This window comes from Streptomyces sp. NBC_00377 (assembly GCF_036075115.1).
Taxonomy (GTDB): Bacteria; Actinomycetota; Actinomycetes; order Streptomycetales; family Streptomycetaceae; genus Streptomyces.
Genome location: NZ_CP107958.1, coordinates 2,230,039 through 2,287,709 on the forward strand (window position 1 = coordinate 2,230,039; position 57,671 = coordinate 2,287,709).

General features: G+C 72.0%; 46 protein-coding genes and 1 pseudogene (2 of these 47 only partly in view). 31 read left to right on the plus strand and 16 right to left on the minus strand.

Annotated elements, in window-relative coordinates:
- Positions 1–335: the 5' end (the start) of a protein phosphatase 2C domain-containing protein gene (locus tag OHS71_RS41320; RefSeq protein ID WP_443047160.1), read on the minus strand. Its footprint begins 1,189 nt before the window's first position; 335 of the gene's 1,524 nt are visible here — the first part of the coding sequence; its start codon is at positions 333–335; its stop codon lies off the left edge, out of view.
- Positions 336–1,785: 1,450 nt separating this feature from the next.
- Here OHS71_RS41320 and OHS71_RS10105 point away from each other — a divergent pair.
- Entirely contained in the window at positions 1,786–2,769 is a 984-nt protein-coding gene (locus OHS71_RS10105) for a helix-turn-helix domain-containing protein (protein WP_328479006.1), read from the plus strand.
- Between the two features lie 72 nt (positions 2,770–2,841).
- Positions 2,842–3,324: a DUF456 domain-containing protein gene (locus tag OHS71_RS10110; RefSeq protein WP_328479008.1), complete on the plus strand. Its 483-nt coding sequence runs from the start codon at positions 2,842–2,844 to the stop codon at positions 3,322–3,324.
- Positions 3,325–3,339: 15 nt separating this feature from the next.
- On the opposite strand, the gene OHS71_RS10115 is transcribed toward OHS71_RS10110, so the two are convergent.
- From OHS71_RS10115 to OHS71_RS10135, 5 genes are all read right to left on the minus strand, one after another.
- Positions 3,340–3,876, minus strand: coding sequence for a methylated-DNA--[protein]-cysteine S-methyltransferase (locus tag OHS71_RS10115; RefSeq protein ID WP_328479010.1), 537 nt, complete (start codon positions 3,874–3,876; stop codon positions 3,340–3,342).
- Positions 3,873–5,279, minus strand: coding sequence for a bifunctional transcriptional activator/DNA repair enzyme AdaA (locus OHS71_RS10120; protein WP_328479012.1), 1,407 nt, complete (start codon positions 5,277–5,279; stop codon positions 3,873–3,875). The genes OHS71_RS10115 and OHS71_RS10120 overlap by 4 nt, the downstream gene beginning before the upstream one ends.
- A gap of 367 nt (positions 5,280–5,646) precedes the next feature.
- Positions 5,647–6,774, minus strand: a complete 1,128-nt coding sequence (gene rsgA, locus OHS71_RS10125) for a ribosome small subunit-dependent GTPase A (protein WP_328479014.1) — start codon at positions 6,772–6,774, stop codon at positions 5,647–5,649.
- Positions 6,775–7,254: 480 nt separating this feature from the next.
- The gene (locus OHS71_RS10130; protein ID WP_328479016.1) at positions 7,255–8,748 is read right to left on the minus strand and encodes a cellulose-binding domain-containing protein; all 1,494 of its coding nucleotides are present in this window, start codon (positions 8,746–8,748) and stop codon (positions 7,255–7,257) included.
- A gap of 278 nt (positions 8,749–9,026) precedes the next feature.
- Positions 9,027–10,346 carry a radical SAM protein gene (locus OHS71_RS10135; RefSeq protein ID WP_328479018.1) on the minus strand — a complete coding sequence of 440 codons (1,320 nt, stop codon included), beginning with the start codon at positions 10,344–10,346 and terminating at the stop codon, positions 9,027–9,029.
- 150 nt (positions 10,347–10,496) lie between these two features.
- Between OHS71_RS10135 and OHS71_RS10140 the strand changes: the two genes are divergently transcribed.
- The 10 genes from OHS71_RS10140 to OHS71_RS10185 all read left to right on the plus strand — a co-directional run bounded on the left by OHS71_RS10140 (position 10,497) and on the right by OHS71_RS10185 (position 23,359).
- Positions 10,497–11,741: an FAD-binding protein gene (locus OHS71_RS10140; RefSeq protein WP_328479020.1), complete on the plus strand. Its 1,245-nt coding sequence runs from the start codon at positions 10,497–10,499 to the stop codon at positions 11,739–11,741.
- 152 nt (positions 11,742–11,893) lie between these two features.
- Positions 11,894–13,147 carry an ROK family protein gene (locus OHS71_RS10145; protein WP_328479022.1) on the plus strand — a complete coding sequence of 418 codons (1,254 nt, stop codon included), beginning with the start codon at positions 11,894–11,896 and terminating at the stop codon, positions 13,145–13,147.
- A 752-nt stretch (positions 13,148–13,899) separates the two neighbouring features.
- Positions 13,900–15,162 carry an ABC transporter substrate-binding protein gene (locus OHS71_RS10150; RefSeq protein WP_328479024.1) on the plus strand — a complete coding sequence of 421 codons (1,263 nt, stop codon included), beginning with the start codon at positions 13,900–13,902 and terminating at the stop codon, positions 15,160–15,162.
- A gap of 20 nt (positions 15,163–15,182) precedes the next feature.
- On the plus strand, positions 15,183–16,148 hold the full coding sequence (locus tag OHS71_RS10155; RefSeq protein WP_328479026.1) for a carbohydrate ABC transporter permease: 966 nt from the start codon (positions 15,183–15,185) through the stop codon (positions 16,146–16,148).
- Positions 16,145–17,023 carry a carbohydrate ABC transporter permease gene (locus OHS71_RS10160; protein WP_328479028.1) on the plus strand — a complete coding sequence of 293 codons (879 nt, stop codon included), beginning with the start codon at positions 16,145–16,147 and terminating at the stop codon, positions 17,021–17,023. Before OHS71_RS10155 ends, OHS71_RS10160 begins: the two co-directional genes overlap by 4 nt.
- A 27-nt stretch (positions 17,024–17,050) precedes the next feature.
- The gene (locus tag OHS71_RS10165) at positions 17,051–19,936 is read left to right on the plus strand and encodes a glycoside hydrolase family 2 TIM barrel-domain containing protein (RefSeq protein WP_328479030.1); all 2,886 of its coding nucleotides are present in this window, start codon (positions 17,051–17,053) and stop codon (positions 19,934–19,936) included.
- A 99-nt stretch (positions 19,937–20,035) separates the two neighbouring features.
- Entirely contained in the window at positions 20,036–21,031 is a 996-nt protein-coding gene (locus OHS71_RS10170; protein ID WP_328479032.1) for an ABC transporter ATP-binding protein, read from the plus strand.
- Positions 21,031–21,834 carry an ABC-2 family transporter protein gene (locus OHS71_RS10175; RefSeq protein WP_328479034.1) on the plus strand — a complete coding sequence of 268 codons (804 nt, stop codon included), beginning with the start codon at positions 21,031–21,033 and terminating at the stop codon, positions 21,832–21,834. The genes OHS71_RS10170 and OHS71_RS10175 overlap by 1 nt, the downstream gene beginning before the upstream one ends.
- A gap of 5 nt (positions 21,835–21,839) precedes the next feature.
- Positions 21,840–22,640 (plus strand): ABC transporter permease, encoded by an 801-nt coding sequence (locus tag OHS71_RS10180; protein ID WP_328479036.1) that lies wholly within the window; start codon positions 21,840–21,842, stop codon positions 22,638–22,640.
- A 122-nt stretch (positions 22,641–22,762) separates the two neighbouring features.
- The gene (locus tag OHS71_RS10185; RefSeq protein WP_328479038.1) at positions 22,763–23,359 is read left to right on the plus strand and encodes a TetR/AcrR family transcriptional regulator; all 597 of its coding nucleotides are present in this window, start codon (positions 22,763–22,765) and stop codon (positions 23,357–23,359) included.
- 49 nt (positions 23,360–23,408) lie between these two features.
- Here OHS71_RS10185 and OHS71_RS10190 read toward each other — a convergent pair whose 3' ends face one another.
- The 3 genes from OHS71_RS10190 to OHS71_RS10200 all read right to left on the minus strand — a co-directional run bounded on the left by OHS71_RS10190 (position 23,409) and on the right by OHS71_RS10200 (position 26,751).
- Positions 23,409–23,780: a VOC family protein gene (locus OHS71_RS10190; protein ID WP_328479040.1), complete on the minus strand. Its 372-nt coding sequence runs from the start codon at positions 23,778–23,780 to the stop codon at positions 23,409–23,411.
- Between the two features lie 66 nt (positions 23,781–23,846).
- Positions 23,847–25,613, minus strand: a complete 1,767-nt coding sequence (locus tag OHS71_RS10195) for a DUF2264 domain-containing protein (protein ID WP_328479042.1) — start codon at positions 25,611–25,613, stop codon at positions 23,847–23,849.
- Between the two features lie 91 nt (positions 25,614–25,704).
- Positions 25,705–26,751, minus strand: a complete 1,047-nt coding sequence (locus tag OHS71_RS10200) for a rhamnogalacturonan acetylesterase (protein ID WP_328479044.1) — start codon at positions 26,749–26,751, stop codon at positions 25,705–25,707.
- Between the two features lie 192 nt (positions 26,752–26,943).
- Between OHS71_RS10200 and OHS71_RS10205 the strand changes: the two genes are divergently transcribed.
- Positions 26,944–28,629 (plus strand): rhamnogalacturonan lyase B N-terminal domain-containing protein, encoded by a 1,686-nt coding sequence (locus OHS71_RS10205; RefSeq protein ID WP_328479046.1) that lies wholly within the window; start codon positions 26,944–26,946, stop codon positions 28,627–28,629.
- 6 nt (positions 28,630–28,635) lie between these two features.
- Here the strand turns inward: OHS71_RS10205 and OHS71_RS10210 are convergent, their stop codons facing one another.
- A complete protein-coding gene (locus tag OHS71_RS10210) occupies positions 28,636–30,048 on the minus strand; it encodes an RICIN domain-containing protein (RefSeq protein WP_328479048.1) in 1,413 nt (470 codons plus the stop codon).
- Positions 30,049–30,209: 161 nt separating this feature from the next.
- On the opposite strand from OHS71_RS10210, the pseudogene OHS71_RS10215 reads away from it, so the two are divergent.
- From OHS71_RS10215 to mmuM, 3 genes and pseudogenes are all read left to right on the plus strand, one after another.
- A pseudogene (locus OHS71_RS10215) lies at positions 30,210–31,418 on the plus strand (RNA-guided endonuclease InsQ/TnpB family protein); the annotation flags it as partial.
- 409 nt (positions 31,419–31,827) lie between these two features.
- Positions 31,828–34,032, plus strand: a complete 2,205-nt coding sequence (locus OHS71_RS10220) for an autotransporter (protein WP_328479050.1) — start codon at positions 31,828–31,830, stop codon at positions 34,030–34,032.
- A 151-nt stretch (positions 34,033–34,183) separates the two neighbouring features.
- Positions 34,184–35,125: a homocysteine S-methyltransferase gene (gene mmuM / locus OHS71_RS10225; RefSeq protein ID WP_328479052.1), complete on the plus strand. Its 942-nt coding sequence runs from the start codon at positions 34,184–34,186 to the stop codon at positions 35,123–35,125.
- 666 nt (positions 35,126–35,791) lie between these two features.
- Here mmuM and OHS71_RS10230 read toward each other — a convergent pair.
- Complete coding sequence (locus OHS71_RS10230; protein WP_328479054.1) at positions 35,792–37,471, minus strand: carboxylesterase/lipase family protein; 1,680 nt, start codon at positions 37,469–37,471, stop codon at positions 35,792–35,794.
- A gap of 339 nt (positions 37,472–37,810) precedes the next feature.
- Here OHS71_RS10230 and OHS71_RS10235 point away from each other — a divergent pair, with 339 nt between their 5' ends.
- Positions 37,811–38,872: a LacI family DNA-binding transcriptional regulator gene (locus tag OHS71_RS10235; protein ID WP_328479056.1), complete on the plus strand. Its 1,062-nt coding sequence runs from the start codon at positions 37,811–37,813 to the stop codon at positions 38,870–38,872.
- 133 nt (positions 38,873–39,005) lie between these two features.
- Here the strand turns inward: OHS71_RS10235 and OHS71_RS10240 are convergent, their stop codons facing one another.
- Both OHS71_RS10240 and OHS71_RS10245 read right to left on the minus strand, forming a co-directional pair.
- Positions 39,006–39,263: a hypothetical protein gene (locus OHS71_RS10240; RefSeq protein WP_328479058.1), complete on the minus strand. Its 258-nt coding sequence runs from the start codon at positions 39,261–39,263 to the stop codon at positions 39,006–39,008.
- On the minus strand, positions 39,260–40,123 hold the full coding sequence (locus OHS71_RS10245) for an isocitrate lyase/PEP mutase family protein (protein ID WP_328479060.1): 864 nt from the start codon (positions 40,121–40,123) through the stop codon (positions 39,260–39,262). The genes OHS71_RS10240 and OHS71_RS10245 overlap by 4 nt, the downstream gene beginning before the upstream one ends.
- A 751-nt stretch (positions 40,124–40,874) precedes the next feature.
- Between OHS71_RS10245 and OHS71_RS10250 the strand changes: the two genes are divergently transcribed.
- Positions 40,875–41,270: a VOC family protein gene (locus OHS71_RS10250; protein ID WP_328479062.1), complete on the plus strand. Its 396-nt coding sequence runs from the start codon at positions 40,875–40,877 to the stop codon at positions 41,268–41,270.
- Here OHS71_RS10250 and OHS71_RS10255 read toward each other — a convergent pair.
- Together OHS71_RS10255 and OHS71_RS10260 are read right to left on the minus strand one after the other, a co-directional pair.
- Complete coding sequence (locus tag OHS71_RS10255) at positions 41,201–41,953, minus strand: helix-turn-helix transcriptional regulator (RefSeq protein WP_328479064.1); 753 nt, start codon at positions 41,951–41,953, stop codon at positions 41,201–41,203. The two genes, OHS71_RS10250 and OHS71_RS10255, sit on opposite strands and share 70 nt — an antisense overlap.
- A 55-nt stretch (positions 41,954–42,008) precedes the next feature.
- Positions 42,009–42,956: an AraC family transcriptional regulator gene (locus OHS71_RS10260; protein ID WP_328484462.1), complete on the minus strand. Its 948-nt coding sequence runs from the start codon at positions 42,954–42,956 to the stop codon at positions 42,009–42,011.
- Between the two features lie 122 nt (positions 42,957–43,078).
- Here OHS71_RS10260 and OHS71_RS10265 point away from each other — a divergent pair, with 122 nt between their 5' ends.
- Positions 43,079–43,936: an NmrA family NAD(P)-binding protein gene (locus OHS71_RS10265; protein WP_328479066.1), complete on the plus strand. Its 858-nt coding sequence runs from the start codon at positions 43,079–43,081 to the stop codon at positions 43,934–43,936.
- Between the two features lie 66 nt (positions 43,937–44,002).
- On the opposite strand, the gene OHS71_RS10270 is transcribed toward OHS71_RS10265, so the two are convergent.
- Entirely contained in the window at positions 44,003–45,247 is a 1,245-nt protein-coding gene (locus tag OHS71_RS10270; protein ID WP_328479068.1) for a YihY/virulence factor BrkB family protein, read from the minus strand.
- Positions 45,248–45,371: 124 nt separating this feature from the next.
- On the opposite strand from OHS71_RS10270, the gene OHS71_RS10275 reads away from it, so the two are divergent.
- From OHS71_RS10275 to OHS71_RS10330, 12 genes are all read left to right on the plus strand, one after another.
- A complete protein-coding gene (locus tag OHS71_RS10275; protein ID WP_328479070.1) occupies positions 45,372–47,021 on the plus strand; it encodes an acyl-CoA dehydrogenase family protein in 1,650 nt (549 codons plus the stop codon).
- Positions 47,022–47,330: 309 nt separating this feature from the next.
- A complete protein-coding gene (locus OHS71_RS10280) occupies positions 47,331–48,611 on the plus strand; it encodes a helix-turn-helix domain-containing protein (RefSeq protein ID WP_328484463.1) in 1,281 nt (426 codons plus the stop codon).
- A gap of 161 nt (positions 48,612–48,772) precedes the next feature.
- Positions 48,773–50,101, plus strand: a complete 1,329-nt coding sequence (locus OHS71_RS10285) for a hypothetical protein (RefSeq protein WP_328479072.1) — start codon at positions 48,773–48,775, stop codon at positions 50,099–50,101.
- 17 nt (positions 50,102–50,118) lie between these two features.
- Positions 50,119–50,691 carry a GNAT family N-acetyltransferase gene (locus OHS71_RS10290; RefSeq protein WP_328479074.1) on the plus strand — a complete coding sequence of 191 codons (573 nt, stop codon included), beginning with the start codon at positions 50,119–50,121 and terminating at the stop codon, positions 50,689–50,691.
- A 160-nt stretch (positions 50,692–50,851) separates the two neighbouring features.
- Positions 50,852–50,935, plus strand: coding sequence for a putative leader peptide (locus OHS71_RS10295; RefSeq protein ID WP_309486338.1), 84 nt, complete (start codon positions 50,852–50,854; stop codon positions 50,933–50,935).
- A 179-nt stretch (positions 50,936–51,114) separates the two neighbouring features.
- Positions 51,115–52,812, plus strand: coding sequence for a nitrite/sulfite reductase (locus OHS71_RS10300; protein WP_328479076.1), 1,698 nt, complete (start codon positions 51,115–51,117; stop codon positions 52,810–52,812).
- Positions 52,809–52,997, plus strand: a complete 189-nt coding sequence (locus tag OHS71_RS10305; RefSeq protein WP_328479078.1) for a hypothetical protein — start codon at positions 52,809–52,811, stop codon at positions 52,995–52,997. The genes OHS71_RS10300 and OHS71_RS10305 overlap by 4 nt, the downstream gene beginning before the upstream one ends.
- Positions 52,994–53,704 carry a phosphoadenylyl-sulfate reductase gene (locus OHS71_RS10310; RefSeq protein ID WP_328479080.1) on the plus strand — a complete coding sequence of 237 codons (711 nt, stop codon included), beginning with the start codon at positions 52,994–52,996 and terminating at the stop codon, positions 53,702–53,704. Before OHS71_RS10305 ends, OHS71_RS10310 begins: the two co-directional genes overlap by 4 nt.
- Positions 53,705–53,709: 5 nt before the next feature.
- Positions 53,710–54,309 (plus strand): adenylyl-sulfate kinase, encoded by a 600-nt coding sequence (gene cysC, locus OHS71_RS10315; RefSeq protein WP_328479082.1) that lies wholly within the window; start codon positions 53,710–53,712, stop codon positions 54,307–54,309.
- Positions 54,306–55,244 carry a sulfate adenylyltransferase subunit CysD gene (gene cysD, locus OHS71_RS10320; protein WP_328479084.1) on the plus strand — a complete coding sequence of 313 codons (939 nt, stop codon included), beginning with the start codon at positions 54,306–54,308 and terminating at the stop codon, positions 55,242–55,244. Before cysC ends, cysD begins: the two co-directional genes overlap by 4 nt.
- A 2-nt stretch (positions 55,245–55,246) precedes the next feature.
- Positions 55,247–56,581, plus strand: coding sequence for a sulfate adenylyltransferase subunit 1 (locus OHS71_RS10325; RefSeq protein WP_328479086.1), 1,335 nt, complete (start codon positions 55,247–55,249; stop codon positions 56,579–56,581).
- Positions 56,582–56,816: 235 nt separating this feature from the next.
- On the plus strand, positions 56,817–57,671 hold the 5' portion of the coding sequence (locus OHS71_RS10330; protein ID WP_328479088.1) for an aliphatic sulfonate ABC transporter substrate-binding protein. It continues 258 nt past the right edge of the window; 855 of the gene's 1,113 nt are visible here — the first part of the coding sequence; it begins with the start codon at positions 56,817–56,819; its stop codon lies off the right edge, out of view.

Consider the following 57,671-nt stretch of genomic DNA (forward strand, 5'->3'; position numbering starts at 1 on the left):
ACGGAGGTGGTGGGAGCCATGGGAGGCGGCGGCGCGTGGGCCGGAAGGGGTGGCATCGGGGGCGCGGCGGGCGGAGGCGGCAGCACGGAGGGTGAGGACGCCGGCGGCGCGGGCGGCGCGGGCGGTACCGACGGCTCGGAGGCACGGGGCGTGTGGTCGGGCGACGTGCGGTACCCGCCGGGGGCGGGCGCGGGCGCGCCGGCGGGTGTGCGGTCCGGCGGCATGAGACCGTCGCCACCCGCGGGGGCCGCAACCCCAGGGGGTGTGTGCGGCGACGTGCGGTCCCCGCCGGGGGCGGGCGCGGGCGCGCCGGCGGGTGTGCGGTCCGGCGGCATGAGGCCGTGGCCACCCGCGGGGGCCGCAACCCCAGGGGGTGTGTGCGGTGACGTGCGGTCCCCGCCGGGGGCGGGCGCGGGCGCGCCGGCGGTTGTGCGGTCCGGCGGCATGAGGCCGTCGCCACCCGCGGGGGCCGGAACCCCAGGGGGTGGGTCCGACGGCGTGGAACCGTCGCCGGCGGAGGGCGCGGGGGCACCCGGCGGCCGCTCGGCGAAGCCCGGTGGCAGGGGGCCGGGCGGGAAGCCGGTGGGACCGGCAGGCGTTGCCGGCGGCGGCTCCCAGGGAGCGCGGTGACGGCCCGACGGGCGGACGTCCCGGTCCGCTTCGACGGCCCGCGCACTGCTGCCGGCGCCCGCCCCCGAGGCGTCGGGCGCGTCACCGCCGACGCCGTCGTCCGGTCCCGGGCCACGCCCCGTGCCGCTCGCGGCGCCTCGCACGGCGTCCACGCCGACGTCACGCTCGCCGCCCCGCCCGGCGGTGCGTCCGACGCCAGGATCATCGCCCGGTCCGGCGTCGGATTCCGGACGGCGTCCGACGTCCCGTCCCAGGCCGCCCTCGCCATCGCTCCCGGCGGCGCGTCCCGGTCCGCGTGCGGCGTCCCGCCTTGGCGTGGACCCCGTGGTGTCCCAGGTTCTGGGCGAGGGGACGGTGGCCTGCGGGGAGGACTGTGTCCCTGCCGTCGTCGTGGGGGGCGAGGTCCACCAGTCGGTCCGTCCGCGGGGAGCGGACCCTTCGGCGCGGGGTGCCGGCACCGAGCCTGTGACGCCGGGAGCGTCCGCCGGTTCCGCGCCGCTCTCCTGGTGCCGCGGGACCGCCGTACCCGCGCTCTCCGCCGCACCCGCGGAGCGCACCGCCCCGGCGGCCGAGGCGAAACGGTCGTCCAGGGAGTCGGCGGTGCGCGCGGGCCCCGTGTCCTCGGTGGAGTCGTCGTACAGCTGCCCCCACCAGTCGTCCTCGTGACCGGTGGGCGTTCCCCCCTGCTGGCTCATGCCCCCGATTGTCCACTGCCCGGGCCGGATGAAAACGGGGCATCCGGAAAATGCGCCACGCCAAAAGGGGCCGAACACAGACGCGAGTGATCTCCTGGGACACCAGTGCGAGGCGGGAAGGCGACAGCGGTCGCCGGGCGGTTCCACCCCCCACGGGAGAACCGCCCGGCGACATGAGGTGACCGGGCTCGGCCCCTGTGCGCCCCTGCGCGTCGCGAGCCCCGGTCACGTTCTCGGAGGATCTCCTCGCGCCTGCCGCGCGGCCGGCCGGCCCGGGTCCGTTCGGCGTCCAGGACGTCCACCACGGAGGGCCGGTCGAAGATCACATGTTCTCGCCGTGGCCACACCTTTGCAGAGTGACCGTCGGTACGGCGATGATGCGCTGCGGCGGGTTTACGCCGTGGCCGTTTCCCGCCACCCGCCCGGTCGGCGCCGGACGTCAGAAGGAGAGAAGCACCCGATGCTGGGAGCGATAGGGCTCGACGAGACGCACGAGTCGGCCTACCGGGCGCTGGTGTCCGTGGGCGCCGCCGAGGTTCCCGACCTGGCGCGCCGGCTGGCCCTCGGCGAGCACGACACCGAACGCGCGCTGCGCCGGCTGGAGCGGCACGGCCTCGCCGCGCAGTCCTCGGGCCGCCCCGGCCGCTGGGTCGCCGCGCCGCCGGGCGTCGCCCTGGGCGCGCTGCTCACCCAGCAACGGCACGAGCTGGAGAAGGCGGAACTGGCTGCGGCCCTGCTCGCCGAGGAGTACCGGGCGGCCGCCGCCGAACCGGCGGTGCACGACCTCGTCGAGGTGGTGACGGGCGCGGCCGCCGTCGCCCAGCGCTTCCTTCAGATCCAGCTCGGGGCGAGCGAGGAGGTGTGCGCGCTGGTGACCGGCACCCCGGTGGCCGTGACCGGCGGTGAGAACGACGCGGAGGAGCGGGCAGCGGCGCGCGGGGTGCGCTACCGCGTCGTACTGGAGCGTGCGGTGCTCGACCAGCCGGACGGCCTTTCGGAACTGACCGCCGCGCTGGGCCGGGACGAGCAGGTGCGGGTGGTGGACCGGGTGCCGACCAAGCTGGTGGTCGCCGACCGCTCGCTCGCCCTGGTGCCGCTGAGCGGCCGCTCGGCGGAGCCGGCCGCGCTGGTGGTCCACGCCAGCGGGCTGCTGGAACTGCTGACGGGTCTGTTCGAGTCGGTGTGGCGGGAGGCGCTGCCGCTGCGCCTCGGCACGGCCGGTGTCGCGGAACAGGCCCCGGACGGTCCCGACGCCGCCGACCTGGAGATCCTGTCCCTGCTGCTGGCCGGGATGACCGACGCCAGCGCGGCCAAGCAGCTCGACCTCGGGCTGCGGACCGTGCAGCGCCGGGTGAAGCGGCTGATGGAACTGACGGGGGTGACGACCCGGCTGCAACTGGGCTGGCACGCCCGCGAACGCGGCTGGGTGGCCCGGGACCGCTGACCGCGCCGGTGCGCGCCCGGGGGCCGTAGGTCTTGACCTGCGCGTTCTTCTCGACTCGGGCACCCTGGGCAGATGGGAGTGGCGCAACTCCTGCTGGTCGGACTGGTCATTCTGCTCGGCCTGTGCGGAGTGCTGGTGCCCGGCGTACCGGGGTCGTGGCTGGTGTGGGCCGCGGTCCTGTGGTGGGCGCTGGAGGATCCGCAGCCGGTCTCCTGGGCCGTGCTGGTCGGCGCCACGGTGACCCTGTTCCTGTCGCAGGTGGTGCGCTGGGCGCTGCCGCCGCGCCGGTTGCGCGAGAGCGGCGCGACACCCCGGATGGCGGCGTACGCGGGGCTCGGCGCGTTCCTCGGGTTCTTCCTGTTCCCCGTTCTCGGGGCGATCCCGGGCTTCATGGGCGGTATCTATCTCTCCGAGCGACTCCGTCTGGGCCGTCACGGGGAAGCCCGGGCGGCCCTGCGCACGGCGATGCGCTCGGGTGGCTCCAGCGTCCTCACGGAGCTGTTCACCTGTCTGCTGATCATGGGGGCGTGGCTGGGGGCGGTTCTGTGGGGGTGACGCCTTCCTGGCGGCTCAACCCCGACGGTCCCCGATCCGTGCGGCAGGAGCCTGGAACGGCTCCTGGAGCGAGCCCTCCAGCGTGAGGAGCCGGACCTTGCGCTCCAGTCCGCCCGCGTAGCCCGTCAGCGAGCCGTCGGCTCCGATCACCCGGTGGCAGGGCCGCACGATCAGCAGCGGATTCGCCCCGATCGCCCCTCCCACGGCGCGCACGGCCATCCGTGAGGCGCCGACCTGTGCGGCGATCTCCCCGTAGGTCGTGGTCGCCCCGTAGGGCACGGAGTCCAGGGCGGCCCACACCCGCTCGCGGAACTCGGTGCCGTCGGTGCGCAGCGGCAGCCGGAACTCCTTCAGTTCGGCGGCGAAGTAGGCGGCGAGCTGTTCCTCGGCGGCGCGGAAGGGGCCGCGGTCGTGCCGCCAGTCGTCCTGGACGGTCCGCCCGCCCTTCTGCGCCGGCACGGAAACGGAGGTCAGGGCGGAGTCGGGGCCGGCGGTGAGCAGCAGAGGGCCGAGCGGGCTCTCCACACTGGTCCAGTACGTCAGGTCGGTCATCGTTCCTCCGCGGCGCGCAGGTGGTGCAGGGCGTAGGTGCGCCAGGGGCGCCAGGTGGAGGGGACGTCCACGCCGGGCGGCACGACGTCGGGGTCGCCGAGGGCACGGGCACGGATCTCCGCGATCGTACGGGCGTCCAGCCCCGGCAGCGCGAGCAGCGCCCTGTGGGCGTCGTCCCGGTCGACGCCCGGGTCCAGCCGTACGGCGCCGTCGGCGAGGGCGGCGGCGAGGGCGCCCAGCGGCCCGTCGGACCAGGGCCCGGACCGGGGCCGGCCGGCCTGGGCCAGGACGGCCGGTTCGGGGAAGAGGTGGGTGAGGCTTCCGCAGGGCGCGTCGAGGGCCTTGCCGTAGGCACGGACGAGCCCTTCGGCCGCCGCCCGCCCCACGACCGCCCGCACCGCGTACTCGTCCGGATCGGCGGCCCCCGGCGCGCGCAGGCCGGGCCGCGCCGCGACCAGCTGGGCGAGCCGCGGATCGGCGGCGAGCCGCTCGTCGACGGCGTACGGGTCGGAGTCGAGGTCGAACAGCCGCCGCAGCCGCTGGACGGCGGTGGTGAGGTCGCGCGGGTCGGTGAGATGCAGCCGGGCGTCGAGCCAGCCGCCGGGGTGGACGGCCGTGGCCCGGCCGGCGGCCGCCGCCCGCTCGTCCACGGCGACGATCCCCGTGCCGTACGGCAGTCGCAGCGTCCGGCGGTAGGTGCGCCCGCCGGGCTGCCCGCTGACCTCCTCCACTCCGGCCACCGCCTCCCGTTCCAGCAGGTCGAACACGGCGCCCGCGTGGTAGGGGCCCCGGTGGGCGAGGCGCAGCGGGATCCCTGCGGACGGAGTGGCGGTGCGGCGGGACGCGCGTACGGCGGCCCGCAGTTCGGTCGGGGTGGCCGCGTACACGGTCCGGACGGTGTCGTTGAACTGGCGCACGCTGGCGAACCCGGCCGCGAAGGCGATCTCGGTGACCGGCAGGTCCGTCGTCTGGAGCAGGACCCGCGCGGTGTGCGCGCGCTGGGCCCGGGCGAGAGCGACCGGTCCCGCGCCCAGCTCGGCGGTGAGCTGCCGCTGCACCTGGCGGGAGCTGTAGCCGAGCCGTTCGGCGAGCCCGGTGACGCCCTCGCGGTCCACGACTCCGTCGCCGATCAGCCGCATCGCCCGGCCCACGACGTCGGCACGCGCGTTCCAGTCGGCCGAGCCCGGCACGGCGTCCGGGCGGCACCGCCGGCAGGCCCGGAATCCCGAGCCCTGCGCGGCGGCGGCCGTCGCGAAGAAGCGCACGTTGCGGCGTTTCGGTGTCACGGCGGGGCAGCTGGGCCGGCAGTAGATGCCGGTGGTCTCGACGGCGAAGAAGAACTCGCCGTCGAACCTGGCGTCCCGGCTGCGGACCGCCTCGTACCGCGTGTCCTGGTCCGTCATGGGCTCCAGTCTTCGTGCCCGGAGGAACCCGCGCCAGCGGAAATCGGACGTGACGCTGAGCCCGGAAACGACTCGCGGACCGGCAAGCACGACGAAACCCGGCAAGCGTCACCGGAACGCGGAACGCCTCGCCGGGACCGGCAAGCGTTCCCGAGACGGGCAACGCCCCGCCGGGAGTGGCGGACGCCTCCGAGACAGGCAACGCCCAGGACCAACAGACGCCTCCGAGACAGGCAACGCCCCACCAGGACCGGCGAGGCGTTGCCGAGACAGGCGGCACCTCGCCGAGACCCGCAAGCGGCACCGGCACCGGCACGCCTGTCCGGCAGCATCGACAAGCGCCGCGGGTCACCGGACCGCGCAGGTGTCAGCGCGGAGGAGCGGGGCGCCACGGCCCGCGCCCGCGCTTCGCCTCCCCCGCGGCCCGGCCCTCGGCCTGCCTGCGCTTCCAGTCCTGGCGGACGTCGGCGCGCATCCGGGCGTCGGACTTGGCGACGATCCACTGGTTCTCCCGGACGAGCTTGCGGTAGCTCTCCAGCCGGCGCACGGGCAGCTCCCCGTCGTCGACGGCCGCGCGCACCGCGCACCCGGGCTCGGACTCGTGGGCGCAGTCCTGGAACCGGCAGCCTCGGGCGAACTCCTCGATCTCCGAGAAGACCTGTCCGACCCCGGCGCCCGCGTCCCAGAGGCCGACGCCGCGCAGCCCGGGAGTGTCGATGAGGACGCCCCCGCCGGGCAGCGGCAGCAGGTTGCGGGTGGTGGTGGTGTGCCGCCCCTTGCCGTCCATGTCGCGAGTGGCGCGGACGTCCATCACATCCGCGCCCACCAGCGCGTTCGCGAGCGTCGACTTGCCCGCGCCGGACGCCCCCAGCAGGACGCAGGTGCCCCGGCCGACGAGCGCGGCGAGCTCCTCGACGCCCTCGCCGTCCCGCGCGCAGACGGTGAGCACCGGCACGCCGGGGGCGCTGGTTGCGACATCCTGCACGAGGTACGACAGCGCGACCGGGTCGGGCACGAGGTCGGCCTTGGTGAGCACCACGACGGGCTGCGCGCCGGACTCCCAGGCCAGCGCGAGGAATCGCTCGACGCGGCCGAGGTCGAGTTCCACGGCCAGGGACATCGCGACGACGGCGTGGTCGACGTTGGCCGCGAGGATCTGTCCCTCGGACCGCTTGGAGGAGGTGGAGCGCACGAAGGCGGTACGGCGCGGCAGCAGCGTGCGGACGTAACGCGGGTCGCGGCCTTCGGGATCGACGGCGACCCAGTCCCCCGTGCACACGACCTTCATCGGGTCGCGGGGGACGACGAACTCGGTGTCGGCGCGGACGGTTCCGGCCGGGGTGACGACATCGCACAGGCCGCGGTCGACCCGGACGACACGGCCGGGCACCAGACCACGCTCGGCGTGGGGCGCGAACCCGGCGTCCCAGCCCTCGTCCCAGCCGTAGGCGGCGAGAGGGTGCGACGACGCCGGCGCAGCAGGGTGCGTCGACACCTGCGCGGCAGAGTCCGCCGGAGAAGAGTCCGCCGGAGAAGCAGCCGCCGGAGCGGTGGCCGAGGAAGACGCCGCCGACGAAGAAGGAACCGACGGAGGGAAGACCGACGGGAAAGCAGCCGAGGGCGAGGACGCCGACGGTGATGCGGAGGAAGTCAAGGGAGACCCTTCACAGGGCGATCCCCGGCCGCGCGCTCGGACTCGAGCGCGCGAAGCAGGTGAAGTGGTCAGCCGGAGACCGCGGAGGTGGAGTGGACGAACGTCTGGCTGCTGCGAACAGCACCCGTCTCGGCGACAGTCATCGGTCACACCTCCCGTTCCGTGCACAACTGACCGCGGTGGCCCCGGGCCACCGCGCGAACTCCCTCAGGATAGGAACCCGGCGGGCCGGACGCCACCCGATTCCGGCCCGCTCACCGCTGCCGCCTCGCGCGCCCCTGCGGCGCCTGGGCGTCCCGCCCTGTTCCCACCTGCCGGCCGTCAGGAACTCGTGCAGGCCCGCCCGTTGACGGTGAACGCGTAGGGCGCGGTGTTCTTGTTCTGCCAGGAGGCGAGGAAGCCGAAGGTGAGGGTTCCGTTGGCCGCGACGGACCTGTTGTAGTCGGCGGCGGTCGCGGTGACGCGTGAGCCGTTCTGGGCCAGGCGCGCGTCCCACATCTGGTCGACCTTCTGGCCGTCGCGGAAGGACCAGGCCACGCGCCAGGAGTCGAGCGTCACGGCGGTGGTCACGGTGACGGTGGCCTGGAAGCCGTCGGGCCACTGGTTGACGAGGTCGTACCTGACCTCGCAGGCCGCCGTCTCCTCGCTCCCGGCACCGGCGGTGCCCGAGGAGGTGCCCTGCGGCTCGGGGTCCGGCTTCCCGGAGTCGCCGCTCGTCCCCTTCGGCGTACCGCTCGTGGACGGCGCCGGGCGGGACGAGGACGGCGCGGCGGAGGTGGCGGGACCGGCGGACGGCAGGTGGGAGACGGGTCCGGCCACCGGGCTGCTGTCCGCGGGGTTGCCCTTGGCGAGGCGGTCGCCGCCGTTGTCGGCACCGTTCTCGCCGGGCATCATCGACACGGCGAGCGCCAGCCCGGACACCAGGACGGCGGCGACGAGCATGCCGCTGCGCAGCGCCCGTGCCCGGCCCGCGGCGGCCCGGGCGGCGGTGCCCTCGGCGTCCGGCGCGTCGGGGCGTCCGGGGCCGAGTCGCACCTCGGAGGCCCGGCGGCGGCGCTCCAGGTAGGCGAGGCCGCCCCAGCCGATGACGCCCTGGGCGAGGGCCGCCGGGAGTCCGCCGCCGTGCAGCCGCAGACAGGCGGCGGCCTCCGCGCACTCCACACAGGTGGCGAGGTGCCGGGAGAGGTCGGGGGGCGTGTCGGCGGCGGGCGAGCGGGTGACGGCGTCCAGGAGCCGGACGTAGCTCCGGCACTCCGCGTCCATCGGCGTGTCGAGATGGTTGCGGTGGCAGCGGTCCCGGAACAGGCCCCGGACCTGGTTCAGTTCCTCCACGGCGGCGGCCGGGTCCAGCCCCTGCCGGCGGATGACAGCGTGCAGCGGCAGCGCCTCCACCTCGGCGAGCCAGAGCAGGGCGGCGTCCGGTTCCTGCATGTCACGCAGTCCGCGCAGGGCGATGGGACGGCTCAGGGGCGGTCCGACGTACCGTGCGGCCTTGTCGGAGTTCAGCCACAGGCGCAGATCGGGGTCGAGTTTGTGGCCCTGTCCCCGGGCCTCCCAGGTGGCCGCCGTGGTGCGTACGGCGGTCAGCAGCAGCGGGATCCGGGGCAGCCGGGACGAGCGGCGGCCGGCACCTCGTGCGGTGCCGTCCTCGGCTGCGCGGGCCTCGCGTATTCCGAGCGCGAACGCCTCACGGGCCAGCTGGTTCGCCGCGGTCGAGCCGGATGTGCACAGGTCGGCGTAGGACAGGACGGCGTCCCAGCACTCGGAGAACAGCGCGGCCTCGGCGGCGTCCTTCGGGGTCGGCAGGTCGGGCATGAGTCTCCTGCATCCACAAGCGAGGTCAACTCACCATGACGGCAATGGGGTTGGGGGGAACCTCGCGGCAGGGGCAGAGCTTTTCACGTCTTCGACACAACTGACAAGCGCCCTGTTCAGATGTCATGTCAGGACAGCAGGACAGACAGCGGAACAGGGGATGAGCAGGCGGCCGCGCCCGGTTTCCCGACCCTTGGTACGGACGCGGACCGCCCCGTGTTCAACACCCGCACCCTGATTTTCCACCTCGGCTCAGGAGCGGCGACCGGCACCGTGGACTATACGGTCGCCGAGTCCGGCGCCGGAAGGCTGTCCATGAAGGAGCTCACGGAGAACACCGCGCGGCCGGGTCCGGGCGGGCCGTAACCGGGAGGCGAGGAGAGCCCGAACTCGTCCATGGTGGCGCGGTAGGCCTCCAGCAGCCGGATGTGGTACTCCAGCGGCGCACCCTGCGGGTTGGCCTTGCCGAGCGGGGTGGTGGGCTCCGGGCACCAGGTGGTGAAGCGGGGCGTGATGCCCTGCGACATGAAGAAGCGCAACCCCTCCGTGGTGGAGGCGATGGCCTCGTCGACGGTCGTGAAACCGAAGGGCTCGGCCATCTCCACCCCCGCGACGAAGTTGGGGATCACGTTGCGCGCGCCGAAGATCTCCGCCGAGTCGAGGATCCGCTTGTGCCACTCGTCGCGGCCGACGTAGCGCTCCTTGCCCGGGCAGTACAGCTCGAACAGACGGCGGTCCCAGACCTCGTAGTTGGGGTGGTAGATCTGCACCCCGTAGTCCTTGAAGCGCTGCACGTCGTCGCGGGGCAGCGCCTGGGCGACGACCTTGCCGATCCAACGGCCGGGGAAGCGCTCCTCGATGGCCTTCGCGTAGTGCCCGTAGAAGTCGGCCTCGTCCCGCCCTGCGACGGTCTTGGTGATGGCGCCGCCGGTGAGGGTGTAGGCGGTGGACGTCTTCTGGGTGTCGTACCGGTCGATGATCTCCAGGGCTTCGAGGACCTCCTCGACGTCCTTCACGCCCGTGTACGGCCGGCCGGCCGCCTTGTGCTGGCGCCAGTTGTGGTTGATGTCGCAGTACTGGCACTCCTCCTTGGCGCCGAAGTACTGGCACACCCGGAAGACGGTCAGGTAGATCAGGTAGCCCCACTGGATGGTCGGGGCCACCTCCATGACCGACTTCCCGTTGGAGAGCTTGTGCCGGTAGTACTCCGGCATCGGCGGCACGCCGACGTCCGCGATGCGCGTGCCGTCGAGATAGAGCCCGAGCAGACCCTCGCCGTCCGCCGCGACGCGGTAGGGGGAGGACGGGTTCACACGGACCGAGACGACGGTGCGCCGCAGGTCGTACGGGCCTCCCGTGAGGATGATCTCCTCCGGCGGGCGGCGCAGCGCGGCCTCACCCAGCTCGGGCAGGGTCCCGTGGTCGAAGGAGAAGATGAAGTAGGACTTCGGTTTGACCTCGCCCGACTCGTTGTCGCTGAGGGCGGAGGGATCGAAGGCCACACCTCCGCGCAGCAGGTCCTCCTTGAAGACGGCCTCCCGCGGAACGTGCGGAAACCGCTCCATCAGATCCTCGACCAGCGCGGTACGGCTGCCCATCCCTCTCTCCTCCCGGTTCACGCGTACGACTTCCTCACGGTATGCCCCCGGCGGCGCGGGGGTGGGGGCGGGGGCCCCGTGTCGGGGGCAGGGTAGGTTCCACCTGGGAACTCCGGGTTCTCGATCACCTCGGGAGGGGCGAACAGCCGCATGACCGAAACCGTGACCAACTGGGCCGGCAACATCACCTTCGCCGCCGGGGAACTGCACCGTCCGCGCTCCCTCGACGCGCTCCGCTCCCTCGTGGCCGGAAGCGGGCGGGTGCGGGTGCTGGGCAGCGGCCACTCGTTCAACGAGATCGCCGAACCCGGCGCCGGCGGGGTACTGCTGTCCCTGGAGGCGCTGGACGGCGAGATCGACGTCGACACGGCGGCCCGGACCGTGCGCGTCGGGGGCGGGGTCCGGTACGCCCAGCTGGCGCGCCACGTCCACGAGCACGGGCTCGCACTGCCGAACATGGCCTCCCTGCCGCACATCTCGGTGGCCGGATCGGTGGCCACCGGCACGCACGGGTCGGGGGTCGGCAACGGCTCGCTCGCCTCGTCGGTGCGCGAGGTGGAGATCGTGACGGCCGACGGCTCGACCGTCGTCATCGGGCGCGGTGACCGGAGGTTCGGCGGGGCCGTCACCTCGCTGGGCGCTCTCGGCGTGGTGACCGCGCTGGTCCTCGACCTGGAACCCGGGTTCGAGGTGGAGCAGCATCTGTTCACCGGGCTCCCGCTGGACGGACTGGACTTCGAGACCGTCGCGGCGGCCGCGTACAGCGTCAGCCTGTTCACCGACTGGGCCGCGCCCGGCTTCCGGCAGGTATGGCTGAAACGGCGCACGGACGAACCCCTCGCCGGCTTCCCGTGGGCCACGCCCGCCGTGGAGGCACTGCATCCGGTGCCGGGGATGCCCGCGGTGAACTGCACCGAGCAGTTCGGGGTACCGGGGCCGTGGCACGAGCGGCTGCCGCACTTCCGCGCGGAGTTCACGCCGAGCAGCGGCAACGAGTTGCAGAGCGAGTACCTGCTGGCGCGCCGGCACGCCACCGATGCGCTGCGCGCGATCGACGGCATCCGGCAGACGGTCGCCCCCGTGCTCCAGGTCTGCGAGGTGCGCACCGTGGCCGCCGACGAGCAGTGGCTGAGCCCCTCCTACGGCCGGGACACGGTGGCGCTGCACTTCACCTGGGTCGAGGACGCGGCGGCGGTGCTGCCGGTGGTACGGGCGGTGGAAGCCGCGCTGGAGCCCTACGAGCCGCGACCGCACTGGGGCAAGGTCTACGAGGTGCCGGCCGCCGTGGTTCGCGGGCGCTACCCCCGGATCGACGACTTCACCGCACTGGCGAGAGTGCTGGATCCGGCCGGGAAGTTCACCAACGCGTTCGTCCGGGACCTCCTGGCGAGCTGACCGCGGACCGCCGGCGGACGACTTCATAAAGCCCCTTTCCTAACCCCTTGTAGAACGGTTCGGCAGCCCATAGCCTGGCGCGGCGCCGGTGCCGTCGCAGTGCGGGTCCGCCCGGCACGGAAAGGGACGGCAGGGATGAGGGGGCACGTGCCATGAAGCGCGGCACATCACGTGACATCCGCACCGCGAACCGCTACGAGGTGCTGCGCCAGATCATCGCCGCCTCTCCCACCTCCCGGCAGGAGCTCGCGGCCGCGACCGGGCTCTCGCTCGCCACCGTCGCCACCCTCGTCGGCGAACTGCTCGATCTCCGCATGATCACGGAGGTCGGGTTCGAGGACTCGGCGGGTGGCCGCCCCCGGGGACTCGTGGCCGTCAACGCGTCGGGGGGCGCGTTGATCGGGGTGGACATCGCGGAGACCTATGTCCATGTCGAGCTCTTCGACCTCGCCCTGAACGTACTGGCCCGCGCCGAGGAGAACATGCGGCCCGGGGAGAGCCGCCCCGAGCAGGTGGTCGGCCACGTGGCGGCGGCCGCCGGTGCGGTGGTCACCCAGGCCGGGGTCGAGGCCGCCCGGGTGCTGGGCGTCGGGGTGAGCGTGCCGGGGCAGGTGGACCGGGCCACCGGCATCTCCGAGTACGCGCCCAACTGGGACTGGCACGACGTGCCGTTGCTCGACCTGCTCTCCGAACACATCGCGTACCCCCTGTACCTGGACAACCCGCTGCGTGCCGGCGCGGTCGCCGAGCTGTGGTTCGGGGCGGCGCGCGGGCACGGGGACGCCGTGGTGGTCAACCTGGGCACGGGAGTCGGGGCCGGTCTGGTCCTCGGCGGTGAGCTGCACCGGGGTGTCAGCAACAGCGCCGGCGAGTGGGGGCACACCACCCTGGTGCTCGACGGACGACTGTGCCGGTGCGGCAACCACGGCTGCGTGGAGACCTACGTCGGCGCACCCGGCATCATGCAGAACCTGCGGGAACTCAGCCCGCGGTCCCCGCTGCTGCATCCCGACGACCAGACCGCCACGATCGACGCCCTGGCCGCCGCGGTCGCCGCGGGCGAGCCGATCGCCGTCAAGGTCGTCCGGGACACCGCCCGCTACCTCGGCGCCGGCATCGCCAACCTGGTCAATGTGCTCAACCCCGAGGTGGTCGTGCTGAGCAGCTGGGTCGCGGCCCGGCTCGGCGAGCCCCTCCTCGACGAGGTGCGCGAGGCCGTCGCCCGGCACGCGCTGAAACGGCCGCTGGCCGCCAACCGGATCGTCCTGTCGCCGATCCCCAGCGACCCGGCCTGTCTCGGGGCGGCCACGTTCGCGCTGGAAGGGGCGCTCCAGGCGGTCGGACAGCGGAACGCCAAGCGTGGCGTGTTCGCCGGCACGAGGAGCCGTGGCGCGCCGCCCGGCTGACCGTACGCACCACGACACCCCCACGACGACGGAAGGGAGACAGCCTTGACGCGAGCCGACGGCGGCTTACGCCCTGCACCGGACGAAGCGCGGCGGTCTGCCCGCCGTCGCGGAACACCGGCCGCGCAGCGCCCCGAAGGGCGCTCGGCCTGCCGCTGCCCGCAGGCGAGGCCGACGCCTCGCACCGGCCCGCGCGAGCGCCGGCCGGCAGTCCCGGCCCACGGCGGGCAGCCGAGGGCGGGGGACGCGGGCGGAGGTCCGCCGGCCGGGAGCCGGGGGCCGGCGCGGTGGGCGCACCCTGCGCCGGCGGCACCTCGCGCGTGCGGGCGAACGCCCACACGGTGAACGTCGGCCGGGCCCGCGGCAGGTGCTCCGCCGCCGGTGGCCGGACGATCGTCGACGGCCCGCAAGCGGCAGCCCTCCGACGGGGCGAGGAGACCGCCGAGGTGCGGACCACGCGGTAGCCGCACGGGGATCACTCCCCCCTGGACCGGGGGCCGCCGGCCCTGACACCGGCGGCCCTCAACCCCCTTTCGGCACAGCCTCGTCACCCCTGCGGCGGCCGCTGCACAGCCCTGCCCGCCGCCCCTCACGTTCGCCATCCCGAACCGATCACAACGCTTCGAACAGGCTTCGTCCAACCCCTTGCCGAAGGCTTAGCCGAAGGTTAACGTCCGGCTCCGCAACGCCATTCGAGCCATCTGGCGCTGAAGTCGCCCGGCCGCAGCCGTACTCGAGACAAGGACGTCACCATGTCGGCAATGAGCAACAGCAACTGGTCCCGCCGATCCCTCTTCCGGGCCGCCGCGGGCATGGCCGCGGCCGGCTCGCTCGCCGCCTGCGGCGGGAACACCGGCCGTAGCAGCGGGGGTTCGGGCGACTCGCTCGTCCAGTACTTCCACGCGTACGGCGAGGCCGGTACCGAACAGGCCATCAAGAAGTACGCCAAGGCCTACAAGGACGCCAACGTGACCACGCAGTGGATCACCGGCTCCAACTTCGAGCAGAAGCTGTTCGCCGCGCTGCTCACCCAGAACGCCCCTGACGTCTTCGAGTTCCACCCGCAGATCCAGCTCATCAAGAGCGGCCAGGTGGCGGACCTGACCGACATCATCGACCCGGTCAAGGACGACTTCAACCAGGCCGACATCAAGTCCCACACGGTCGACGGCAAGATATACGGCGTCCGCATGATCGACGACCCGCAGTTCTTCTTCTACCGGCCGTCGATGTTCGAGAAGGCGAAGGTCGAGGTGCCGACCACGCTGGAGGAGCTGATCGAGGCCGCCGCCAAGCTCAAGACCGGCAAGGTCAAAGGCGCCTACCTCGGCAACGACCTCACTCCGGTCCAGAGCCCGCTGATCTGGTCGGCCGGCGCCGACACCCTCACCGCGGACAACAAGCCCGCCTTCAACACGGACGCCGTCGCCGAGGGACTGAAGCAGCTGCGGACCCTGTTCACCAGCGGCAACCTGTTGCTCGGGGCTCCCGCCGACTGGTGGGACCCCTCGGCCTTCACCCAGGGTCTGACGGCGATCCAGTGGTGCGGCATGTGGGCCATGCCGGCCATGCAGCAGGCGCTCGGCGACGACATCGGCATCTTCCCCTTCCCGAAGGTCGGGTCCGCCGGCAAGCAGTCGGTCACCAACGGCGGCTGGTCGATGTTCGTCAACGCCAAGGGCAAGAACGTCGAGGCGGCCAAGGCATACGTGAAGTGGCTGTGGATCGAGCAGAAGAAGTACCAGGAGGACTGGGCCACCTCCTACGGATTCCACATCCCGCCGCGCACGTCGATCGCCCAGAGCGCCACCAAGCTCAAGTCCGGCCTGCCGGCCGAGGGCGTCAAGCTGTTCAACGAGTTCGGCCACTTCGACAACATCGGCTGGACCCAGGCCATGATCTCCGCGGTCAACGACGTGATGGCCAACTCCGTCCGCAAGAACGACGACCCGAAGGCCCAGCTCGCCGCCTGCGAGAAGAAGGTCGACACCGAGCTCAAGAAGCTCTTCGGATAGACCACCGGACGGACTACGACATGTCGACCACCACCACGCGCGGGGTCGCCCAGCCCGCCCCGGCCAAGGTCTCCAAGGGCCGGCCGCGGCGGGGCCTGCTGGCGAGCAGTACCTTCAACTTCTGGCTGTTCACCGGACCGTTCCTGATCGGCCTGGTGATCTTCGTCTTCGTGCCCATCGGCTGGAGCATCTATCTCAGCTTCTTCGAGGCACGTTTCACGGTCACCCCCAGTCAGTTCATCGGCTTCGAGAACTACACGCAGGTCCTGACCGACGTCGACTTCCTGAACTCGCTGGTCACCTTCACGGTGTTCGCGGCGTTCATCGTCCCGGCCACCTGGGCCGTCTCGCTGGGCCTGGCGCTGCTGGTGAACCGGCTGCGGTTCATGCGGGCCTTCTTCCGGTCGGTGTTCTTCCTGCCCACGGCGGTCAGCTATGTGGCCGCCTCGCTGATCTGGAAGATGTCCCTCTTCAACGGCGTCCGGTTCGGCCTCGCCAACACGGTCATCGGCTGGTTCGGCATCGACAACATCGCCTGGCTCGCCTCTCCGGATCCGCCCTGGTACTGGCTGGTCATCGTGACCGTACGGCTGTGGCTCCAGTCGGGCTTCTACATGATCCTGTTCATCGCGGCGCTTCAGAACATCCCGCGTGAGCTGTACGAGGCCGCCTCCCTGGACGGCGCCAAACCGGGCTGGCAGACCTTCCGCTACATCACCCTGCCCCAGCTCAGGGCGACGTCGACCGCAGTGATCCTGCTCCTGCTGGTCGCCGCCTACCAGGCGTTCGACGAGTTCTTCAACCTGCTCCCCAAGGCCACCTGGGGACAGCCCCCGCTGGTCGAGCTCTACAAGATGGCCCTCGGTGAGAACCAGAACTACGGCGCGGGCAGCGCGGGCGCTGTCGTGCTGACGATGCTGATCTGCGTCGTGACCCTGCTTCAGGGCAAGTTCATGGGCTTCGGAAGGGGTGAGGAGTCCAAGTGACCGTCACAGCACCCGAGACCGGGAAGAAGAAGCCGACCGGGTCCAGGCGCGGCGGCGTCATGGGCAGCTCCGGTCTGTACATCGCGACCGGAGTCGCGGCCCTCCTCTTCCTCCTCCCCTTCTATCTGATCGTCCGCAACTCTCTGATGACGGACCCGGAGATCACGGGCGAGAACTGGAAGTGGTTCCCCACCGACATCCAGTGGGGCAACATCACCGAGCCGTTCAACGACGTCACCGTGGACTTCGCCCAGTCCATGTGGAACTCCGTGGTCGTCGCCGTCCTGCACACCACCGGCATCCTCCTGGTGTGCTCGCTCGCCGGATACGGGCTGGCGCGCATCCCGTACAAGCACGCCAACAAGGTGTTCTACGTCGTCCTGACCACCCTGATGGTGCCGACCGCCGTGACCTTCGTACCCAGCTTCGTCCTGGTCTCGTCCTTCGGCTGGGTGGACAGTTACCGAGGTCTCATCATCCCGGGTCTCTTCAGCGGTTTCACCTGCTTCCTCTTTCGGCAGTACTTCCTGGGGTTCCCCAAGGAACTGGAGGAGGCGGCACGCGTGGACGGGCTCGGCTACTGGGGCGCGTACTGGCGGGTCGTCGTTCCCAACTCGCTGAACTTCTTCGCGGCCATCGCCACGATCACCTTCATCAACGGCTGGAACTCCTTCCTGTGGCCGCTGGTCATCGGCCAGGACCCCAGCGCCTGGACGGTGCAGGTGGCGCTGTCGTCGTACATGACGAACCAGACGGTCAACTACCACCTGATCTTCATGGCGACCGCCATTTCCATCCTTCCCCTGCTGTTCGTGTTCCTCTTCCTCCAGCGCTGGCTGGTCCAGGGGATCGCGCAGACCGGCATCAAGGGCTGACACCTCCCTCTCGAGACCTGGAGACGAATGTCTTTCCGCACCACCACCGACGTCGGATACGTCGAGGACGTGTCACCGGGCAGCGGGGCCCTTCCGCCCCGCGCTCGGTACGCGTCCTCGGACGCCGCCTCCCTCTCACTGAACGGGAGTTGGCGTTTCCGGCTGTCAGGGACGGCCGACGCCGAGGACGACTCGTTCACCGAGGACGGCTACGACGCCGGGGACTGGGCCGAGGTGACGGTCCCCGGCCACTGGGTCCTCCAGGGCGACGGCGCCTTCGGTTCGCCGATCTACACCAACCACCTCTACCCCTTCCCCGTCGACCCGCCCCGGGTGCCGACCGAGAACCCGACCGGCGACCACCTGCGCGTCTTCGACCTGCCGTCCGACTGGCCCGGCCTGTCGGACGGCGGGGCGGTGCTGCGCTTCGACGGCGTCGAGTCCTGCGCCCGGGTGTGGCTGAACGGCACGGACATAGGCGAGTTCAAGGGTTCCCGGGTGCCGCACGAGTTCGCGGTCGGGCACCTGCTCAGGCCGGCCGGCAACGTCCTCGCCGTCCGGGTCCACCAGTGGTCGGCGGGCTCGTACCTGGAGGACCAGGACCAGTGGTGGCTGCCGGGCATCTTCCGTGACGTCACGCTGCTGCACCGCCCGGCCGGCAGCGTGCTCGACTTCTTCGTGCACGCCTCCTACGACCATGTCACGGGCGAGGGCACCCTGCGCGTCGCTTCCGATGTCGACGGGCGGGTCCGCGTGCCCGCCCTGGACATCGATGTCGAGACCGGGTGCGCGGTCACGGTGCCGGTGCGTCCGTGGACGGCGGAGACACCCGCGCTGTACGACGGCGAACTGGTGACGGAGGGCGAACGGGTGCCCCTGCGCATCGGTTTCCGTACCGTGGAACTCGCGGACGACCTGATCAAGGTCAACGGCCGGCCGGTCCTCTTCAAGGGCGTCAACCGCCACGAGTGGCACCCGCGCACAGGCCGGGCCCTCGACCTGGAGACGATGCGCGCGGACGTGCTGCTGATGAAGCGGCACAACGTCAACGCCGTGCGCACCTCGCACTACCCGCCCCACCCGGCCTTCCTCGACCTGTGCGACGAGTACGGGCTGTGGGTGATCGACGAGTGCGACCTGGAGACCCACGGCTTCGTCGAGCAGGACTGGCGGGACAACCCCGTCGACGACGACCGCTGGACCCCGGCCCTTCTCGACCGCGCCGCCCGCATGGTCGAACGGGACAAGAACCACCCGTCGGTCGTCATCTGGTCCCTGGGCAACGAGGCCGGCACCGGGCGCGGCCTGACCGCCATGGCCGAGTGGATCCACGGCCGCGACTCCTCGCGCCTCGTGCACTACGAAGGCGACATCGACTGCCGTGACACGGACGTCTATTCGCGCATGTACGCCTTCCACGAGGAGGTGGAGCGGATCGGACAGGGGCTGGACGGCGGCACCCACAAGCGCCGCCGACTGCCCTTCATCCTCTGCGAGTACGCCCACGCCATGGGCAACGGGCCGGGCGGACTGGCCGACTACCAGCGGCTCTTCGAGGCGCACGACCGCCTCCAGGGCGCCTTCGTCTGGGAGTGGATCGACCACGGCATCGAGCACTCCGAGCTGGGCTACGCCTACGGCGGCGACTTCGGCGAGGAACTGCACGACGGCAACTTCGTCTGCGACGGTCTGGTCTTCCCCGACCGGACGCCCTCACCAGGCCTGGTCGAGTTCAAGAAGGTGATCGAGCCGGTCTCCTTCGACGGCGCCGACGGCTCCGACAGCCGCATGGTTCGCGTGACCAACAAGCAGGACTTCGCCGACCTGTCCGCACTGGCCTTCACCTGGGCCTTCCAGGTGGACGGCGAGACCGTCGCAACGGGCGAGCTGGCGGTGCCGGCGCTCGCGGCGGGCGAGTCGGCCGAGGTGAAGCTGCCCGAGGCGCCGGCCGGAGCTCCGGCCGGCGCGGAGACGGGCTGGACCGTCCGGGCGGCGCTCGCCGAGGACACCGCCTGGGCCGCCCGGGGGCACGTGGTGGCGTGGGGCCAACTGCCGGTCGGCAGCCGCACGCTGCCGTCCCTGTCCGCCACCGGGGGGCCGGTCGTCGAGGACGGGACCGTCACGCTGGGCCCGGCCTCCTTCGACGCCCGCACGGGCGAGCTGCGGACGATCGGCTCGGTGCCCGTGACCGGGCTGCGTCTGGACGTGTGGCGGGCGACCACCGACAACGACGACGGCGCGCCCTGGCAGTCGGACGTCCGCCACGGTGTGCTCTGGCGCAGGCTGGGCCTGCACCGGATGCGGCACCGGCTGGACGCGGTCGAGGTCGACGACGGCGCGCTGACGGTACGCACCCGGGTGGCGCCCGCCGCCTGGGAGGTGGGGCTGTCGACGGTGTACAGGTGGACGTCGGACGGCGACCGTGTCCAGCTGACCGTGTCCGTCACCCCGGAAGGCGACTGGACGGTGCCGCTCCCCCGCCTCGGTATCCGCTTCGGACTCTCCGAGGCCGACCGGGTCTCCTGGTTCGGCGGCGGACCCGGCGAGGCGTATCCGGACAGCAGGACGGCGTCGGCGGTCGGCCGCTGGCATGCGACGGTCGACGGTATGCAGACGCCGTACGTCCGCCCGCAGGAGAACGGCGCCCGTGCCGACGTCCGCTGGGCCGAGCTCGGCGGACTGCGCGTCGAGGGCGCCCCGGAGTTCTGGTTCAGCGCCCGCCGCTGGACGAACGAGCAGCTGCACGCCGCCGAGCACCTCACCGACCTGGTGCCGGGCGGGACGGTGTGGGTCAACCTCGACCACGGCCAGCACGGCATCGGCTCGCAGTCCTGCGGTCCGGGCCCGCTCCCGCAGTACTTCCTGAACGCCGCGCCCACCGAGTTCTCGTTCGTTTTCACCGCAACCGATTAATCGATTGACCGATTGATCGACTTTCCGACACGGTGATGACGTCTCCCGCGGCCGGCCGGCTCCCAGCCGGCCGGCCGCGCTTCTCTGGAGGTTGAACGAGTGATCGGCAGCATCGAGGTGCGCGGCTTGTCCCGCACGTTCCACACCACCGTCCGCCGGCCCGGCCTCGTCGGCGGCCTGCGCTCCCTGATCGACCCCGAGCGGGTCGCCAAACACGCCGTCCGCGACATCACTTTCGACGTGGCCGCGGGTGAACTCCTCGCGCTGCTCGGCCCGAACGGCGCCGGCAAGTCCACCACGATCAAGATGCTGACGGGCATCCTCACCCCCACCTCCGGCGAGGCACGCGTCGCGGGCGTGGTGCCGTACCGGGAGCGTGAACGCAACGCCCGCAACATCGGCGCCGTGTTCGGCCAGCGCACACAGCTGTGGTGGGACCTGCCGGTGCGCGAGTCGTTCGCGATCCTGCGCGACATCTACGAGGTTCCGAACACGGAACACGCGACCCGGTTGCGGGAGTTCGACGCCCTGCTCGATCTCTCCTCCTTCTGGGACACCCGCGTGCGCCATCTCTCCCTCGGCCAGCGCGTGCGCTGCGATCTCGCGGCGGCGCTGCTGCACGACCCGCCCGTCGTCTTCCTCGACGAGCCGACCATCGGCATGGACGTGGTGGTGAAGGAGCAGGTCCGCGAGTTCCTGCGCCACCAGGTCGAACAGCGCGGCCGGACCGTGCTGCTGACCACGCACGACATGACGGAGGTCGAACGGCTCGCCGAGCGCGTGGTGCTGATCAACCACGGGCGTCTCGTCCTGGACGGCACCCTCGACGAGATCCGCCGCACGTTCGGCTCCACCTGGCAGGTCCGGGCCACCCTGGCCGATCCGCACACCGAGGTCGTGGCACTGCCGGGGATCGCCGTGCTGCGACACGAGGGCTCCCGGGTGGTGTTCGGGCCGGACGGACCCGGCGCGCCGACGGTGCACCAGGCCCTGAAAGCGGTCATCGAACGGTACGAGGTCAACGACGTCGCCCTGGACGAGGCGGAGTTGGAGGACGTGATGCGGGCCGCGTACGTGCAGGCCGGGGACGCCTGATGGCACTCCCGCACGCCTGGCGCGCCGCCCGGGTCACCCCGCTGGGCGAGTTGCACACCCCGCCCCGGATGACCGCCGCCCTGCTGCGGCTGGCGGTCCAGGTGGTGCTGGTGGCCTCCCTGTGGCACGGCCTGTACGCCCACACCTCGACGACCGCCGGAATGAGCCGCGACCAGGCGGTCACCTACGCCGTACTGGCCGTACTGGCCTCCCGGCTGCGGGAACTGGACCAGTACGCGGCTCGGGACACCGTGATCCAGCACATGCACTTCGGCACCATCGTCTACTGGTACCTGCGCCCGCTGTCGCCCCAGCGCTACTACGCCCTGCGGGCACTGGGCGAGCAACTGTACGGACTGGTCTGGGCGTTGGCCGGCTACGCCGTGTGCCTGGCTGCCGAAGTGGTGGATCCGCCCCGGTCGGCCGCCGTGGCGGGGGTGTTCGCGCTGAGCCTCCTGCTCGGCCAGTGGATCCTGTACTACGTCATGCTGGCCATCGATCAGCTGTGCTTCTTCACCCTGCGCAACAACGCGGCCATGCTCATCCTGATCTTCGCGCAGAACCTGCTGTCCGGGGTGTACGCGCCCCTGTGGTTCTTCCCCGACTGGTTCGTCACGATGAGCGGATTCCTGCCCTTCCAGGCCACGCTGAGCGTGCCGCTGTCGCTCTACGTCGGCCGTATCCCGCTGTCGGACGCCGGGGCCGCGCTGCTCTTGCAGGCGGCCTGGGTGGCGGCGCTGGCCCTGTTCACCCGGCTGGTGTGGCGACTCGCCGCCCGGCAGGTCATCTCGCAAGGAGGCTGACGCTCTTGAAAGCCGTACGCCTCGCCTGGCGCATCACACGTCTGAACTTCCGCGCCCAGCTGGAGTACCGGTCCGAGTTCCTGATGATGGTCGCGATCGGCGCCGTCTGGCAGGTCTCGGTGATCGTGTTCGCGACCGTGCTGCTGACCCGTTTCAGCGGGATGGGCGGCTGGGACAGCTCGGACGTGCTGCTCATCCCGGCGACCCGGATGCTCGCCCACGCTCTGTTCGTCCTCTTCCTGGGCCGTATGCACGGCATCGGGTACTTCATTCAGGAAGGAAAGATCGACGTCTGCCTGGTACGGCCCATGCCGGTGCACCTCCAGGTCCAGCTGCGCATGTTCCCGACCAACGCGATCGGTGACCTGACCGTCGCGGTGGGCCTGATGGTGGCCGCGCTCGGCCGCAGTCACCTCGACTGGACGACGGGCCGGATCTCGTACCTGGTGGCGGCCGTGCTCGGCGGGATGCTGCTGGAGGCCGCCCTGTTCACGGCGGTCGCCTCCGCAGCCCTGCGGTTCCCGGCCGCCGACTACTGGGGCGGCTGGCTGGAGGAACTGCTCGGCACCTTCGGCAGCTACCCGCTCAACGTGCTGCCCAAGGCGGTGGGCGGCCTCCTGACGTACGGCCTGCCCCTCGCGTTCGTGGCGTACTTCCCGGCCGCCGTCCTGACCGGCCACGGCCACAGCACCGGCGCCCCCTACTGGCTGGCGGCGGCGTCCCCCCTGCTGGGCCTGCTCGCGTACCTCGGCTCACGACTGCTGTGGCGGTGGAGCCTGAGTCACTACACGGGAGTCAACGGCTGACGGCCGGGGCCACCTTGTCCCGGCCACCCCGGCCACCCCGGCCACCCCGGCCACCCCGGCCCCTTAGGATCCTGACCAGACACCCCACCTCTCCAGGTCCGAGCGCACCCAAGGCGGCCCCCATGCCACGAGTCGGCCTCACCACCGACCGCCTCGTCGAAGCCGCCGCGGACCTCGCCGACGAGGTCGGGTTCGACAACGTCACCGTCTCGGCGCTCGCCCGGCGGTTCGGGGTCAAGGACGCGAGTCTGTACGCGCACGTCAGGAACGCGCGGGAGCTGCGGACGCGGCTCGCCCTGCTGGTCGGCGGCGAGATGATCGACCGCATCGCCGCGGCCGTCGTCGGGCGCGCCGGCAAGGAGGCGCTGGTCGCCTTCGCGGGGGCGTACCGGGAGTACGCCCTCCGGCACCCGGGCCGGTACGCGGCCACCCAGGTCCGTATCGACCAGGAGACCGACCGGGAACTGGCCGCGGATTCCCCCGCCCTGCGCCGTACCGCCGAGGTCACCTACGGCATGCTCCGCGCCTACGGCCTCGACGAGCCCGACCTCACCGACGCCGTCCGCCTGCTGCGCAGCACCTTCCACGGCTACTGCATGCTGGAGGCCGGCGGCGGCTTCGGTGCGCCCCGGGACGTGCAGCGGTCGTGGGACAAGGCGATCGACGCCCTGCACCTGGCCCTGACCCACTGGCCGCGGGAGGCTGCCGACGCCGGCTGACGCCGCGGCCGGCCCCGGCGGGAGGTCCCGCCGCCGCCGGCCGTCGGCCTCAGCCCGCGGCCCGTTCAGCCGCGCTGCGCTCCACGCAGAACTCGTTGCCCTCCGGGTCGGCGAGGACCGCCCACCCGGTGCCGTCGGGCTTGCGCCGGTCGTCGGCCAGCGTGGCGCCGAGGGCGAGCAGACGCTCGACCTCCTCCTCCCGGGTGCGGTCCTGCGGCTGGAGGTCGAAGTGGACGCGGTTCTTCTGGTTCTTGGCCTCCGGGACGGTGACGAAGAGTATGCCGGCGCCCTCGATCAGAGCCTCCGGGTCGCCCGGGTGGTCGTCCTCGTGGAGGGGGAGGCCGAGCACCTCGGACCAGAAGCTGCCGAGGGCGTAGGCGTCGGAACTGTCGATCGTCACGTGACGGATGGCAGAAGTCATAGCCGGATTCTTCTGCACACCGATCACGCACGGCAACGGGATTCCGCTCCCCCCGTCCGCCCCCGCTCAGCGGGGCCCCACCGACCACTCCGGCGTCCCGGACAGCCCGTCCGAAGCGGTGAAGCGGAAGCGGCGCGCCGAACCCGTCGGCCACCGCACGCTCAGGTCGTGGGCGCCGTGAGCGGTGTTCTCCACCTCCACGGACACCAGTTCCCGCAGGGGCAGGGGGCGGGGCTCGGCCGTGAGCCGGGCCAGCGCCACGAAGAGGGTCGCGGGACCCTCTCCCGCCGCACCGGACAGGCCGGAGAGACCGGAGAGGCCGGAGAGGGGGGACGTGCCCGTGAACCCGTGCACGGGCACCAGCTCCGCCCGCGCGTCGCCGCCCTCGGCCGGTGCCCAGCCCGTCACCCGCACCGGCGTCCCCGGCGCCGCGCCGGACACCAGATGGGCCCGCACCTCCAGCGCCCCCTCGGCCACCACCAGGCTCGTGATCTCGGTGCCGGAGCCCAGCACGTGCCGGGAGGCGGCCCAGTCCTCCCCCACGCCGAGCGCGACGATGCCCTCGCGGCGGGAGTCGCCGCCGACCGTGACCGTGTTGTCCGGCGGCGTCTCCAGCGGCCGGGTGAGCGTGGAGTACGCGAACCGCGTGTAGTGGGGGTCGTAGCGGACGTCCTCGCTGCCGTGGTTGTGCAGACGTACCAGTCCGTCCGAACGCGTCGACTGGAGCAGCCAGTTGGGGGCAGCGACCGGGGTGACCGCGTCCTCCCGGTCCACCGGTCCCGGCTCCTCCCGCGCGGTCCACACCTCGTGTTCCGGCGGGAGCAGCAGGCCGAGGAAGCCCTTGCTCGCCCAGTACGGGGAGGCCGGTCCGGAGTAGCCCTGGAGGACGGACTCGTCGGGGCCGTGCCAGCCGAGCGTCAGCAGACCGCGTTCGTCGACCGCGTCCCGTTCCAGGAAGTACTTCAGCGCGCCCGAGGCCAGGCGGCGGGTCTCGCCCGGGAGCAGCGGGGTGTGGCCGGTGAGGGCGCCCAGCCAGAGGGGGGCGGTGGTGGCGAAGCGGTAGGTGAGGGAGCGGCCCTGGTGCAGCGGCGCTCCGTCGCCGCCGAACAGACGGGCGTAGTCGGCGAGATGGGTCCTGAGCCGGCCGCCGTAGAGGGCGAGCAGGCCGGGGTCGTCGGCCAGCCAGGCGTGCAGGACCGGATAGAGGTGCATGGCCCAGCCGTTGTAGTAGTCGAAGGCACGGCCGGGGCCGTCGCTGTACCAGCCGCCGCCGACGTACCACTGCTCGATGCGCTCGAGACCGCGGTCGATCGCCTTTCGGGAGGCCTCCGGCTCATGGCCGGCCGACTCCAGGAAGCCGCCGACCGTCACCGGGAACAGTTCCCAGTTGCAGGGCCAGGCCTCGGCGGTCAGCGCGTCGCCGAGCCAGGCCGCGGCGCGCTGCCGGACCGCGTCGTCGAGGCGGTCCCAGAGCAGCGGACGGGTCAGGCGCAGGGCGAGGGCGATCGAGGCGGCCTCGACGAGGGGCTGCCCGCGGTCCTCGATCCGGGGCCAGACGCCGCCGACACCGGCCGCGAGGCCGCTCGCATAGCGCTCCAGCGCCGTCTCGTCGCGGCGGAAGGCGGCCAGGAGCAGGGTGCGGGCGTACCCTTCCAGGCCGTCGGAGAGGCGGCCCGACCAGCTCTGCCGGCTGCCGGGGAAGTGGTAGAGGGCGCGGTCGTCGGTGGCGTACGGCTCCACCGCGGCGAGCAGGGTGTCGGCGGCCGCTTCCCAGTGGGCGCGGGTGTACCCGGTGCGGGGGCTGCGGGCGGGGTCGGGCGGGGGCAGGCGCATCTGTGGTTTCTTTCCTTCGCGGCCGGGGCGGAGCCTGGGTGAGGCCAGGACCTGGGGGCGTCCCGGTTCCGGTCGGGGCGCCCCCAGGCGTTCATCCCGCCCGCACGGCGCCTCTCGGCACCAGATGCAGGGCGGCGAGTTCGTCGCGGACCAGGTCCGCGTAGACCGTCGCTCCGTACACGGAGGTGTGCGTGTTGTCGCGCTTCTCGTTGTACAGGTAGAGGGCCTTGGAGCCCTCCACCCCGAGCGACTCCACCAGCGCCTTGGTCCTGGCGGTGAGGTCGATCAGCGGTACGTCCTGCGCGGCGGCGACCGAGCGGATCACCGCCGGGTGGTCGACGCCGAGTCCGTTGACCAGGAGAGCCGTTCCGTTGTTCAGTGTGCCGTCGGCATTGAACCAGCGGCGCACGATGGGCGTCACCAGGACCGGCCGGCCGCCCTGCTCCCTGACTCCCGCCACCATGGTCTCGAGATTCGCCCGGTACGTCACCTCGTCGGTCGTCTTGTCGTTGTGGGCGAGCTGGACCAGGACGAGGTCGCCGGGGCGGATCAGCGGCCGGACCGTGGCCCAGAGCTGCGGGTTCCCCAGATAGGTGACCGTACTCTCCCCGGAATCGGCGTAGTTGGCGACCGAGACGCCCTTGCGCAGGTACTGCGGCAACTGCTGGCCCCAGCCGGTGTACGGTTCCGCGGCCTGGTCGCAGACCGTGGAGTCGCCGACGAGGAAGACCTGCCGCGTGTGCCGGGCCGGGGTGACCCGGATGTCGGCCAGGGCAGGCGCCGAGCCGCCGATCCTCAGGTCAAGGCCGGCGGTTCCGGCCACGCCGGTCGGTTCTCCCTCAGGGGTGCGGACGTCGACCGTGAAGGCGCGGACGACGCGTCCGCCTGCGGGGGCGGTGGTCTCGGGCAGCAGGGCGCGCCGGGTCTCGCCGCCGATGCCGGTGCTCGACCCGGTGTCACCGCCGAGGACGACCTCGACGTCGTAGGCGCCGGGCGGGACGTCGAAGTGGCACCCGGTCGCCGTGCAGTTCTCGATGCCCAGCGGTGCGCGGCCGCCGTGGTCCTGGGCGGCGGATGCCGACAGCGGAGTGATGGCCAGCGTCAGTGCCGCCAGCACGGCGATGTTGAAACGTCTCACGTGCGGCTCCTCCGTCGTGGGAACAGGGCCTGGCGGCTGGACCGTACCGCCTCTGGCAAGCGCTTTCTAGACCTGGGACCGATTTCACAAGATTGCCAACCTCCCGCGAACGAAAGCCCTTTCGCGAAATCGATTCAACTGTCAATCTCTCAGACACCCGCACCCCCCACACCTCCCGAAGGAGGCACCCCCATGTCCGGATCCGAGAGCCACAGCCCGGTCCGACGCCGTACCTTCGTCCTCGGCGCCGCGGCCACCGCCGGCTCGGCCGCCCTGACCGCCGGGCCGCTCGCCCGGCCGGCCGCCGCGGCGGCCTTCGGCTACACCGACGACGGCTCGAACTACGTCGTCGACACCGGCGCCGACCTCGTCTTCAAGGTCAGCAAGAGCACCGGTGACCTCACCTCGCTCGCCTACCGGGGAACCGAGTACCAGGGATACGGCGGCATGAACTCCCACATCGAGTCCGGGCTCGGCAGCTCGACCGTGACGATCGCGCGGTCCGGCCCGACGATCCTGATCTCGGTCACGCACGGCACGCTCAAGCACTACTACGCGGCCCGCAGCGGCGAGAACAACGTCTACCTGTGGACGTACAAGGCCGACACGTCCGTCTCGGCGACCCGGTACATCGTGCGCGTCAGGGCGGGCCTCTTCCCCAACGACGAGCCCGACTCCTACACGTACACGACCAGCACCGTCGAGGCATCCGACGTCTTCGCGAAGTCCGACGGCCAGACCCGCTCCAAGCACTATTCCAAGCGGCGCACCATCGACTACGACCACGTCGGCTGGACGACCGGCGCCGTCGGCCTGTGGATCGTGCGCAGCAACCACGAGAAGGCCTCCGGCGGCCCCTTCTACCGCTCCCTGCTGCGCCACCAGAGCGCCGACGGCGGCGGTCTGTACGAGATCCTGTACTACGGCCAGAACCAGACCGAGGAACAGCGCTTCGGTCTCCAGGGCCCCTACGTCATCGCCTTCACGGACGGCGGCGCGCCCTCCTCCTCCCTGTTCCCGGGCACCCTGACCACTCCATGGGCGGACTCGCTGGGCATCTCCGGATACGTCGCGGCGAGCGGCCGGGGCCGGGTCGCGGGAGTCGGCATCACCGGGCGCGACACCGCGTACCCGTACACGGTCGCACTGGCCGGCGCGGAGGCGCAGTACTGGGGCCCGGCACGGTCGTCCGACGGCTGGTTCTCCATCGCGGGGGTGCTCCCGGGGACGTACACGCTGACCGTCCACAAGAGCGAGCTGGCTGTGTTCAGTACACAGGTGACCGTGTCCGCGGGCGCCACGACCACCCTCAACTCGATCGCGATCCCGTCCTCGAACGATCCCGCCAACGCGGGCGCGATCTGGCGGATCAACGACTGGACCGGTACGCCGAGCGGCTTCAAGAACGCCGACCTGATGACGTACGCGCACCCGTCGGACGTCCGGGCCGCGGCCTGGACCGGCAACGTGGTGATCGGCAGCGGAGCCGAGACCTCGGACTTCCCCTGCTACCTCTGGAAGGACGTCAACAGCGGTCTGCTCGTGTATTTCAAGCTGACCGCGGCCCAGGCCGCCGCCGCGCACACCCTGCGCATCGGTGTGACGACGGCCTACGCGAACGGACGGCCGCAGGTCGTGGTGAACGACACCTGGACCTCGGCCGTCCCCTCCCCGCCCACCCAGCCCAGCACCCGGTCCCTGACCAACGGGTCCTACCGGGGCAACAACCACACCTTCACCTACAGCGTCCCGGCGAGCGCATGGCTCACGGACACCGGTCGGTACAACGTGCTGAAGATCGACGTGGTGAGCGGTTCGGGGTCGGCCGCCTATCTCAGCGCGGGCACGGCGATCGACGCGATCGACCTCCTCGCGTGACGTAGGTCAGGTGCCGCGCGTCCACTGCTGGTTGGTCCCTCCGTTGCACGTGTAGGTGATGAGGGCGGCGGAGTTGGCGGTGGACGCGCCGTTCACGTCCAGGCACTCGCCGCTCGCGCGGGCCTTGACGTTGACGTAGCTGCCCGACGTAGTCAGCGACCACTGCTGGGCGGCGGCCGTCGCGTCGCAGTTCTCCTGGCTGACCGTGCTCGCGTTCTCCTGCACGCACAGGGAGCTGCTCCGGACGACCAACTGGTAGTAGCCGCCGCCGACGGACTTGAACCAGTACTTCTGGTTGTTTCCGCTGTTGCAGTCCCACTGCTTGATCTGGGCGCCCGCCCAGAGGGACTGGCTCGTGACGTCCGCGCACTTGCCGCTGTGCCGGGCGACGAGCGTGTTGTACGTGGCGCTCGTGCCGGTGACCGTGCCGGCCGCCGTGTCCACGGTGATCTCCGGGGACCAGGACATCGACAACGAGGTGCTCGTGGGGAACGTCAGCGGCAGCCAGACGTAGCGGGAGTCGTTGACGGTCCCGCCGAAGGAGTTGCCCCAGCGGTCGCCCAGGTAGAGGTAGGAGGTGCCCGAGGTCCCCTGGACGGGAAGGACGTACGCGGTCTGCGAGCCGTACGCCGTCGCGTCGCCGACGTTCGTCATGGCCGACCAGGGGCCGGCGAGGGAGGTCGCCGTGGCGTACTGCTGCTGGTTGGGGTTCCAGCCGGTCGCGGCCGAGGTGAGCATGAAGTAGACGCCGCCCCGCTTGAACAACGCGGGCGCCTCGCGGTGGCCGCCGTGCCAGGGGTCGGCGACGAGGCTCGCGATCCCGGTGTAGTCGGCGGTCAGCCGGTAGATCTGGAGGTCGTAGTTCTCGCGCGCGGCGGAGACCATGTACCCGGCGCCGTCGCTGTCCACGAAGACCGTGATGTCACGGGACATGTGCTGGTCGAGCGGGCGGAAGCTGCCCTGCCAGGCGTAGTTCCCGTCGACGGTGTCCGACACGGCGACGGCGGCCCGGGCCTCGCTGTAGTCGGTTCCGTTCTCCTTGTGCATCCACATCACGAACTTGCCGGTGGACGCGTTGTACATGACCTTGGGGCGTTCGATGTTGGCGGAGGCCAGCTCGGGGTCGCTCGACTGGGTCAGGACGTGGTTGCGGAACTCCCAGTTCTTCAGGTCGGTGGAACGGTAGGCGTCCACGTACCGGAAGGTGTTGTCGGCGTTGCGGTCCTCGCCGAACCAGTAGTAGTAGGAGCCGACTTTGAGCACTCCGCCGCCATGGGCGTGCACGGGGCTGCCGGAACTGTCGGTGAACTGCGTGCCGTCGGCGATCGTCACAGGCGCCGCCTGAGCGGGCCCCGCGGTCGCCAGGGCGCCGATCAGCACCAGACAGAGGGCGAGCAGGGCGGTGTACGCACGTCTCATCGGGGCCTTCTTTCGTGGATACCCCGGCCTTCGGGCCGGGGAGGAGACGAAGTTCCTGCGGAGCGGGGCAGGGGAAGTCGGTTCGCCGCCAGGGCGGACCGGTGTCCACCGCCCACCGGCCGACACCCGTCACTCACAGGGGAGCTGATGGAGTGTGAGGCATGGCGGAGCAGGTCAAGCGGGCGTTCAGGTACCGCTTCTACCCCACGGACGAGCAGGCGGCTGAGCTGTCGCGTACGTTCGGCTGCGTCCGCCTGGTGTACAACAAGGCGCTTCAGGAGCGCACCCGGGCCTGGTACGGCGAGCAGCGCCGCGTCTCCTACGTGCAGTCCTCCGCCGCGCTCACGCAGTGGAAGAAGACCGAACAACTGGCCTTCCTGACCGAGGTGTCCTCGGTTCCGCTCCAGCAGGCGCTGCGCCATCTTCAGACGGCGTTCGCCAGCTTCTTCGCCAAGCGGTCCAAGTACCCGCGCTACAAGTCGCGCAAGAAGTCCCGGTCGTCGGCCGAGTACACCCGCAGCGCCTTCACCTGGCGCGACGGACAGCTCACGCTTGCCAAGATGGCGGAGCCGCTGGACATCCGCTGGTCGCGTCCACTGCCCGATAACAGTGAGCCGACCACTGCGACCGTGTCCCGCGACGCGGCGGGACGCTGGTTCGTGTCCCTGCTGTGCGAGGACAGCATCGCCCCGGCCCCCGCCACCACAGCGGCGGTCGGCCTGGACGCCGGGATCACCTCCCTGGTGACCCTGTCCACCGGGGAGAAGATCGCCAACCCGAAGCACGAGCGCCGTGACCGCGCCCGTCTCGCCCGTGTGCAGCGTGAGCTGTCGCGGAAGGCGAAGGGCTCGGCGAACCGGGAGAAAGCCCGGCGTCGCGTCGCCAAGGTCCACGCGCGGATCGCCGACCGGCGCCGCGACTTCCTGCACAAGCTGTCGACTCGTCTCGTCCGTGAGAACCAAACGGTCGTGATCGAGGACCTCACCGTCCGCAACCTGCTGAAGAACGGCAAGATCGCCCGCGCCATCTCCGATGCAGCCTGGACGGACCTGCGCTCCATGCTGGAGTACAAGTGCGCCTGGTACGGGCGCGAACTCGTCGTGATCGACCGCTTCTTCCCCAGCTCGAAGCTGTGCGGGGCCTGCGGCACGGTCGGCGGGAAGCTGCCGCTGAACGTCCGCGAGTGGACATGCGACGGCTGCGGCACTGTGCATGACCGCGACGTGAACGCGGCGCGCAATATCCTGGCCGCCGGGCTGGCGGTGTCTGCCTGTGGAGACGGTGTAAGACCTCAACGGGAGTCCTCCCGGACGGGGCGGTCGTCGATGAAGCAGGAACCCCAGCGGGCGACCGCTGGAATCCCCCGCCTTCAGGCGGGGGGAGGAAGTCAACTCACGCACTCTCTTTCACGGTGTCGGCGAGGGGACGCCGAGGTCGGGGTGCCGCCCGGCTCCAGGGGAACGTCTGGATCCGGGCCGGCGGTCGGGTCGTTCGACGGGGCGCCGTCGGTCTCCTCGGGCGGGCCCGCGGGGGCACGCGGGTACAGCGACTGCCTGTCGGGGAGTGGGCGTTCGGAATCACGAACGACATGTGGAATGACGAACGCCGAAAAGGTAAGGGCGTGTTACGGGCAGGTCAACGGGTCTGACGGGACTTGACGGAAAGCCCTTTCCGGAGTTTTCCGGCGGGATGGTGGTTTTCCGGGACGACCGAGATCCGGCTCCAGCCGGACGACGGCGGATTTCTGTTATCCGTGTCGCGCCGGAGCGTCTCCGATGTGTGCGCAGCCCTCTCCACACCTCAGCAGCGACCGCCGGCGCCCTCGCGAGCCTCGCCGCCCTCCTCGCTCTCGCTCCCCCGGCCCTGGCCGCCGGCGCCCGGGACGTCACCGCCGACGTCCTGGCGAACCGGGACGTGACGCTCTCCGGCGACACCGTGGTCACCGTGCCCTCGGGGACGACGACCTACGACGGCGTGTTCCGGGGCCGCGGAACGCTCACCGTGCGCGGCGGCGGGACGCTCGTCCTGAGCAAGGACAGCGACTTCACGCTGCCCGTCGCGCGGCAGCGGCAGGTGGTGCGGACGCAAGGCGGCAACCATCCCTACACGACGGTCGCCCAGCCCGACCCGCCCGCGATCACCGTGGAGCGCGGCGCGACCCTCCAGTACGGCACCGGCGGAAGCACGGGCCTGATCGGGCACTTCCCCTACGCCACCCCCGGCTACCGGCTGAACCAGCTCAACGTCCGCGTCGACGGCACGCTCAGACTGTCACTGACGCGCACCTTCAACATCGGCACGATCAGCGGCGCCGGTCTGGTCACCCAGCCCCGCAACATGTGGGGCACGCTCGACCTGGCGGGCAGCCACCCCTTCTCCGGGGTCATCGACAACGGCACCGGAATGGCGGTCGGGCGCCCCGAGTACCCGGTGTCGTTGCCCAACGCCCGGGCGATCCTCAACCAGGGCTCCTGGATCATCGACACACCCCTGAACCAGACGGTCACCCTGCGGCAGGACTTCTACCAGCGGGAGTACGGCAGCGACGTCAACGTGCACACCCGGCCCGGCAGCAAGGTCGTCCTCACCGGGCAGTACAGCTACAGCGACCGGGGCGGCGACACCGACCCCTCGCTCAGCAACCCGGACCTCAACTGGCGTCCCGTCGCCCACCGTTCGAACAAACGCGGCACCAACATCGAGGGCGCCGACGTGCGGTGGGGCGACGGCACCACGCACAGGATCTTCATGCCGGGCACCGAGGACACCGTGTACATCAACCTGCACGAGGCCAGTGGACGGCGGTCCCGGCTGACGTTCGACTACGACGGACCGGTCACCCTGGGCGCCCCGATCGGCGGCGGCAGGTACCACGACACGCTGGCCGCGCCGGGCGCGGGCGACGTCGTCATCGCCGGGACCGAGGGCAACGACGTCACCTTCGCGGCCGCGCAGGACTACGACGGTTCGACCACCGTGGAGAAGGGGGCCGTCCTGCGGCTGGGTTCGGCACAGGGAGACGGCTCCTTGCTGACCGGCACCGACCGGCGCCGGATCGTGAACGACGGCACCCTCGTCGTGCGCAACACGAAGACCGCGATCTCCCTGTCCCGGCTCGGCGGCAGCGGCTCACTCGTCCAGTCCGGAGCGGCGACGACGACCCTCACGGGGTCCGCGGTGACGTACACCGGGACGACGACGGTCCAGCGGGGAACCCTCGCGCTCAGGGACGGGGCGACCCTCGCCAACAGCAGGGCGGTCCGGCTGACATCGGCGGGAGCGCGACTGGACACCGGCGGCCCGGCGCTGCGGGTGACGAGCGCGCTCAGCGGCAAGGGAGCCGTGCACGGATCCGTCATCAACGAGGGCGTGGTCGCGGGCGCGCTGACCGTGACCGGCGCCTACACGCAGAACGACAAGGGGCAACTGGTGCTCGGTGACACCCCTCTGAAGGTGGGCGGCAAGGTCGCCCTGGCCGGCGCGCTCGACCTGTCCGCGGCGGGCAGGACCGCCGGGACCGGTGCCGGCACCGCTGCCACCTCCGCCTCCGGCGAGGCCTCCGCCACCGCCACCGCCACCGCCACCGCCACCGCCACCAACGGAAAGCAGCCCGTCCGGGAGATCACCGTCCTGAACCACACGGGTGACACCCCCACGACCGGCGCCTTCGACGGCCTGCGCGAGGGAGCCGAGGTGCGTCTGGCGGACACGACGTACCGGATCACCTACAAGGGCGGTGACGGCAATGACGTCGTCCTCACCGCGACGGCCGCGAGCCCTTCGGGGAACGCGCCCGCACGGGCCTCGTCGGGCGCGGTGACGGCGCGGACGCGCAGCGCGGGGGCGGCCGCGAGCGGCGCGTTCGGCTGGTGGCCGTACGTCCTGGCGGCCGGTCTGCTCGGCGGGCTGCTGATTCCGGCGTCCAGGCGCACGCGGGGCGGTGGAGGCCGCCGGGGCGGACGGCACTCGGCGTCCGGGCGCTGAGCCGTCGTGCGACCCGCCCCCGGCGATGCGTGCCTTGCAGCACCCCGCCGGGGGCGCACCCCCTGTGCGCGTCCGCGTCCCGTGCCGCGGTCATCGTGTTCAGCCAACGGACGGATACGGCTGTCCGCCGCCCTTCGACTAGCCTCGTGTCATGACCAGCGACACCCCTGCTCCCCTCGCCGAGACCTCCCTCGCCGCGGCCCTCGCCGCCGGAGCCGTCGTCCTCGACGGCGGTATGTCCAACCAGCTGGAGTCCGCCGGACACGACCTGAGCGACGAGCTGTGGTCGGCGCGGCTGCTGGCCGAACGGCCCGAGGCCATCACCCAGGCGCACCTGACCTATTTCGAGGCGGGCGCGGACGTTTCGATCACCGCCAGCTACCAGGCCACGTTCGAGGGCTTCGCCAAGCGCGGCATCGACCACGCCGAGGCCGCCCGGCTGCTCTCGCTGAGCGTGGAACTGGCCCGGCGGGCGGCCCGGCAGGCCCGGGAGGGGGGCATCACCCGCTCCCTGTGGGTCGCCGCGTCGGTGGGGCCGTACGGGGCTATGCTCGCCGACGGCTCTGAGTACCGGGGCCGCTACGGGCTGAGTGTCGAGGAGCTCGAACGTTTCCACCGCCCCCGGCTGGAGGTCCTGGCCGCCGCCGCGCCCGACGTGCTGGCGCTGGAGACGGTGCCCGACGCCGACGAGGCCGAGGCGCTGCTGCGCGCGGTGCGCGGGCTCGGTGTGCCGGCCTGGCTGTCGTACTCGATCGCCGGTGACCGTACGCGCGCCGGGCAGCCGTTGGACGAGGCGTTCGCCCTGGCCGCCGACGCGGACGAGGTGATCGCGGTGGGGGTGAACTGCTGCGCCCCGGAAGACGTCGAAGCCGCCGTGGCGACCGCGGTCCGGGTGACGGGCAAGCCGGTCGTCGTCTACCCGAACAGCGGCGAGGCCTGGGACGCGCAGGCCCGCGCCTGGCGTGGCCGGTCCACGTTCACCACCGAACAGGTGCTGGGCTGGCGGGAGTCGGGAGCGCGGTTGATCGGCGGCTGCTGCCGCGTCGGCCCGAACGCGGTCACGTCGATCGCCCGAACCCTGACCTCCGCGTAGCCCTCCACCCGGCCGCGGGGCCCGCCCCGGCCCTGGCTGCCGTGCCGGCCTCCGGTGCCCGTCCCCGCCCTCGCTGCCGCCCCGGCCCCGGGTGCTCGTCCCGGCCCCACACGCCCGTCCGAGCCCAAGGCGCCGTCCCGGCCCCACACGCCCGCCGCGGCCGCCGGAAGTGCCCTCGCGGCCTCGGGCGCCGTCCCCGTCCGGGGCGCCTGTCCCGGCCTCGGGACCCGCTCCCGCCCTCGCTGCCGTGGCGGCCCCGGGTACTCATCCCGGCCCAAGGCGCCCGTCCCGGACGCCAGAAGTGCCCTCGCGGCCTCGGGCGCCGTCCCCGTCCGGGGCGCCTGTCCCGGCCTCGGGACCCGCTCCCGCCCTCGCTGCCGTGGCGACCCCGGGTACTCATCCCGGCCCAAGGCGCCCGTCCCGGACGCCAGAAGTGCCCTCGCGGCGTCGGGCGCCGTCCCCGTCCGGGGCGCCGTCCCCGTCCGGGGCGCCGTCCCCGTCCGGGGCGCCGTCCCCGTCCGCGGTGCCTGTCCCGGCCTCGGGCGCCTCTCCGTTCACGGTGTGCTGCCCCGGCCTCCCGACGCGGCCGGGCGGCCGACGTGGCGCGGGCGCGATCAACCGCCCGGCCGACGGCGAGGTGGCCGCGGGCCCGCGTTTCGCGTCGGCTCAGGGTTCCCTCACTCCCCCGGCCCGGCGCAGCCGGCGTACCGCCGATCTCAGCTCCGTGGCGCGCGGGGCCCTGCCGGGCGGCGGGCCGGAGGGCGCCGTCGTCTCGGCGACGGGCTCTCCGGGTGGCCCGGCCGCCGCCTCGGCCGCCCAGAGGGCCAGCTCACGGTCCCGCGGACCGTACGCGGTGTACGACACACCGCCGGCCGAGGACCGGCCGCCGTCCTCCTCGTGCCGCTCGCTGTCGGCCGCGCCGAAGATCCGCACCGGATGCGCCGCGCCCCAGTGCTCCCAGCCGGGGTCTCCCGTGGCCACGAACCGGGTCCACGCCCCGTGCATCGCGTCGGCGAGTTCCTGCGGCGCACCGCCCCCGGCGAGCTTCGCGGACTCGGCCGTCTCACCGGTGTCGAAGACGAAGCCCAGCTCGAGGGCGTGGCAGGCGCCCAGTCCTGGCCTGCGCGAGGGCCAGGCGAACTCGTACACGTAGGACGACCCGGGGCGTGCCTCGGCCAGCTGGCGCAGGGGGCGGCGCAGCAGGCTGTCGGTGACCATCTGGCCGACGATCTCGGCCGTGCCGGTCCCGGGGTGCAGGGTGCGGTATCCGCGCGGCACCTCGTGGCCGCAGCGGCAGCGTGCCATCGCGCCGGCCAGGGCGACGGGTCCCATCCGGTCGACGCGCTCCATCAGCCCGCCCGGGACCAGCCACAGCCGGTACTCGTCCCGGGTCCACCCGAGGAGCAGGTCGACTCCGGCGGCCGCGTCCCCGTCGACGAGGGCCCGGAGCGGGTCGCGCGGTACGAGGTCGCCGTCGACGACGATGCCGAAGGCGGGTCCGCCCAGGACCGGGCTGCTGAGCCTGCCGACCTCGGCCTGGGTGCGCAGCAGCACGTCCCGGTCGACGGCGGCGAAGGCCTCGGCGGTGGCGGGGATCCTCAGCCGGTTCGCCATGCGGCGCACCATGCGCCGGACCTTGTCCCGCTCGAGGGCCTCCGGCGGTCCGCTCTGGAGGACGGCCCGGCGGAACAGCCCCTGTGCCTGCGGGGCGGCGATCAGGACTCCCGCGCTGATCGCTCCGGCGGACTGTCCCGCCAGGGTGACCTTGTCGGGGTCGCCCCCGAAGGCCGCGATCGAGTTGTGGACCCATTCCAGTGCCGCGAGCTGGTCACGCAGACCGGGGTTGGCGGGGGCGTCCGGGAAGAGTCCGTACCCCTCCACCCCCAGCCGGTAGTTGATCGAGACGAAGACGATGCCGTCGCGGGCGAAGTTCCGCCCGTCGTACACCGGCACGGCAGAGGAGCCCCTGGTCAGGGCGCCGCCGTGCAGCCACACGAGGACGGGAAGCCGAGCGGCCGGGCCGGGCTCGGGCGTCCAGACGTTGAGGTTGAGACAGTCGTCGCCCGCGACCACGGGGTCGGACAGGTACCGGGCGAAGGCCTCGGAGTACGGCGGTTTCGGCGGCGTCGGACCGAAGGCGCCCGCGTCGCGTACGCCCTCCCAGGGCTCGGGGGGCACGGGCGGACGGAATCTGCGGGCCCCGAAGGGGGGCGCCGCGTACGGGATCCCGCGGAAGGCCGCGACGCCGTTCTCGTACCTCCCGCGCACGGCCCCGTACGGGGTCGGAACGACGGGGTCGGGGTCCGCCGGAGCCTCGCCCCCGGTGTCCGCACGGTCCGCTGTCATCTGCCCACCAGCCCTTCGCCGCGCTTCCGCACCGGTATGACCAGAGCACCACACCCACGCTCGGTATTCCGGCGCAGGGGCCTGCGGAGGGGCTGTTCGGCCTACTCGGGGGCTGCCGGCGTCGAGCCGGTCGTGGCCGCCGCTCGTGGAGCCGCGGCCGGTGTCCACCGCCCGGTCCTGGGCTGTCAAGATCCCGTGTTTTCCGGAGTCTTCACGTCACGGCCGGGCACCCCTAGGATAGCAAGCGCTTTCTGTGAGCCGCCTGTTCCCGGACCGGCTCCGTAAGGGCGCTGGTCGAGCTTTCGCTGGCCCTCGGGCGGGCCGGAGAGGTGGTTCCCGATGGTGCGCACGGCGAGTGCGGGTGCGGGCGTGACGGGTGGGCCGACCCTTGCGGTCGTGGCCCGGGAGGCGGGCGTGTCCGTGCCGACCGCCTCCAAGGTGGTCAACGGCAGGGAGGACGTCGCCCCCGAGACCAGACGCCGGGTGACCGAGGCCCTGGACCGGCTGGGCTATGTCCGCAGACCGCGCTTCGACGCGAGCAGGCCGCCGAGGCTGATCGACCTCGTCGTGCACTCGCTGGACAGCTCCTGGTCGGGCGCTGTGCTGCACGGGGTGGAGGAGGCGGCCCACGACGCGGGCCTGGACGTGGTCGTCTCGGCCGCCCTGTCCCGCAGCCGCGTCGACCGTCCGCAGCGCGGCTGGCTGGACAGGCTGACGGCGCGCGGTTCGTCCGGGGTGCTGTTCAACCTGGCCGAGTTGACGGGTTCCCAGTACGCCTGGCTGGAGCAGCAACGCACCCCGTTCGTGATGATCGACCCGGTGGTCGAGCCCCCGCCGGGGGTGGTGTCGGTGGGCGCGGCGAACTGGCAGGGCGGAGTGACGGCGACCGAACACCTGCTGGCGCTCGGTCATGAACGCATCGCCGTGATCGCCGGCCCGCGCCGCAGGATGTGCAGCGGCGCCCGGGTCGCCGGCTACCGCTCGGCCCTCGCCTCGGCAGGACTCGCGCCACGCCCCGAGTACCTGCGCGACGGCGACTTCGACGAGTCCGTGGCCCATCGGCGCACGCACGAACTGCTCGACCTGCCCGAGCCGCCGACGGCCGTCTTCGTATGCTCCGACCGCATGGCCCTCGGGGTGTGCCTGGCCCTCGCCGAACGGGGGTTGGAGGTCCCCCGGGACATCAGCGTGGTCGGGTTCGACGACCTGCCGGAGGCCCGGTGGACCACCCCCGCTCTCACCACCGTGCGCCAGCCGCTCGCGGAGATGGCCGCCACCGGGTTACGGCTGCTGCTGCGGATGATGGACGGCGAGCACCCGGAGGGAACCCGGACCGAGCTGTCGACGCGACTCGTGGAGCGGGCGAGTACGGCTCCGCCGCGCCGGCCGCCGGGGACGTGATCACGGCCGCCTCCCGGCCCCGTGATCACGTCCGGCATCCCGGGCCGCCCCGGCGGCGTGGGCGGCACGGGGCCGGGGCGGCCGGCCGCCTCAGCCGTCGCGCGCGGCCCCGGTCCTCGCCCCGGCCCTCGCCTCAGTCCTCCCCGCGGTCCGGGCCGCCGACCAGTGCCTCCATCATGTCGACGGCGCTTCCGTCGTGGTCGCTGCCCGCCGTGCCGCTGCTGCCCTGCTGGACGTTGGCCGCCCGGTCGACCTCGAGGATCGAGTCGGCATGCGAGTTGTCGACGACGGTGATCAGGCTCCCCTCGGCGACCGCCGGTGCCGTGGCGGCGCCCAGCAGGGCGGCGGCCAGGACCGTCGCCGCTCGGAGCCGGCGCGGGACCGGACTCACGCGTTCACGCTCTCGGGTGCGGTGCGCAGGCGCGCGATGTTGCGCTCCAGCAGTTCGGTCGAGGCCCGCACGCCGATGCCGCTCGCCGTGTCGACCTCGGGCAGCCGGCCGTCGGTCCGCTTGAGGTCGGTGAGCGCGGAGTCCATCGCCGCGTGGGCGGCGAAGAGACACGGCGTGCTGTAGATCGCGACGTTCACGCCCAGGTCGGACAGCTCGCCCAGGGAGAGCCTCGGCGACTTGCCGCCGGCGATCTGGTTGAACAGCAGCGGCTTGTCCCCCGCCACGTCCCTGATCCGGCGGATCCAGTCCACGGTGCGGACTCCGTCGACCAGGATCACGTCCGCGTCCGTCGCGGCCAGCGTCCTGGCCCGCCGCAGGATGTCGTGCTCGTCGGTGGCGTCCGTGCGGGCGACCACGACCAGGTCGCGCCGGGTGGCCAGCACCATCTCCAGCTTCACCAGGTACTCGTCGAGCGGCAGGACCTGCTTGCCGTCGGCGTGCCCGCACCGTCGCGGCCGCTTCTGGTCCTCCAGGATCACGCCCGAGGCCCCGATCCGTTCCAGGGCCTCCACCACATGACAGGCGACCTCCGGATCGACGTAACCGTCGTCGATGTCCACCAGCAGGTGCTGCCGCGGGAACGCGCCCCGCAGTCGCTGGACGAACGCCAGCATGTCCGGCCAGGCGATGAAACCGATGTCCGGCAGTCCGTAGTGCGAAGCCGCGAAGCCGAAGCCCGAGACGAACATCCCGTCGTAGTGCTCCGCCGCGATCGACGCCGAGTACATGTCGTACACGCCGATCAACGGGGTCGTTCCGGGTCCGGCGATCTGCTCCCGCAGCTTGTTCCCGTAAGTCACCGTCCGGCTCCTCCAATGGAGTCGAGGGGTCGACACATCAACCGCAAGAGGGCGGCCGCGACACGACAGCCCTTTGCCAGGACAAAAGGATCTCCATGCCGACGTACGGCACTCGCGGCGCGAGGGCTTGCGCTCACCCCGATGGCGCAACCGGTTCACCGGAGAAACGTCACTGGTCGCGCAGACAATGCCGCCCAGCCGATGCCACCGCTCGGATGGGCCAGGAAGGGGTGGGGGCCCGGGGCGCGGCGGCAGCATCTGCCGCTCCTGCCCACCCGTCGGGTACATCCGAAACCGTGCCATGCCCCGAAACGTGGACCACACGTTCCCCGGCCGCGCACCCCGTCGATCACCATCACCCATGCGAGTGACCACACCCCGCCGGCCACCGACCGTCGGCGCCGGGTCCCTCCACTCCCCGTCACCACCGCCTGTCCGTGGCCGCCCCTCGCCATCCCGGACGACGACGCCGGATCGCCCTGACGGCGATCCGGCTACCCCTGCCCCGGCCCCGCTCCGCGGGAGCCGGCATTCACCCCGGCCCTGAAGGGACCAGGCACCCCGCCCGAAAGCCAGGTGGACACGCCCCACGGGCCGGTGACCTTCGGCTGACCCGGGCGCCCGCCCGCGTCCTCGGCGGACGCAGCGCCCTGTCTCCGGGCGCCCGCGTGTCCGTGTCCCCGCGTGTCCCCGTCTCCGCGTGTCCGATTCGTTCAAGACCGGCCGCGGGCGCGCTGTCTACGGTTTCCGTATGAGTCCACGATTCGATGCCGTCGGCCTGGTCGTCTCCGACATGGCCGCCTCCGTCTCCTTCTACCGCCGGCTCGGCTTCGCCTTCCCCGCGGGGGCCGAGCACGAGCCGCACGCCGAGGCCGGACCGCCCGGTGGCCCGCGGCTGCTGCTGGACACCGAGGACACCGTCCGCTCCTTCCACCCGCAGTGGCAGCCACCGTCCGGGGGCGGCCGGGCCTCGCTCGCGCTGCGCTGTGAGACACCGGCCGAGGTCGACACGGTGTACGAGGAGGTGCTGGCCGCGGGGCACCGGGGCGAACTGAAGCCGTGGGACGCCTTCTGGGGTCAGCGGTACGCCGTGGTGCTCGACCCGGACGGCAACGGCGTCGACCTGTTCGCGCCGCTCTCCGTGTGACCGGCCCGCGGGTGCGCCAGTACGCCGAGGGTGAGACCGGTGAACTGCCGGACGTCCCGCGCCAGATGGGCCTGGTCGGCGTAGCCGGCCCGGTCCGCGGTGTCCGCGTGCGGCATGCCCTCCCGGGCCAGCGCGAGAGCTCGTTGCAGGCGCAGGATACGGGCCAGCGTCTTGGGGCCGTAGCCGAAGGCGGTCAGCGAACGGCGGTGCAACTGACGTGCGCTCAGGCCGAGTTCATCGGCGGTGTCCGCCACGCCACGGCCCGCGGCGAGGGCGGCGACCAGTCGGCGCAGGGCCCGGTCGGGGGGCGCCGCTCGCTCCAGCGCCAGTTCCTCCAGGGCCACCGCCGGCTGGGCGGCCGCGGCGACCCGGCCGCTCAGCCGGCGCACTTCGCTGGCCGGCCACAGATCCGCCAACTCCACCCGCCGGTCGCGCAGTTCCTGGGCCGGTACGCCGAGCAGCGCGGGTGCGGTGCCCGGGAAGAGACGGATGCCGGCCCAGGCCGTGGGAGGGCAGTCCAGGTGGTGTGCGCGGGTGTCCGGCCCGGCGACCAGCAGTCGGCCGTCGCTCCACAGCAGGTCCATGCACCCGTCGGGGAGAACGGGCAGCGCGCCGGGCGCCGCCGACGGCGTGTTCGTCCACAGCACGGCCCCTGCAAGCCGGGAGGCCCGCTCCTCGTACATGTACGCCAGGCTACGCCGCCGTCCGGGACCGCCCCGGCCTCTCGGGGCGCCGCGCCTAGGCCGCCCGGGTCCGGTGTTCCTGCGGGCTGACCCCGTACACCCGCTTGAAGGCGCTGGAGAGCGCGAACGAACTTCCGTAGCCGACCCGGCGGGCGATCGCGCCGATGGTGTCCTCGGTGTCGCGCAGCAGGTCGGCCGCGAGGGCGAGGCGCCGGCCGGTGAGGTAGGTCATCGGGGGTTCGCCCAGGAGGTCCCCGAAACGGCGGGACAGGGCCGCCCGGGAGACACCCGCCTTCGCGGCCAGGGAAGCGACGGTCCAGGGGTGCGCCGGGTCGTCCTGGAGCAGACGCAGGACGCGGCCGACGACGGGGTCCGCCAGCGCCTGGTACCAGGCCGGAGCAGCCGCCTGCGGGCGCGAGAACCAGGCCCGCAGCGCGGCGATGACCAGGAGGTCGAGCATGCGGTCCAGGACGACCTCCTGACCCGGTTCGTCGCGGACGATCTCCTCCATGAGCAGGGGCGTGAGGGGGCACGGCCAGATATCGGAGGTGAGGGACAGCAGCGGGGGCAGCGCGTCGAGCAGCCTGGCGCTGATCTCGCCCTGCATCAGATACGTGCCGATCAGGACGACCGTCGAACCGTCCGGACGGTCGCCCCAGGTGCGGACCCCCAGGTCCATGGAGCCGTTCAGGAGGCGCCCGTCGGGATACGCGCACCGGCCGCCGGGGAGGATCAGCGCCTGCGGATGCGTGCCGGGGGCGTCGGCGCAGGTGTAGGGGGCGGGCCCGCGGGCGATGGCGAGGTCGCCGGCCCGCAGACGGACGCCCTCCCCCTCGTCCGGAAGGACCAGGCCCTCGCCGCGCACCATGAGCATCACCGTCAGCGGGGCGCGGTCCTCGACCCGTACGGCCCACGGCGGGTCGAAGCACGCGCGGATCATGAGCGCGCCACGCGCGCGTGGGCCCTCGAGCAGCCCTGCGAGAGGGTCCCCCCGCGTGAGCATGTCCGGGCGTGGGGGAGCGTCCGTCGGGCCGGGAGCGTCCATGGGGTCAGCGTAGACGCGCGCTTATGGGAATGAGCCGTTCAGCGATGGGCCGGTGCGGCGCACGGCAGTTGACTGGACGCATGACACAGAACTCGGCACGGACACAGAGCACGGCACGGGGGATGACGGTGGTGGTGACCGGCGCGTCCGGTCGTACGGGCAGCCGGGTGGCGCAGGCGGCGGGGGCCGCCGGGCTGACCGTACGGGCGGCCTCGCGGGCCCGGGGCTTCGACTGGCACGACGCCTCGACCTGGGCGCAGGCACTGCGCGGCGCGGACGCGGCCTACCTGGTGTACCCCACGGACGTGGGGGCGCCGGAGGCGGCCGACGCGGTGGGGCGGCTCGCCCGCGAGGCGGTCGCGCTCGGGGTGCGGCGGCTGGTGCTGCTGTCGTCGCGGGGTGAGGAACGGGCGCTGCCGACGGAGGAGGCGCTGCGGGCGTCGGGCGCGGACTGGACGGTCGTACGGGCCGCGTGGTTCGCGCAGAACTTCAGCGAGGGGCCGCTGGTCGAGGAGTTGCGGAACAGCGGTGAGCTGGTGTTTCCCGGTGGCGAGGTGCGAGAGCCGTTCGTGGACCTGCGCGATGTCGCCGAGGTGGTGGTGACGGCGCTCACCGGGGGCGACCGGTACGTGGGCGAGGCGCTGGACGTGTCCGGGCCGAGGCTGCTGACGTTCCGGGAAGCGGTCGCCGAGGTGGGACGGGCCGGCGGGCGCGAGCTGACGTACACGCCCGTGCCGGCGCGGCGGTACGGCGAGCGGCTGGCCGGGTTCGGGGTACCGCCGCAGGAGGTCGCGTTCCTGGTGGAGCTGTTCGAGTCGCTGCTGGACGGGCGCAACGCCCACCTCTCGGACGGCGTCCGGCGGGTGCTCGGCCGCGAGCCGCGGGACTTCGCGGACTTCGCGCGGGAGGCGGCGGGGGCGGGCGTCTGGAAGGCGTAGCGCCCCTGTGCGGCGGGGCTCTGCGGGACGGGACCGGACCTGTCTCCTGGTGGCCGCCCCGGGGCCTCACCCCTGCGGGCGCTGGTCTTCCCCGTCGCCGCCCTGGCCGCTGCCGCCGTCACCGCCACCGTTGCCACCGTTGCCACCGTTGCCACCGTTGGCGCCGTTCGCCCCGTTGGCCTTGGGAAAGCTTTTGGCGTGGGCGCGCAAGCGGCCCGTGACGTCCTCCGGCGGAAGGAACCGGGACCACCGCTCGGGGAACTCGGAGGGCATGTCGGGGTCGTCGGGGTCGTCGTCCTCGTGGGAGCGGATCGCCGCCACGCGGGCGACGTACTCCGCGGCCTCCACCTGGCGGAGCCGTTCGTTGGCGGCGCGGGCGGCGGCCGTCGCGGCGGCCGGCCAGACCCGGTCGATCGCGGCGTTGACGGCGGCGCCGACCAGCACGGCGAACGCGGACACGCCGATCCACAGCATGACGGCGACGGCGGCGGCCAGGGACCCGTAGATGGTGGCACCCTCGATCGTGCTCGTCAGGTAGATGCGCAGCAGGAAACTGCCGAGGACCCACATCGCGAGGGCGACGAGCGCGCCGGGGACGTCCTCGATCCACGGCGAGCGCACGGGCACGGAGACGTGGTAGAGCGTGGTGAGGAACGCGACGGACAGGACGATCACGACCGGCCAGTACAGGACCTGCACCACGGTCGTCGACCAGGGGACGATCCGCACCACCGCGTCGGGTCCGGCGACCATCAGCGGCAGCGCGACCGATCCGATCAGCAGGGCGCCGACGAACAGCAGGAACGCCACCAGCCGGGTCTTGACGATCCCGCGCACGCCGTCGAGGCCGTACATCACGGTGATCGTGTCGATGAAGACGTTCACCGCGCGCGACCCCGACCACAGCGCGAACAGGAACCCGATGGAGATGACGTCGGGGCGGCCGCCCTTCATCACGTCGTCGAGGATCGGCTGGGCGATCTGTCTGACGCCCTTGTCCGAGAGGACCGTGCGCGAGGCGTCGAGGATGTTGGCCTCCAGGCTGGTGATGGTGTCGGTGCCGGTCCAGTCGTCGACGTAGCCGAGCAGGCCGATCAGACTGAGCAGCAGCGGGGGCACGGACAGCAGCGTGAAGAAGGCGGCTTCGGCGGCGAGGCCGAGGATGCGGTACTCGATGCAGGAGTTGACGGTGTCCTTCAACAGCAGCCAGGCCGTCCGCCGCTTGGAGACGTTCCGGTAAAGGGCGCGTGCCCGGTGGAGACGCCCGGTGGGGCTCCCGGGTTGCTCGGGTGACTGACTTCCTGGCTGCACGCCCTAAAGGTATCCGCCGTTCGGGGCCGCACTCACCTCCGGCAAGGCCACTTCACCGGGTCGGGGAGCGGCACGCGGGCTCTTCGGCGGCCATGACTGTCGTACCCGGGGGTAGGTTCGGGCTATGGCAGGCACCACGCACACCGTGACCAACCAGCCCCCGCCCCTGACCGGGTACGACGTCTACGGCGCCGATCAGGCGCTGGTGGCGGCCGTGGAACGGCATCTGGATACGGAGCTGCTCGACGAGGCGCGCAGCGAGCTTTCGGCGCTCGGCCGGGCGGCCGGATCGGCGCAGGTGCAGGAGTGGGCTGTGCAGGCCAATGAGAATCGTCCGGAACTGCGTACGCATGACCGGTACGGGCACCGCGTGGACGAGGTCGACTTCCACCCGGCGTGGCACCGGCTGCTCGGCAAGGGGGTCGGGGCCCATCTGACGGACGCCTGGGTGCGGCCGGGCGGACATGTGCGCCGGGCGGCGGCCTTCCTGGTGTGGACGCAGGTGGAGGCGGGCAACGGCTGTCCGCTGTCGATGACCCATGCGGCGGTTCCCGCGCTGCGCACCGACCCGGAGCTGGCGGCCGAGTGGGAACCCCGGCTGACGTCCACGATCTACGACCGTGAGCTGCGGCCGGCCCGTCTGAAGGCCGGGGCCCTGTTCGGCATGGGCATGACGGAGAAGCAGGGCGGGAGCGATGTTCGGGCGAACGCGACGGTCGCCGCCCCGCTCGCCGAGGACGGCACGTACGCGCTGACCGGGCACAAGTGGTTCTGTTCGGCACCCATGTCGGACGGTTTCCTGGTGCTCGCGCAGGCCGCCCCCGCGCGGGGCGAGGGCGGGCTCACGTGCTTCCTCGTGCCGCGCGTGCTGGAGGACGGCACCCGTAACGTCTTCCGGCTGCAACGGCTCAAGGACAAGCTGGGGAACCGGTCCAACGCGTCCGCCGAGGTCGAGTTCGACGGGACCTGGGCCCGCCGGGTCGGTGAGGAGGGGCGCGGGGTGCGCACCATCATCGACATGGTGGCGGCGACCCGGCTGGACTGTGTGCTCGGCTCGGCGGGGCTGATGCGGCAGGCGGTGGCTCAGGCGATCCATCACTGCACCTACCGTGAGGCGTTCGGCGGCAGGCTGGTCGACAAGCCGCTGATGCGCAATGTCCTGGCCGATCTCGCGCTGGAGTCGGAGGCCGCCACCGCGCTGGGGCTGCGGCTGGCGGCGGCCTGCGACGACGGGGGCGAGGAGGAACGGGCGCTGCTGAGGATCGCGGTTCCGGCGGCCAAGTACTGGGTGACCAAGCGCTGTACGCCGGTGGCGGTGGAGGCGTCGGAGTGCCTGGGCGGAAACGGCTATGTGGAGGAGTCGGGGATGCCCCGGCTGGTGCGCGAGTCGCCGCTGAACTCGGTCTGGGAGGGCGCGGGCAACGTGCAGGCGCTGGACGTGCTGCGCGCGCTTCAGCGGGAGCCGCAGGCGCTGAACGCCTATCTTCGGGAGGTGGGACAGGCGCGCGGGGCCGATCACCGGCTGGACCAGGCGATCAAGGGTCTGCTGACGGAACTGGCCGATCTGGACGGCGTCGAGGGCAGGGCCCGGCGGCTGGCGGAGCGGTTCGCCCTGGTGCTTCAGGGGGCGCTGCTCGTGCGGTTCGCGCCCCCGGAGGTCGCCGACGCGTTCTGCGCCTCGCGGCTGGGCGGGGACGGGGGCGCGGCCTTCGGGACGCTGCCGCACAGCCTGGACCTGGCGTCGATCGTCGAGCGGGCCGAACCCCGGTCCTGACCGGGCCGACCTGCGCGGACAGGAAGCGGGGGTGGTGCCGCGCCGACACGGCACCACCCCCGCCGCAATGGCCCTGCGAGGCCAGGATCGCCGCTCGAGACGGCGTGGCTCAAGCTTCAAACACCCTGTGGACATTCACCAGGGTTGCAGGGGGTTGCAACTTGTCGGTGGTTGTGACCGGACTATGCCCCTCCGTCACCGGTGGACGGCAAGATGGGTGCCTGAAGCAAGACCGGAAACAGTCGGCGCAGGAACTTGACATCCGGTTGTCGTCGTGTGCTCCCGGGAGGCCCAGTGGTGATGCCACAGATGAACGTGCCGCAGCTCGCGGCCGTCGACGCCGCGCGGGCGGCACGGGTGCTCAACGAGGTGCGGGACGCCCGGCTGGCCGGGCAGCGGGCCCGCGTCGCCCCGCGCCCGGTCATCGAGCAGTCCTGGGACCGGATGCTGCGCAGCGGTGTCGACCCCGACCACGATTTCAGAGCGGGGTTGCTGAGCGCCGACGAGGTGCGGCGGCGGCGCGAGGAGTCGCCGTTGCGGGAGGTGCTGCCGGTGCTGCGCGAGGGGCTGCTGTCGGTCGCGGACGTCGCCCACCACATCATGGTCGTCGCCGACGAGGAGGGCCGGGTGCTGTGGCGCGAGGGCTGCGGCCCCGTCCTGCGCAAGGCCGACGGGCTCGGGTTCGAACTGGGCGCGGACTGGGGCGAGGCCGTGGTCGGCACGAACGGTGTGGGCACGCCGGCGGTGGTGCGCCGGCCCGTGCAGGTGTTCGCCGCCGAACACTTCGTGCGCTCGCACGCGGCCTGGACCTGCGCGGGCGCTCCCATCACCGACCCGCGCAACGGGCGGCTGCTCGGTGTGGTCGATGTCAGCGGCCCGCTGGAGACGATGCACCCCGCCACGCTCGCCTGGGTGGACTCGGTGGCGAAACTCGCCGAGTCCAGGCTGCGCGAGAGACATCTGGGATCGCTGGAGGGGCTGCGGGCTGTGGCCGCGCCGGTGTTGGCCCGGCTGGCGGGCCGGGCGGCGGTGGTGGACCCGGACGGCTGGACGGCGGCGGTGACCGGGATGCCGTACGCGAGCCGGCTCGCGCTGCCCAAGTCGACGTCCCCGGGCCGTCGCCGGCTGCCGGCGCTCGGGCTGTGCTCGATCGAGCCGCTGGCCGGCGGCTGGCTGGTGCGGTCGGTGGACGAGGCCGCCGAGCCGCTGCCGCGCGGCACGACCCGGATCGTGCTGGACGTGAGCCGGCCCCGGCGCTGGTCGGTGACGGTGTCGGGGGGCGCGGGGGCGTGGTCCCACGAACTGAGTCCCCGGCACGCCGAGTTGCTGTACCTGCTGGCGGCGGACCGCGGCGGCCGCAGCGCGGCGGCCCTGGCCGAGGACGTGTTCGGCGACTCGGGCCGTACGGTGACGGTGCGGGCGGAGATGTCCAGGGTGCGGCGGTATCTCGGGGGACTCCTGGAACATCGGCCGTATCGTTTCTGCGAGGATGCCGACGTCGAGGTGCAGCTCCCCGCGGACACGCAGACCCTGCTGCCGCATTCGAACGCGCCCGCGGTGGTGAGAAACCGGGCGGCGGCACCCCGGTGACCAGGGTTCCCGAGTCCTTCCGGTGGCGTCTTTCGCATATTTGCGGAGTCTTCGCCCCCGACCGCGCCCGACTGCCGTAGCATCCCCCTACGGGTCACCCCACCTGCTCCTCGGTCAACGTACGGATCATAAGGCGCAGTTGGCCCGCCTCGGGAGGGCAAATGAAGCAACGCGGCCGACACCGCCGGCGCAGACGGGGCAGGGCACTGCGGGCGTTCCTGTCCGGAACCGCTCTCGCGCTCACCGCTGCCGCCACCATGATCAGCGCCTCCCAGGCGACGGTCACCGACGACGGCCCCGGGGACCTGAAACCGCTCACCACCTCGGCCGACACCGCGGCACTGCGGCTCACCGAGAGCCGCGTACCGCAGACCGCCCTGGACCGTCTCGCCGCGGGAATGGGCCGTCCGGTCGGCGTCGGCGCGGTGCTCGGCGGGGCCGAGCGCAGCCTGCGGAACGCGATCGACTGCACGCCCACCGAGCGCGGAACCCTGCCGGTCTCCCCCGTGGCCTCGCGCGCGTACTGCTGGAACACGGACGACACCGAGGGCTGGCAGCCGGGCGCGGTCACCACCTCGGGGGACGCCGACGACGACGGCGTCTGGGGCGCGAACCGGGTGATCCTCTCCGGCTGGTCGCGCAGCGGCGGCACGCCGGCCGACCGGGGGCTGGCCCGGGTCGGCTTCGTGAACGCGGGCGACCTGAACCACCTCTCCTACACCTGGGCACTGCTCGCCGTCCCGGTGGACGACGGACGGGACTACCGGGGACTGGTCTCCCATGTCTCCGGGATGGTCTGGTACCAGGACAAGCTGCTGGTCACCGCCGACGACGGCGACCGGGCCGCGCTCTACGTGTACGACATGAACCGGATCCAGCGCGCCACCGTCGCCGGTGCCGCGGTCGGCCGGGTGCCGGGCGGGTGGTCGGCGAACGGCTACCGCTTCGTACTGCCGGCCATCGGCTCCTACGCGCTGGGCGGCGGTTCCGGCGCGCCGCACCCCGCGACCGTCTCCCTGGACCGCAGCACCGCGCCGGACAGCCTGGTCGCCGGGGAGTGGACCCTCGACGACGGCGACCGCGGCGCCCGCCTGTGGCGCTACCCCTTCAGCACCGCCCCCGGCCACGAGGGGCTGCTCGCCACGAACGCCAACGGCCGGGTACGGGCCTCGCAGGCGTACGAGACGAAGCTGACAGGCGTGCGGGGCCTGCTGTCGTACGGGTCGCAGTGGTACGTGACCCGGGCAGCCGGACCGGACGACGAACACGGGACGCTGTGGCGGCAGGACGCCGCGAGGAAGGACGACGAGGCCGACGACGAGGCGAGCGGGTCGCGGGCGGCCGTGTGCGGCGCCGAGGACACGCACGACTGCTGGAGCCCGCGAACCGACTCCCTCTCCTATTGGGAGGAGACCGGCGAAGTCTGGACGCAGTCGGGACGAGTGCTCTTCGCCCTGCCCCTGGCCTCGATCGACAGAACGACCGGGTAGATGATTCCCTGACGGGCATGACCCGCATCCCCGTGACCACTTGGTCCCTGGAGCAGACCGATCCGGCCGACGCACTCCCGGCCGCCGCGCCCGAGGGCGACGTCCGGATCGTCCGCTCCGAGGTCCCCTCCCCCGAGTTCAGCCGCTTCCTGTACGCGTCCGTCGGCGGGGACATCCGCTGGATCGACCGGCTGCGCTGGACGTACGCGCAGTGGCAGGAGCACCTGGCGCGTCCGGGGGTCGAGACCTGGGTCGCCCACGACCGGGGCACCCCGGCCGGGTACGTGGAGCTGGAACCGCAGGACGACGGGGTCGTGGAGATCGTCTACTTCGGCCTGATCCCGGCCTTCCGGGGACGGCGCGTCGGCGGGCACCTGCTGTCGTACGGCGCCGCGCGCGCGTGGGACCTCGCGGACCGCTGGCCGGGGCTGCCGCAGACCAAGCGGGTGTGGCTGCACACATGCAGCCTGGACGGCGAGCACGCCATGGACAACTATCAGCGGCGCGGTTTCAAGCTGTTCGACACGAGGGTCGAGGAACAGCCCGAGGTCTCGGCGCCGGGCCCCTGGCCGGGCGCGTTCCCGGTCTGACCACCCGTCCGCCCCCGCTCATACCGGCTGTGACCTGCGTCGACAAGAGTCCGCGCAGGTCATGTGATCGACGCCACCCGCGTCTCACATTTCGGGACCAGGGTGTCCGCATCGCGGACGAAGCTGGACTGTGTCCAGATCGCCGTGACACGCTTTCGTCATGTCCGGAACTGGAATTGCCTTGGTGAGTCGGCGACACGTCGACCTCGGCCGCATGTCCAGCGCCATCTGTCCGGCGAGCTGACGAGCCGCAGCACCGCCGACGTCTCCGCACAGCCTTCTGCCCGCGCGATGACGCGCATGTACTCCCATGCGCCCGTACGCCCAGGTCAGAGCCGCCCCGCCCGCCACCCGACCACCACCCCTCGCGGACGGCGCCACGCGCCGACACCTTTCCTCCGCTGTCCGAAGGACTGATCAACCATGGCCGCCACCCCGCAGAACCCTGCCGCCGAGACTCCCCGCCGCAAGGTGAGCCGTCACCGCGGTGAGGGCCAGTGGGCCGCGGGACACTTCACCCCGCTCAACGGCAACGAGCAGTTCAAGAAGGACGACGACGGTCTCAACGTGCGGACACGCATTGAGACGATCTACTCCAAGCGCGGTTTCGACTCGATCGACCCCAACGACCTGCGCGGCCGGATGCGCTGGTGGGGCCTCTACACCCAGCGCAAGCCCGGGATCGACGGCGGCAAGACCGCGATCCTGGAGCCGGAGGAGCTGGACGACAAGTACTTCATGCTGCGCGTCCGCATCGACGGCGGCGCGCTCACCACCGAACAGCTGCGGGTGATCGGCGAGATCTCGCAGGAGTTCGCGCGCGGCACCGCCGACCTCACCGACCGGCAGAACGTCCAGTACCACTGGATCCGCATCGAGGACGTGCCCGAGATCTGGAACCGCCTCGAGGCGGTCGGCCTGTCCACCACCGAGGCCTGCGGTGACACCCCCCGCACGATCCTCGGCTCTCCCGTCGCCGGCATCGCCGAGGACGAGATCATCGACGGCAGCCCGGCCGTCGAGGAGATCCACCGCCGGTTCATCGGCAACAAGGAATTCTCCAACCTGCCGCGCAAGTTCAAGACGGCGATCTCCGGATCCCCGCTCCTGGACGTCGCCCATGAGATCAACGACGTCGCGTTCGTCGGCGTCGAGCACCCCGAGCACGGCCCGGGCTTCGACCTGTGGGTCGGCGGCGGCCTCTCCACCAACCCGAAGATCGGCGTCCGGCTCGGCGCCTGGGTCCCGCTGGACGAGGTCCCGGACGTCTGGGCGGGTGTGATCGGCATCTTCCGCGACTACGGCTACCGGCGCCTGCGCAACCGCGCGCGCCTGAAGTTCCTGGTCGCCGACTGGGGCCCGGAGAAGTTCCGCCAGGTCCTCCAGGACGAGTACCTCGAACGCACGCTCGTCGACGGCCCGGCGCCCGCCGCCCCGGTCGAGCGCTGGCGCGACCACGTCGGTGTGCACCGCCAGCGGGACGGCCGCTTCTACGTCGGTTTCGCCCCGCGCGTCGGCCGCGTCGACGGCGCCACCCTGACGAAGATCGCGGAGCTCGCCGAGGCGCACGGCTCGGGGCGGGTGCGCACCACCGTCGAGCAGAAGATGATCGTCCTCGACGTCGAGGAGGCGCAGGTCGCCTCGCTGGTCGAGGCGCTGGAGGCGCTGGACCTGACCGCCAGGCCCTCCGCGTTCCGGCGCGGCACCATGGCCTGCACCGGCATCGAGTACTGCAAGCTCGCCATCGTCGAGACCAAGCAGCGCGGCTCGGCGCTGATCGACGAACTCGAGCGCCGGCTCCCCGACTTCGACGAGCCGCTCACCATCAACATCAACGGTTGCCCGAACGCCTGCGCACGTATCCAGGTCGCGGACATCGGTCTCAAGGGCCAGCTGGTCCTCGACGAGCGGGGCGAGCAGGTCGAGGGCTTCCAGGTGCACCTGGGCGGTGCGCTCGGACTGGAGGCCGGCTTCGGCCGCAAGGTCCGTGGGCTGAAGGTCACCTCGGAGGAACTGCCGGACTACGTCGAGCGCGTCCTGAGGCGCTTCCAGGACGAGCGTGAGGACGGCGAGCGCTTCGCCGCCTGGGCCACCCGCGCCGGCGAGGAGTCCCTCTCATGAGCGAGCGGGCCGTCCCTTTCCACTGCCCCTACTGCGGCGACGAGGACCTGCGTCCGAGCGAAGCCGCGGAAGGCGGTCACGGCGCCTGGGAATGCGCGGCGTGCAACCGCGCATTCCAGCTGAAGTTCCTCGGGCTGCTCGCCCGGGGTGTTCAGCGAACCGACCCGGGAGGGGACCGGATATGACGACGGTTCAGGAAGGCCGTTCCACCGACGAGTTGAAGGCACTGGCCGAGCAGGCCGGCCGTGACCTGGAGGAAGCCACCGCTCTGGAGATCCTCCAGTGGGCGGTGGACACCTTCGGCAAGCAGTTCTGCGTGACGTCCTCCATGGAGGACGCCGTGGTCGCGCACCTGGCGTCCCGCGTCCTGAAGGGCGTGGACGTGGTGTTCCTCGACACCGGCTACCACTTCCCCGAGACCATCGGCACCCGGGACGCGGTCGAGGCCGTGATGGACGTCAACGTCATCACGCTGACCCCGCGGCAGACGGTGGCCGAGCAGGACGCCGAGTACGGGCCGAAGCTGCACGACCGCGACCCCGACCTCTGCTGCAAACTGCGCAAGGTGCAGCCGCTGGAAGAGGGGCTCGAGGGCTACCTGGCCTGGGCCACCGGCCTGCGGCGCGACGAGTCCCCGACCCGGGCGAACACCCCGGTCGTCGGCTGGGACGAGAAGCGGCAGAAGGTCAAGGTCTCGCCGATCGCCCGCTGGACCCAGGACGACGTCGACGCGTACGTCACCGAGCACGGCGTCCTGACCAATCCCCTGCTGATGGACGGTTACGCCTCCGTCGGCTGCGCCCCCTGCACCCGCCGTGTCCTGGAGGGCGAGGACGCGCGTGCGGGCCGCTGGGCAGGACGCGGCAAGACCGAGTGCGGACTGCACGGCTGACCACGATGACCGCGACCGCCACGAACGCCCCCGCACCCACCCCCACTTCTACGAACCGGGAGAACCACGTGACGACCGGAGCCACCGTCTGGCTCACGGGTCTGCCGAGCGCCGGCAAGACCACCATCGCGTACGAGCTGGCCGGCCGGCTGCGTGCGGAGGGCCACCGCGTCGAGGTGCTCGACGGCGACGAGATCCGCGAGTTCATCTCCGCGGGCCTCGGGTTCAGCCGCGAGGACCGGCACACCAACGTGCAGCGCATCGGCTTCCTGGCGGAGCTGCTCGCCCGCAACGGCGTCAAGGTCCTCGTCCCGGTGATCGCGCCCTACGCGGACAGCCGTGAGGCGGTGCGCAAGCGCCACCAGGAAGGTGCGACCGGCTACCTGGAGGTGCACGTGGCGACCCCGGTCGAGGTCTGCTCGGTCCGTGACGTGAAGGGTCTGTACGCCAAGCAGGCGGCGGGCGAGCTGACCGGGCTCACCGGGGTCGACGACCCGTACGAGGCCCCCGAGTCGCCCGACCTGCGGATCGAGTCCCAGGACCAGACCGTGCAGGAGTCCGCGGCGTCGGTGTACGCCCTGCTCACCGAGAGGGGACTGGCATGACGACGACCGTCGCCGAGACCGAGGAGGGCACGGCGGGTCCGTACGCCCTCAGCCACCTGGACTCGCTGGAGTCCGAGGCGGTGCACATCTTCCGCGAGGTGGCGGGCGAGTTCGAGAACCCGGTGATCCTGTTCTCCGGCGGCAAGGACTCCATCGTCATGCTGCACCTGGCGCTGAAGGCCTTCGCGCCGTCGCCGGTGCCCTTCTCGCTGCTGCACGTCGACACCGGGCACAACTTCCCCGAGGTCCTCGAGTACCGCGACCGGGTCGTGGACGCGCACGGGCTGCGCCTCCACGTGGCGTCCGTACAGGACTACATCGACCGCGGAGTGCTGCGCGAACGCCCCGACGGGACGCGCAACCCGCTCCAGACGCTGCCGCTGACGGAGAAGATCCAGTCCGAGAAGTTCGACGCCGTCTTCGGCGGCGGTCGCCGCGACGAGGAGAAGGCCCGCGCCAAGGAACGGGTGTTCTCCCTGCGCGACGAGTTCTCCCAGTGGGACCCCCGCCGCCAGCGTCCGGAGCTGTGGAACCTGTACAACGGCCGCCACGCCCCCGGTGAGCACGTCCGCGTGTTCCCGCTGTCCAACTGGACCGAGCTCGACGTCTGGCAGTACATCGCCCGCGAGGGCATCGAGCTGCCCGAGATCTACTTCGCGCACGACCGGGAGGTCTTCCGGCGCGGCGGGATGTGGCTGACCGCCGGTGAGTGGGGCGGGCCCAAGGACGGCGAGAGCGTCGAGAAGCGCCTCGTGCGCTACCGCACCGTCGGCGACATGTCCTGCACCGGCGCCGTCGACTCCGACGCGGTGACGCTCGACGACGTCATCGCCGAGATCGCCGCCTCCCGGCTCACCGAGCGGGGCGCCACCCGCGCCGACGACAAGATGTCCGAGGCCGCGATGGAAGACCGCAAGCGCGAGGGGTACTTCTAAGCATGAGCACCATCACCTCCGAGGAACTCTCGGCCACGACCCTCCTGCGGTTCGCCACCGCCGGTTCCGTCGACGACGGCAAGTCCACGCTCGTGGGCCGGCTCCTGCACGACTCCAAGTCGATCCTCACCGATCAGCTGGAGGCCGTGGAGCGCGTCTCGGCCAGCCGCGGCCAGGAGACCCCCGACCTGGCACTGCTCACCGACGGCCTGCGCGCCGAGCGCGAGCAGGGCATCACCATCGACGTGGCCTACCGCTACTTCGCCACGCTCCGGCGCCGGTTCATCCTCGCCGACACCCCCGGCCATGTGCAGTACACCCGCAACATGGTGACGGGCGCCTCCACGGCCGAGCTGACGGTGATCCTCGTCGACGCCCGCAACGGCGTCGTGGAACAGACCCGCAGGCACGCGGCGATCGCGGCCCTGCTGCGGGTCCCGCACGTGGTCCTCGCCGTCAACAAGATGGACCTCGTCGAGTACCGGGAGTCCGTCTTCGCCGCGATCGCCGAGGAGTTCACGGCGTACGCCGGCGAGCTGGGCGTCCCCGAGGTCACCGCGATCCCGATCTCGGCGCTCGCCGGGGACAACGTGGTCGATCCGTCGGCGCACATGGACTGGTACGGCGGGCCGACCTTCCTGGAACACCTGGAGACTGTCCCGGTCAGCCACGACCTGGCGCACTGCCACGCCCGGCTGCCCGTGCAGTACGTGATCCGTCCGCAGACCGCCGAACACCCGGACTACCGGGGGTACGCGGGCCAGATCGCGGCCGGCACGTTCCACGTGGGCGAGGCGGTGACGGTGCTGCCGTCCGGTCGCACCTCGACGATCTCCGGTATCGACCTGCTGGGCGAGCCGGTGGACACGGCGTGGACGACCCAGTCGGTGACCGTGCTGCTCGCGGACGACATCGACGTCTCGCGCGGCGACCTGATCGTGCCGACCAAGGACGCGCCCGCCACCACACAGGACGTCGAGGCGACCGTGTGCCATGTGGCCGACCAGCCGCTGACCGTCGGACACCGGGTGCTGATCAAGCACGGCACCCGCACGGTCAAGGCGATCGTCAAGGACATCCCGTCCCGTCTCACACTCGACGACCTGTCCCTGCACCCGCACCCGGGACAGCTCGTCGCCAACGACATCGGCCGCGTGAAGATCCGCACCGCGGAGCCGCTGCCGGTGGATTCCTACGCCGACTCCCGGCGCACCGGCTCGTTCATCCTGATCGACCCGGCCGACGGCACCACGCTCACCGCAGGCATGGTCGGCGAGTCGTTCGCGTCGCCCGAGCCGGTCAAGAACAAGTCCGACGACGACGGTTGGGACTTCTGAGGATGACTACGACCGACTTCTACTCGACGTTCGCGAAGGAGGGTGGCCGCATCGGCAGCGGCGCCCTCGGCAGCGGGCAGGGCGGAGTGGCGCGATGTGCGCTCTGACGTACGCGCACTGCCTGCGCGCCCCGTCCCCCCACCCGACGTCTCGGAAACGACGAAGACCCTTTGCCGATTTCCCGGCCACGACCTGAAAACCCGTGACCGCCGGGCCAACGAGAGGAACCCCTCCCGTGCCTGTCAACCGCTCAACCCTCCTCCGCCGCGGCCTCGCCGTGGCCGCGGCACTGCCGCTGCTGACGCTCGCCGCCTGCGGTTACGGTTCCGAGGCCAAGGACGACAACGCCAACGAGAAGGTCGCCGCCGGATCGCAGAAGATCGACGGGCTCGACACCGTCAAGATCGGCTACTTCGGCAACCTGACGCACGCCACCGCGCTCGTCGGCCGTGAGCAGGGCATCTTCCAGAAGGCGCTGGGCGCCACCAAGGCCTCGTACGCGACCTTCAACGCCGGCCCGTCCGAGATCGAGGCGCTGAACGCCGGTTCCATCGACATCGGCTGGATCGGCCCCTCCCCGGCCATCAACGGCTACACCAAGTCCGACGGCAAGAGCCTGCGCATCATCGGCGGTTCGGCGTCCGGCGGCGTGAAGCTCGTCGTCAACCCGGACAAGGTCAAGTCCCTCAAGGACGTCAAGGGCAAGAAGATCGCGACGCCGCAGCTCGGCAACACGCAGGACGTGGCGTTCCTGAACTGGATCGCGGACCAGGGCTGGAAGGTCGACGCGCAGAGCGGCAAGGGTGACGTCACGGTCGTCCGCAGCGACAACAAGGTGACGCCGGACGCCTTCAAGGCCGGTTCGATCGACGGCGCCTGGGTGCCGGAGCCGACCGCGTCCAAGCTGGTCGCCGAGGGCGGCAAGGTCCTCCTCGACGAGGCGTCGCTGTGGCCCGACAAGAAGTTCGTGATCACGAACATCATCGTGTCGCAGAAGTTCCTCACGGAGCACCCGAAGGTCGTCGAGGCCGTGCTGAAGGGCTCGGTCGACACCAACAAGTGGATCAACGCCAACCCGGCGGAGGCGAAG

What these genes read in the sequence shown, in the direction of transcription:
- OHS71_RS10190 (WP_328479040.1), bottom strand. Translation starts at nt 23,780, where the DNA reads ATGACTTCTGCCATCCGTCACGTGACGATCGACAGTTCCGACGCCTAC.
- OHS71_RS10155 (WP_328479026.1), top strand. Translation starts at nt 15,183, where the DNA reads ATGTCGACCACCACCACGCGCGGGGTCGCCCAGCCCGCCCCGGCCAAG.
- OHS71_RS10140 (WP_328479020.1), top strand. Translation starts at nt 10,497, where the DNA reads ATGACCGAAACCGTGACCAACTGGGCCGGCAACATCACCTTCGCCGCC.
- OHS71_RS10115 (WP_328479010.1), bottom strand. Translation starts at nt 3,876, where the DNA reads ATGACCGACCTGACGTACTGGACCAGTGTGGAGAGCCCGCTCGGCCCT.
- OHS71_RS10205 (WP_328479046.1), top strand. Translation starts at nt 26,944, where the DNA reads ATGTCCGGATCCGAGAGCCACAGCCCGGTCCGACGCCGTACCTTCGTC.
- OHS71_RS10175 (WP_328479034.1), top strand. Translation starts at nt 21,031, where the DNA reads ATGGCACTCCCGCACGCCTGGCGCGCCGCCCGGGTCACCCCGCTGGGC.
- OHS71_RS10290 (WP_328479074.1), top strand. Translation starts at nt 50,119, where the DNA reads ATGACCCGCATCCCCGTGACCACTTGGTCCCTGGAGCAGACCGATCCG.
- OHS71_RS10210 (WP_328479048.1), bottom strand. Translation starts at nt 30,048, where the DNA reads ATGAGACGTGCGTACACCGCCCTGCTCGCCCTCTGTCTGGTGCTGATC.
- OHS71_RS10130 (WP_328479016.1), bottom strand. Translation starts at nt 8,748, where the DNA reads ATGCCCGACCTGCCGACCCCGAAGGACGCCGCCGAGGCCGCGCTGTTC.
- OHS71_RS10135 (WP_328479018.1), bottom strand. Translation starts at nt 10,346, where the DNA reads ATGGGCAGCCGTACCGCGCTGGTCGAGGATCTGATGGAGCGGTTTCCG.
- mmuM (WP_328479052.1), top strand. Translation starts at nt 34,184, where the DNA reads ATGACCAGCGACACCCCTGCTCCCCTCGCCGAGACCTCCCTCGCCGCG.
- OHS71_RS10305 (WP_328479078.1), top strand. Translation starts at nt 52,809, where the DNA reads ATGAGCGAGCGGGCCGTCCCTTTCCACTGCCCCTACTGCGGCGACGAG.
- OHS71_RS10195 (WP_328479042.1), bottom strand. Translation starts at nt 25,613, where the DNA reads ATGCGCCTGCCCCCGCCCGACCCCGCCCGCAGCCCCCGCACCGGGTAC.
- OHS71_RS10260 (WP_328484462.1), bottom strand. Translation starts at nt 42,956, where the DNA reads ATGCTCACGCGGGGGGACCCTCTCGCAGGGCTGCTCGAGGGCCCACGC.
- OHS71_RS10110 (WP_328479008.1), top strand. Translation starts at nt 2,842, where the DNA reads ATGGGAGTGGCGCAACTCCTGCTGGTCGGACTGGTCATTCTGCTCGGC.
- OHS71_RS10280 (WP_328484463.1), top strand. Translation starts at nt 47,331, where the DNA reads ATGAACGTGCCGCAGCTCGCGGCCGTCGACGCCGCGCGGGCGGCACGG.
- OHS71_RS10230 (WP_328479054.1), bottom strand. Translation starts at nt 37,471, where the DNA reads ATGACAGCGGACCGTGCGGACACCGGGGGCGAGGCTCCGGCGGACCCC.
- OHS71_RS10310 (WP_328479080.1), top strand. Translation starts at nt 52,994, where the DNA reads ATGACGACGGTTCAGGAAGGCCGTTCCACCGACGAGTTGAAGGCACTG.
- OHS71_RS10150 (WP_328479024.1), top strand. Translation starts at nt 13,900, where the DNA reads ATGTCGGCAATGAGCAACAGCAACTGGTCCCGCCGATCCCTCTTCCGG.
- OHS71_RS10120 (WP_328479012.1), bottom strand. Translation starts at nt 5,279, where the DNA reads ATGACGGACCAGGACACGCGGTACGAGGCGGTCCGCAGCCGGGACGCC.
- OHS71_RS10300 (WP_328479076.1), top strand. Translation starts at nt 51,115, where the DNA reads ATGGCCGCCACCCCGCAGAACCCTGCCGCCGAGACTCCCCGCCGCAAG.
- OHS71_RS10145 (WP_328479022.1), top strand. Translation starts at nt 11,894, where the DNA reads ATGAAGCGCGGCACATCACGTGACATCCGCACCGCGAACCGCTACGAG.
- cysC (WP_328479082.1), top strand. Translation starts at nt 53,710, where the DNA reads ATGACCGCGACCGCCACGAACGCCCCCGCACCCACCCCCACTTCTACG.
- OHS71_RS10235 (WP_328479056.1), top strand. Translation starts at nt 37,811, where the DNA reads ATGGTGCGCACGGCGAGTGCGGGTGCGGGCGTGACGGGTGGGCCGACC.
- OHS71_RS10295 (WP_309486338.1), top strand. Translation starts at nt 50,852, where the DNA reads ATGTCCGGAACTGGAATTGCCTTGGTGAGTCGGCGACACGTCGACCTC.
- OHS71_RS10275 (WP_328479070.1), top strand. Translation starts at nt 45,372, where the DNA reads ATGGCAGGCACCACGCACACCGTGACCAACCAGCCCCCGCCCCTGACC.
- OHS71_RS10255 (WP_328479064.1), bottom strand. Translation starts at nt 41,953, where the DNA reads ATGTACGAGGAGCGGGCCTCCCGGCTTGCAGGGGCCGTGCTGTGGACG.
- OHS71_RS10105 (WP_328479006.1), top strand. Translation starts at nt 1,786, where the DNA reads ATGCTGGGAGCGATAGGGCTCGACGAGACGCACGAGTCGGCCTACCGG.
- OHS71_RS10165 (WP_328479030.1), top strand. Translation starts at nt 17,051, where the DNA reads ATGTCTTTCCGCACCACCACCGACGTCGGATACGTCGAGGACGTGTCA.
- OHS71_RS10285 (WP_328479072.1), top strand. Translation starts at nt 48,773, where the DNA reads ATGAAGCAACGCGGCCGACACCGCCGGCGCAGACGGGGCAGGGCACTG.
- cysD (WP_328479084.1), top strand. Translation starts at nt 54,306, where the DNA reads ATGACGACGACCGTCGCCGAGACCGAGGAGGGCACGGCGGGTCCGTAC.
- OHS71_RS10250 (WP_328479062.1), top strand. Translation starts at nt 40,875, where the DNA reads ATGAGTCCACGATTCGATGCCGTCGGCCTGGTCGTCTCCGACATGGCC.
- OHS71_RS10325 (WP_328479086.1), top strand. Translation starts at nt 55,247, where the DNA reads ATGAGCACCATCACCTCCGAGGAACTCTCGGCCACGACCCTCCTGCGG.
- OHS71_RS10265 (WP_328479066.1), top strand. Translation starts at nt 43,079, where the DNA reads ATGACACAGAACTCGGCACGGACACAGAGCACGGCACGGGGGATGACG.
- OHS71_RS10185 (WP_328479038.1), top strand. Translation starts at nt 22,763, where the DNA reads ATGCCACGAGTCGGCCTCACCACCGACCGCCTCGTCGAAGCCGCCGCG.